Here is a 57,671-nt window from a genome sequence, read left to right as displayed (position 1 = left end):
CCGTCGACATGCATGAGCGATTCGAGTGCAAAGCGGTGCCGAGGATCGATTCCGATTCCGGCCTCAGGCTCCATAAGGGCGTATACAACCGCATCGTATCCGAATACCGAGCGGGCGAGCCTTTGCCGCTTACGATGACGACGTATTGCGACGCTCCAGCCGGTTCGGGTCTCGGTTCGTCTTCGACCATGGTCGTAGCCATGATCAAGGCGTATGCCGAGTTGCTGAACTTACCCATCGACGATTACGAGATGGCGCAGCTCGCCTACGATGTCGAGCGGAACGATCTGGCCCTCTCGGGCGGTATGCAGGATCAGTACGCCGCAACGTTCGGCGGTTTCAATTACGTCGAGTTCCACTCCGACGGTACCGTCATGGTGAACCCGTTGCGTGTGAAGAATTGGGTGCTCAACGAGCTCGAAAGCTCTATCGTACTGTACTATACCGGCGTATCGAGGGAAAGCGCGAAGATCATCGATGAGCAGATAGCGCTGTCCGAGCGAGAGGATCGCCATACGATCGAAGGCATGGCGGAACTGAAAGATGCGGCCTACGAGATGAAATCGTGCTTGCTCCGTGCCGACTTCGACGGTTTGGCTGAATGCGTGAACAGGGGATGGCAGGCGAAGAAGAAGACGTCCCATTACGTATCAAGCTCACATATCGAGCAGTTGTACGATCTCGTTATGATGCATGGCGGCAAGGCGGCCAAGATTTCGGGAGCCGGGGGCGGCGGATTCATGATGATATTCTGCGATCCCGCGAAAAGGTACGGGCTTATGGAGGCTTTGAACGGCTACGATGGGCGGGGTCGTGCCGAAAGCGTCTCGTTTTACGAGCGGGGCGCTCAGGCGTGGACCCTCTACTAAGGAGCGATATGAACGAACGGTCGGCGGCGATCTTCGCCGAACTCTACGAGCGCCATCCGCGTTTGCGTGTGTGCGAGGCGGGCATAGTCGAGTCGTTCGAGATGCTCGTCAGAACGTTTCGCTGCGGCGGTAAGCTTATGCTTTGCGGCAACGGCGGCTCGGCTGCCGATTGCTCCCATATCGTCGGCGAGCTCATGAAGGGCTTCTGTTTAGAGCGGGCCGTACCGTCCGACGAGGCGCTTGCGATTGCGAGGGCGGCTGCTCCCCTCGGGATCGACGGTCAAAGGCTTGCCGATTCGCTGCAAGGGGGTCTTCCGGCCGTAACGCTGACGGAGAGCTCCGCATTGCTTACGGCTTTCTCCAACGATCGCGTTCCGCAATACTCGTTCGCTCAGCAGGTGTATGTGCTGGGCGCAGCAGGCGATGCGCTTCTGGCTATCAGTACGTCGGGTAACTCTGAAAACGTACTTGCGGCGTGCGCCGTAGCGAAGGCCCGGGGGGTCGGCGTGGTGGCCTTGTCGGGAGGGGACGGTGGCAGGCTTTCCGCTGCAGCCGACGCCTGCGTGCTCGTTCCCGAACGCGAAGCCTTTAAGGTTCAGGAGCTCCACCTGCCTTTCTACCATGCGCTTTGTTTGGCCCTCGAAGCAGAGTTCTTCGAGGAGTAGCGCTCATGGAAGCTGTCGTCCTCGCGGGGGGATTCGGTACGAGACTCGCCGATGTTGTCTCCGACGTGCCCAAACCTATGGCTCCGGTATGCGGAAGGCCGTTTCTGCGCTTCGTGCTCGATGAGTTGTTCTCCCAGGGATGCGAATCGGTTGTATTGGCCGTAGGGTATCTCCATAACCGGATCAGCGAGTATTTCGGTTCGACGTATAAGGGTATGCGCCTTATCTATTCGGTTGAAGATGCTCCGCTTGGAACCGGGGGAGCAATCAAGCAGGCGCTCGGGATGTGCTCCGAAGATGTCGTTATCGTACTGAACGGAGATTCGCTGTTCCGCGTTGGGTATCGGGCTCTGTACGAAGCCCTTTGCGCTCGCCCGCAGGCTGTCGCCGCGCTTGCCGTTAGACGGTTGAAGCGCTTTGACCGCTATGGGTCTCTTACGGTCGAGGGCGGGATCATCAGCTCGTTCGCGGAGAAGTCGTATTGTGAAGAAGGCCTTGTCAACGGTGGGGTTTACGCCCTGAAGAGAAGCGCGCTTGCCGCGATGCCGCCCGCCTTCTCGATTGAGCACGACTATTTCGAGCGGTTCGTTTCGGACGGTGCGTTTGTCGCTTGCGAGAGCGGCGGGCTCTTTCTCGATATCGGGATACCCGAAGACTACGAGCGCGCGCAGACGGTATTTTTCGATCTGGTTCCCCGTGGCACCCGCATAGCGTTTTTCGATCGTGATGGAACGATCAACGTCGATACGGGACATTTGTACGAGCCGGAAAAGCTTGCACTCATCCCCTCGACGGTCGGCCTTATGCGCTCCTACCGACGCAAAGGGTACCGTATCGTCGTGGTCACCAATCAAGCGGGCATCGCCAAGGGCCTTTATGCCGAAGAGGACATGCATAGACTGCACCGCATACTCAACGAAAAGCTCGATGCGCTCGGTGCCGGCGTGGATGCGTTCTATTTTTGCCCGCATCATCCCGCCGTTACCGGCCCGTGCTCCTGCAGGAAGCCGGCGGGCGGCATGGTCGAGAAGGCCTTGTTCGACTTCGAGGCCGATCCCGAATGCTGCGTTCTGTACGGCGATAAGGAAACCGATCTTCAGGCCGCAGCGGCTTGCGGTGTGAGGGGTGTGCTCGTCGGCGCGTAGGCACGATGGTCTTATGGAATTCATCATGAAATATTCCCTCAGCCGTTCGTGTGCTATCATGCGGTTTCGCACCGCCATGCGCGGCAGCTCGTTTCGTTTCGCAGTATATGGGGAAAATCGATGTCATCAACCACTCAACTAGCTTCTGCGTGGAAAGAGAACCGCTCTTTCTATGCATTGTTCGCCGTGTACCTTGGCGCCCTTTTTGCGGGCGAATCCGGGATGCTTGCAAGCGTCTGCGCTCATTACGAGTCGGGATGGCTTACATGGCAAACGGGATGGGCGGCGATGGGGTGCCTTGCTGCCCTCGCCGCGTTGGTTGGGCTCTGGAGCCGTTCGGTGCGAAAAATCGAGACGATTTTTCTGCTTGTGGCTCCTCCGCTCTTAATAGGTTTTGCCCTGTTCATGATGCCGTTTGCCGTACCAGACGAGTTTACTCACATCAACAGGGTGTTCGACAATCGCTCGGGGGTGTGCCCCCTCACGGTTCCGGAGCAGCTAAGGGATGCAGAGGCGTGGATCGGGCCGTACTCGGGGCTTCAGGCGTGTTTCGACATACCGTTCGACTACTCGCTTACACGCGAGACGGAAAACTGCGCTGCCGCGTATTCGAGCATTAACTATCTGCTTCCTTCGCTCGCGACGCTTATTGGCGTTCCGCTGGGCATCAACGCATACGTTCTCATATTCGCCGCCCGTTTGATCAACGCGATGCTGTACCTGTTCGCGGGCTACTGGATGCTTTGCAAGATGCCCTTCGGTAAAAAACTTGCATTCGTTTTTCTCTTGAATCCGATGTTGCTTCAGCAGGAGGCGTCGTGTTCGGCCGATGCGCTCTGCAACATCGCGGCGCTCTGTTTCATCGTGCAGGTGCTTGCCATGCGCTTCGGCCAGTGCGATCCGCTTCCGAAGCGGGAGTGGGTCGTTCTTCTCGGATTGGCGTTGCTGGTCGCGCTGTGCAAATATGCCTACCTTCCTCTGATATGTGCAGCCGTCATTCTGTATCCGAGGATTGAAAGCCGAAAAATCAGATGGGTGCTCCCTTTCGCAGCGGCGTTGTTCATGGTGCTTGCTGCGGTGTTCGTTTACATGATCGGGTATTCGGCGATGCTCGAGCGCGTGCTTTCGTCGTTTAGCTTCGATGCTTTCTTCGGTTCGCTCGGCGCGACGATTGCGCAGGAAGGCGGGACGATTCTCTGGCAGTTTGCGGGCGGGAACCTTGGATGGCCCTATATGAACGGCGCCGATGCCACGGTGACCGTGAGGGTTCCTTTCGCCTGGGTCGTGTATCTCGCGGTGCTGCTCGTGGCGTTCCTTGCGAGCTTCGGCGAGCGGAAGGATCTCTTCAGGCCATGGGAGCGGGTTGTCCTGATCGCTCTCGGCGCAATCGAATCGCTTTTGTTGTTCTTGGCGTTGTGGGAGGCGCTTGCGGGACCTACAGCCGTTACCTGGATGCAGGGTCGCTACTTTATTCCCCCGGTTTTCCTTGTGCTGTGCGCGCTCGTATTGAGGGAGAAAACGCCGGCAGCGAGGCTTCCGAACCTCTTTTTCGGCATTGCGATGGTCCTTGTGAACGTGTTTTCGCTTGCGTATGTGATCCGCTTCTTTATGTAAGCGGATCGGCTCCGAAGTGCGCCGATGCCCGCATGCAACACGATGCACGGGCGTATTTGGGCGTTGGCGGCCGCTTTGCGTGGGAGTCGTGGAGACCTTCTCGGGTCGCAGGCTTGCATGCTATGATTAATTGGTTATTCGTTTGCATGAACTGGATGAAAGCGAAGGCTTGCAGCATATATGAATACGAGGCACCTCAATTTCAAACGGGATGGTTTCGTCCTCTCATCGCTTGTCTCGAAGGACTTTAAACTCAAGTACCGTCGCAGTGTTCTGGGCGTGCTATGGTCCATTCTCAACCCCTTGCTCATGATGATCGTGCTTTCGGCGGTGTTCTCGTTCGTGTTTCGGGGCGATATCGAGAACTTCCCGCTCTATCTCATTCTTGGGACGACGCTGTTCAACTTTATGGCTGCGGCAACGAACGGCGGCATGATGTCGATCATCGAGTCGGCATCGCTCATTAAGAAGATTCGTATCAACAAGATGGTGTTCCCTCTCGAGAAGGTTATTTTCGAACTCGTGAATTTCGTCATATCGCTCATTGCGGTTGTCATCGTCATGTTGTTTTTCCAGGTGGCGCCAACGTGGAATATTCTGTTCCTGCCGCTGCTGCTCGTCTATATGATCATGTTCTGCACGGGGCTCGCCCTCATTCTTGCTACGCTTACGGTGTTCTTCCGCGATGTCATTCACCTGTGGGGCGTCGTAATCACCGCTTGGACCTATGCCACACCTCTGTTCTATCCCATCCAGAGGCTGCCTGAATTTATGATTGCGATCATGGAGTTCAATCCCATGTACCAGTACGTGACGTATTTTCGCGAGATTGCTCTGTGGGCTCAAACGCCGAGCCTCGAGATGAACCTCGTTTGCTTTGCGATGGGGGCTATCACGCTGGTGGTCGGCGTTGCCGTGTTTAACCGGTCGCAGAAGAAATTCATCCTCTATGTCTAACCGTGTGGGGTTGTCGATATGAAGAAAAACAAGAACCTAGCCCGCCCGCTCGGCTCCAAGGAAATGGACGAGCTCGATCTTGCCGTAAAGGTCGATGCGGTTACCATGGTGTTCAACATGGCGAGCCAGCAACTCAACAGCCTTAAAGAGTTCTTCATCGCCTTTGCACGCCGCGAGCTTTTCTTCAAAGAATTCATCGCGCTCGATACCGTGAGCTTCGAGGTGCATAAAGGCGACGTGTACGGAATCGTCGGCACGAACGGATCCGGCAAATCGACCATGCTCAAGATCGTTGCCGGGGTGCTCGAGCCGACGAAGGGTGCTTGCAGCATAAACGGAAACATCGCACCGCTCATCGAGCTTGGGGCGGGTTTCGATATGGAGCTCTCCGCGCGCGAGAACATCTACCTCAACGGCGCGCTTCTCGGCTATCGCAAAAGCTATATCGACGAGCATTTCGAGGAAATCGTCGATTTTGCCGAAGTACGCGAATTCCTCGATCTTCCCATGAAAAACTATTCGTCGGGTATGATCGCCCGCGTCGCCTTTTCGGTGGCTACGGTCATCGTGCCCGATATCCTTATCGTCGACGAGGCGCTTTCGGTCGGTGATATGTTCTTCCAGGAGAAGTGCGAGAAGCGGATCGGCGAGCTTATCGAGAAGCACAACACGACGGTCCTGTTCGTGTCCCATAGCATCGAGCAGGTGGAGCGGGTGTGCGAGAAAGCCATCTGGATCGAGAAGGGCCATCTGCGTATGAACGGTACGGTCGAAGAGGTATGCGCCGCTTATCGGTCGATGAGGGAATAGCATGTCTGCGCCTGCCGTCAGCATTGTAGTACCCGTGTACAACACCGGAAGCTTTCTGCCTCGGTGCTTGGCGTCGCTTGAGCGGCAAACGTTCCAAGACAAGGAGGTCATTCTCGTTGACGACGGTTCGACCGACGGCTCTGCGGCGTTGTGCGATGCTTTTGCGCAGCGGCATCCGTGGGCGAGGGTTTTGCGTCATGTGCGAACCGAGGGCCTGTCCGCGGCGCGTAACGACGGGGTGGCTGCAACGATCGGGGAATTCATCGGCTTCGTCGATTCTGACGACTGGATCGCCCCCACTATGTTCGAGACCCTGCATCGCGTCGCAACGGAAACCGAAAGCGACGTAGCTCAGATTCAATACGTGCTCTGTTCGGGTGAGCGGCAGGTTGATAACCCGAACGAGTGCGTGCGAACCTTGACTGCGGAGGAGGCGCTCGCCGAAATGCTTTTCGATGAGCGCTATGCGGTGTGGAACCGTTTGTATCGTCGCAGTCTGTTCGACGCATGCGGCCCCGAGTGCTTTCCCGTCGGCAAGACGTGTGAGGACCGTGTCGCCAACTTCAAGCTTCTTCCGAATGCAAAACAAGTTGCCGTTTCGAATCGCATCGAATACTTCTACTTCCAAAATATCGGAAGCATCTCGAACGGCGGTCTCGACAGGCGGGGTCTCGATCTCATCGAGGCGGATCGCCTCATGGTCGAACTTGCGCGTGCGCTCGGCAGCGACCGCGTGTTGAAGCTCGCCGAAGATCGTGCGGCGAAAAGCTCGTTTTCGCTTCTCGTCAAATGGGCTCGGTTCGGAGTCGTCGATCCGGCGCTCGACGAAGACGGTACGGTGACCCGGTTGTTCGACGACTTCGAGAAAAACTATCGCCGTCTTATGGAATCCCCCCTGTCTTTCGGAAAGAAGGCGGTGGCTTGGCAGCTCAGGCATTGCCCGTCGCTCGTGCGGTACGAATTCAAGGCGTACGACACCCTTTCGCGGCTTGGCCGGAAGGGGGATAGTTAGCCATGGGAAAGCTTCTCACCATCGCCATGCCCTGCTACAACGTCGAAGCGTACCTTGAGCGAGGTCTCGGTTCTCTTGCGGATGACCGGTTTGCAGACGATCTCGAGGTTCTTATCGTCAACGACGGCTCGACCGATTCGACCAAGGAGATCGCCTTGCGCTACGTCGAGTCCCATCCGACGATCTTCAGGCTCATCGATAAAGAGAACGGCGGTCATGGGTCGGGCATCAACGCCGGTATCGCCCATGCGGCAGGAACGTATTTCCGCATTGTGGACGGAGACGACTGGGTCGACACCGACAATCTTGCCACCTTGCTCGATAGGCTTCGCTCCATCGATTCCGATATCGTTGTCGACGAGAAACGCGAGGTCGATATGGGCTCGATGAGCGGTAGCCTCGTGGAGTTGCCAGCGTATATCGAGGTGGACAAAGAATTGCAGTTTGCCGACATATGCAATCTGCATGATACGGAATCGTTCATAGCCATTCATACGCTGACGGTGAAGACCTCCCTGTTGCGAGAGCATGGCATCAGCATACTCGAGGGCATCTTCTACGTCGACTACGAATACATCGTCAAAGCAACTTGTTTTGCCGATACGGTTACGTTTATTCCCCTTGAGATCTACCAGTATCTTGTTGGCAACGCGAACCAAAGCGTTGCTGCCGAGAATTGGGTGAAGCGGTATTCGCATCACGAAACGGTCGTGAAGGAGTTGCTGCGATTCTCGGAAACCGATGGTTTCAGCGCACCTATTCACGAGTACCTGGTGAGGAAAACCCAGCTGCTCATCAATACCCACTACAAGGTGCTGCTCATATTCGACAAGGACAGGCGGCGGGGCGCTTCACGTGCGAAAGAGTTTCGCTTGTGGCTCAAGCGCGAATACCCCGCATTTGCCGCCTTAACCGCTGCGCGATATCGGCAGGCTCTCGGTATGCATTATCTCGGCGTCGACGCAGCCAGGCTTGATGCGATCATGGGGCGCTAGCATGGATACGTCGCGCAAGGCTCCCCGCATATCGGTTATCGTTCCCGTGTACAACGTAGGCGCTTTTCTCGATCAGTGCCTGAGCAGCGTTCGTGCGCAAACGATGAACGATATGGAAATCATCTGCCTGAACGATGGTTCGACCGACGATTCCCTCGCTATCATGAAGCATCATGCGGCCCGTGACGGGCGATTGCGCGTTGTCGACAAGGAAAACGAAGGCTACGGTGCGACGTGCAATCGCGGAATTGACCTTGCGCGGGGGGAGTACGTTGCCATCGTCGAGCCGGATGACTATCTCTTGCCAACCATGTACGAGGACCTGCTCGCATTCGTCGATTCGTTTTCCGGGAAGATCGACGTGGCGAAGGAAGCGTGGTTCGATGTGATCGATTGGGACGATCCGTCAGTTGAACGTATCGTTTCGGGGTATCTGTATAAACGGCTTCCTACCTCGCGCACGGTTCATACCGTCGATGAGCTCCCCGAATTGCTCGAAGGGCACCCCGCGATATGGTCCGCGTTGTATCGGCGCGAGTTCCTATCGCAACGGGGTATCCGCTTTCACGCTTATCCTGGTGCCGGCTGGGCCGATAATCCGTTTCTCGTCGATACCCTCTGCCAGGCTGAACGTATCGTATACCTCGATGCAATGCATTATTGCTATCGCAACGAGCTTTCAGGGGGCAAGGGGAGGCCCGTTGACGAGGAGCGGCTTGCCATGCCTTTGGCCAGGTGGCAGGACATGACTCAAGGCATTGCCGCTTGCGGGGTGGACGACCCACTCGTGTGGCAGGCTCATTACCAACGGGGTTTCAACTACATCGACGATATCATTGCGCAAGGGGGTTGGGAGAGCCCTCGCATCAAGGCGGGCATACGCGATGTCCTTCTCACGATGAGGGAGGATCTCGTGCTCGGCCACCCCAAGCTCTCTCCTGCGAAAAAGCGCTTTTACCTCGAGCAGATCGGGAGGACCGATACTCCAAAGCTGTCATCATGGCCTTATATGCGCCATCTTGCTCGGGAGTTCGCTGTTCGGTTGAGAGCACAGGGGCTGGCTGGCGCATGCAGGGCCCTTGGGGGCTTCTCGAGGCAGAAGGCCTCGGGGCGTGATGCTGAAAAGGTGAAATAGGCGTTTCTTTGCCCGTTTTCGTTGGCTAGGTTCCCCTTGTATTGTTAAGATCATACGTCAACGGGAAATACGATTCCCGCTCAGACGTAGCGATGTTGATTTGAGGAGTTGGTGTGGCGGATAGAGTTTCGGTAGTCCTTACGGTGTACAACATGGAGTCGTGCCTGCGGGAAACCATGGACTCCGTGCTTGAGCAGACGTATCGCGACCTCGAGGTTATCTGCATTGACGACGGATCGACGGACAAGTCGCTTGAGATTCTCGAAGCATATGCCTCCGACGATGATCGGGTTTCTGTCTACACCCAGGAAAACGCTGGTCCAGCGCAATCTCGCAATAGGGGCCTCGATCTGGCTACCGGCGAATACGTTATGCTGCTCGATTCCGATGACCTGTACGACCGCGAGATGATCGAGAAGCTTCACGGCCGGGCTATCGATACGGCAGCCGATGTTGTCGTGTGCCGCTCGGCGGAGTACGATCATCGTACGAAAACCGTTTCGAAAGCTCCGTGGACAGCCAAGGTCGAACAGATTCCCGCAAAGGACCCGTTTTCGTGTTCGGACATGTACGACTACGTTCTCATGGCGTTTATCGGGTGGCCTTGGGATAAGCTGTATCGGCGTTCGTTCATAGAAGCGCATAGTCTCAGATTTCCCGCTATGAGCAATAGCGAGGATCTGTATTTTGTGTTTCTCTCGCTCGTGCTAGCTGAGCGAATGAGCTTTTTCGATGAAGTGCTCATCAGGCATCGCGTCAACCGCACGGGGTCGGTGTCAAACACCCGCACCGCCAATCCGACTGAGTTTTATCGGGGGATATGCCTGCTAAAAGAAAAGCTGAAGGAAGACCCCGTTCGCTACGAGCGAATGTCGTGGGGTTTTCTCAATTGGGCTTTCGACTACACTCTTTGGAATATCGAAACGCTTCCCGAGGGGCCGGTTCGCCGCGAACTCATCGAGAAGCTGGCAGGCGGCGGATTTCCCGAGATCGAGCTTTCGTATCATGGAACAGCGTATTTTACTCTCATGCCCGACTGCATCGAACGATACGAAAGCCTTCTCGCGGAGCTCGGGGGAAATGCGCCTTGCAACCCGCGCGAGAATGAGAAGCATCCCCGCCTCAGCTACGTGACGGCGTTTTTCGCTGAAGCTCAGAAGAGGGGGTTCAAATCCGCTATAGGCGATGTGGTCTACTGGGCCATCGATAAGATCAAGGGCGAGGAGCGGGACGAGAAGCGACTTGCGAAGGACCGCGGCGCACTTCTTTTGTTTGCGGATGCCCGAGAGGCGGAACGGACCGATACGACAAGGAGGAAGACGGGTTATGAGCGAGGGTAAAGGGGCCGTACGGCCAGCTGTTTCGATTGTGATTCCTTGCTACAACGTCGAGGCATACCTCCCTGAGGTGCTCGATAGCGTCTTGGGGCAAACCTTGGAGAACATAGAAGCGATTTGCGTCAACGACGGATCGACGGATGGCACGCTCGATGTTATCAAGTCCTACGCCGCGCGCGATTCGCGCATCGTGATCATAGACAAACCCAATGGCGGCTACGGCCATAGCATGAACAAGGGAATGGACATGGCGACGGGCGAGTACATCGGCATCGTTGAATCCGACGACTACATTCTTCCAACCATGTACGAAAAGCTCTATGCGGCCGCAGAAGAAAACAACGTCGATTTCGTTCGCTCCGACTTCACGAAGTTCAAGACGGGCGCAAACGGCGAACGCGTATTCTGGGAGGAGAAGCTGACTCCGCACAGCGAGTACTACAATACGGTCATGAACCCTGCCGATAATCTCGACGTGTTCAATATGCAGATGCTTAACTGGACCGGCATCTACCGCACCGATTTTATCCGCGAGCACAACATAAGGCACCATGAAAGCCCCGGCGCCTCGTACCAGGATAATGGGTTTTGGTTCCAGACGTTTTGCTGGGCGAAGCGGATATACGCGGTGCCCGAGGCATTTTACTGCTACCGCCAGGACAATGCGGCGTCGTCGATCAACCAGAACAACAAAGTGTTCTGCATGCCCGACGAGTATGCGTGGATCAGAGACTTTCTGGCTGCTCATCCCGCGCTTGAGCAACGCTTCATCGGGGTGTTCCATTACAAGAAGATGCACAACCTGAACTTCGCCTTCTCGCTTTTGGCCCCCGAGTTCCAAATGCCGTTTCTCGAACGCTATGCGGCCGAATATCGGGAGGCATCCGCCAAAGGCGAGCTTGACGAATCGCTGTTCTGGCCCGAGGAGTGGACGGCTGTCAATAAGATTATGGCCGACCCGCAAGCGTATTGTGCCGAATACAACTTCCAAATCGAAAAGCAGGCGGCTTATAATAAGGCGCAGAGCGGCGGCTCTCTTGCATTGTTCCGCTTTCACGCGAAGTACGATGGGCTTGCGGAAACTCTGAAGATCGTTGCGAGGAGACTTGGGGAAGATAGGTAGCAGCATGGTTGATGACGGTCAATCGCCGGGAGCGGAGTTTCCGCTCGTATCGGTAATCGTTCCCGCATACAACGTGGGTTCGTACATCGATCGATGCCTGGCAAGCATCGAAGCCCAAACGTACGCTAATCTTGAAATCATCGTCGTAGACGATGGTTCGAGCGACGATACGCTTGATCGGATACGCCTACATGCGGCAGGAGACGCCCGCATAACGGTTCTCACTCAAGAGAATCGCTATGCGGGCGTAGCTCGAAACCATGGGTTCGCTCACGCCCGCGGCGAATATGCGGCGTTTCTCGACGCAGATGATTTTTTCGAGCCGAGCATGATTGAAAGCTTGGTTGCGCGGGCCATCGAAACGAGTGCCGATGTTGCAATATGCCGCTCGAATTATTTCGACGATATAACCGAAGAAGTCAAACCAATCGACTTCAGCTTGCTTTTCGTCGATCCCGCCAAGGTGTATTCGGGACGTTCGCTTCGGGATGTCATGTTCCGTTTTTGCGTCGGTTGGCCGTGGGACAAGCTGTTTCGATCCGCTTTTGTTCGGGAGCACGATCTGGCATTCCAGGATCTGCGGACCACGAACGACGCGTATTTCGTATTCATGGCGCTCATGCTTGCGGATGCTATTGCGTTTGTCGACGAGCCGCTTGTCATGCATCGAACGAACAATGCCGCATCGCTTGAACGCACGAGGAGCAAATCGTGGGCCAATGCGATCAAAGCTGCTATAGCCATCGGCGAGGGACTCGAAGACCGCGATATGTACGACATTTTCGAGCGGAGCTATGTCAATTGGTGTCTCAACTTCTCCCTGTGGAACCTTGAGACGCTTGAAGACGACGCACGCAACGGGCTTGTGAGAGAGATGGGAGAGCGGCTTGCGCCAAAGTTGCCCCTGGACGCCTCAAGGGGGTTCTATTTCGATGAGAGGGAGCGAACGGCGGCCGAAATCTTGCAGACCGATCGCCTTGGAGCGCAGTGCAGGGGTTTGCTGCTCGCATCCGAAGTCGCTCACTTGAAGAGCGATGTTGCCTGGTTGCGCGAGCATACTGCTGCGTTGAACGGCGAGCTAGCGTGGCGCGACGAGGCGATCGATCGGCTTCAGCGCGAAAAGCAAGAGGTGCTGGACTCGCATACGTATGCGGTCGGGCGGAGGGTCATGGCCGTTCCCTGTGCGATAAAAGACGTATTGTCGAAGAAGGAATCAGGATGAACATCACCGTATGCGGAACCGGGTACGTAGGCCTTGTCGCTGCAGTTGTTTTCGCTTCGAAGGGCCATCGCGTAATCGGTCTCGATATCGACGAGTGCAAGATTTCGTTGCTGAGAGGCGGTGCATCGCCGCTGTTCGAGCCGGGCCTCGAGGAACTTATGGCGAAATCGTCGTGCAATCTCGAGTTCACTGCCGATTATCGCAAAGCGTACGAGAGCGCCGATGTTATCTTCGTTGCAGTGCCGACGCCCGAGAAAGCCGACGGTTCTGCCGAGCTGTCGTATGTCATGCAGGCGTGCGACCAGATAGCCGAAAGTAGAGAGCGGGGATGCATCGTTGTCGTCAAGTCAACCGTTCCGCCGGGGACGAATGATCGCATCCAGGCCTATTTCGACGATATAGCGGGCTCTGCCCCGGGTCGACGGTTCAACGTGGTATCGAACCCCGAATTCCTCTCGCAGGGAACTGCGCTACGCGACATGCTGTATCCCGCCCGCATCGTTGTCGGTGTTCAGGACGACGACGCCGCTGATCTCATGCGTGCTCTGTATCAGCCGTTCGATGCCCCGGTGATGGTCATGGATCTCCGCAGCGCCGAGTTGGTCAAGTACGCGAGCAACGATTTTCTGGCACTCAAAATATCCTATATCAACGAGATAGCCAACCTGTGCGATGTGGTCGGCGCCGATATCGAGCGCGTTGCTGCGGGTATGGGGGCAGATCCCCGTATCGGCGATAAGTTTTTACGGGCGGGTATCGGTTACGGCGGCTCGTGCTTTCCCAAAGATACGAAGGCCCTCCATTGGCTGAGCACGTGCCACGGGCACGAAATCAAGACGATCAAGGCGGCCATCGAGGTGAATACCGCCCAAAAGACGATGCTCGTAGCGAAAGCCAAGGAGCGTTACGGATCTCTTGCGGGCAAGCGGATTGCGGTGCTCGGTCTCACGTTCAAGCCCGATACCGACGATCTTCGAGACGCTCCGTCTCTTGACGTAGTGCGCATGCTTCTTGACGAAGGTGCGCAAACGGTGCTGTACGATCCGTGCGGCATGCCTGCGTTCGAGGGGCGCTATCCGGCATCTTTGGGCGTTCTCGAATACGCTGGAGATCCGTACGAGGCATTGCGGGATTCCGATATGGCGTTCATCCTTACCGAGTGGGAAGAGTTCGCTTCGATCACTGCCGATCAGTATCAAAGCCTCATGGGTACTCCCGAGATATACGACGGACGCAACATGTATTCCCTCGATGCGTTTCGGGGCACCAGCGTGCGCTATGTTTCGATAGGAAGGCCTGTCGTCGAATAGGCTATTCCGTCGCTTCGCCGGCCGCTTCCCGCTGAGCCCTCTCGCATGCGGAGATTGCCCTTCTCGCTGTTTTTTCCCAGGAATAATCGGTTCGTACGAGTTTTCCCAGCAGTCGGCCTTTGTCGGCGGTTTGCCCGGGGTGATCGGCTGCTCGGCGAATGGCATCCGCGATTGTCTGAGGCTCTGCGTTCGGGATTATGGTGCCGTAAGCTTCGTCGGGCATCAGTTCTCTTCCGCCTCCGACTTCGGTGGCGACGGCGGTCGTGCAGCATGCCGCCGCCTCGAGCAGCGAAGTTGCGAATCCCTCGGAGCGCGAGGGGAGGCAGAGAATGTCGGATTGCGCGAGCAGAGCCGCGATGTCGGGGGGATCGAGGCGACCGAGAAGGTGCATCCTGCTTGATGCCTGCTGCGACGCCGCTTCGCTCAGGGGGCCGTCTCCGGCGACGATGAACGATATGTCGGTTCTGTCTTCGAGCAGGCGGGAGGCCTGGGCGAGTTCCTTTACCCCCTTTTCCGGCACAAGTCGTCCGACGAATGCGACGACGAAATCGCTGGCGGATAAGCCGAGCTCGTCCTTGTACGACCGCTTGCTTGCCTGCGCGCAGTACGCGTCGGCATCGATCGAGTTCGACAGTTCTCCCTGCGACGCTATGCCGAAGTGCTTGAGCCAAGCGCTCGATTTTGCCGATACCGCCCAGTACGATGCGCGGTAGCGCTTGCCGATGCTTGTCAGCGCGTGTTCGACGAATGCAACGCCTTTGTCGATCAGGGGGTTTCCCATGGTGAGATGCGCGGACCCGTGCTCGATGAGAATCGGGGTGATGCCGCGTTCTCGGGAAAAGCGGAGACCGCGATTCGACAGCAGGTAGAATCGCGTGTTCACTATGATGTAGTCGATCTGCTGTTGTCCGAGCCACGACCACAGCTCCTTGAACGAACGATCTGCGCGCGGCACGGGGTAGCGTCCACCCAAAAGCGGCCGACACGGCAACCTGACGATTTCGATGGTTCCGTCGTTTTCCCTTGGGGCGGCATCGTGGGTGTTCGATGTGACGATGATGACGCGGTACCCGAGATCGGCAATCGCGCGTGCCAGGTTGCCCGTATAGGTTTCGACTCCGCCGACGGCTGGCGAGTACAGCGCCGAGAAGATGCAGATACAGGGCTTTGTCTCGGTTGGCACGGGTTCCTCCTGTGCAGTTGATCGGGTTCAGGGCGCGTTCGTTCGCCACGAGCGCCGACAAGCATTATACTTGTTCTTCTTTGCGGATGGTGCGATGCTATTCGTGCAGATGCTGTTCTGCGCGGTGAGGCATCGGGTACGTAGACTATAATGGAGCCATGAAACTACTTGCGATCATACCTGCCTACAACGAGCAGGACTGTATTGTCGAAACGATACGAGAGCTCGATCGGGTTGCACCCGATGTCGATATCCTCGTCATCAACGACGGGTCAACGGACGGGACGGGCGATCTGTGCCGCCGAGAGGGCTATAACTTTCTCGATCTTCCCGTGAACGTCGGTTTGTCGAGCGGCTTCCAGGCGGGCATGAAGTATGCCGACCGCCAAGGATACGATTGCGCCATCCAGTTCGATGCCGACGGACAGCATCGTCCCGAATACATCAAGCCCCTGCTCGAAGCGATGGAGCAGTCGGGTGCCGATATCGTCATCGGCTCGCGGTTCGTAACGAAGAAAAAAGACGTTTCTGCTCGCATGGCCGGTTCGGCCCTCATATCGTTTCTCATCAGACTCACAACGGGCAAGAGGCTTTCTGATCCAACGTCGGGTATGCGCATGTACAACCGAAGGGCGATGGCCGAGTTCGTGAAGCGCTACGATTTCGGTCCCGAGCCCGATACGCTCGCCAACCTCATTCGCAAGGGGTTTAAGGTCGTGGAGGTCCAGGTGGAGATGAGGGAGCGCGAGACGGGCGAAAGCTATCTGAGCTTCTCGAAATCGATTATGTACATGGCACGCGCGTTCGTGTCGATTCTGATCGTACAGTGGCTCAGGTGATGCGCCTATGAGCATTAACTATCGTATCGTCCTTGTTCTCGGCGCGATTGTCGTCTTTGCGTTCGTGCTTCGCAAGCTGAAGAAAACCGAGATGAGCGTTGCTAATTCCGTATTCTGGCTCCTTTTCGCCGTGGCGTTGGTTATCGCGGCGGTGTTCCCCTCGGTTGTGTTCTTCTTCTCGGGTCTCATCGGCATCGAGTCGCCTTCGAATTTTATCTTCCTCTGCGTCATCGCTCTTCTGCTTATCAAATGCTTTACTCTCACCGTCGAGGTTTCCAGCTTGAGGGAGAGACTTGACGTTCTTGCTCAGGAGATAGCCTTGCGCGACAAGGATCGGCATGAGCGCTATAAGACGAAGCGGGAAAGCGTCGATAATGACGTACGATGACGAAGTGCTGAGAGCTCTGCAGCTTGAAGAGCTTGCGATACTCAAACGAATCGACGAGCTGTGCGCCGCTCGCGATATTGTCTATTTTCTTGATTCCGGTACCGCCTTGGGCGCGGTACGTCACGGCGGTTTCATACCGTGGGACGATGATATCGACATCGGCATGCTCCGAGACGATTACGAGCGATTCCTCCAAGCGGCGAAAGAGGATCTTGGCGATGAATACGAGATCGGCATTCCGGGCGTTACCCCGGGCTACGCTCCTCTTTTTGCCAAGGTCTGGAAACGGGGAACGAAGTTTTACACGCAAGAGACGATCGAGGCCTCATTCGATCAGGGCATATTCGTCGACGTGTTTCCGTATGACCCTGTTTTTCCCGATGGAAAAGCCAGAAAGAAGCAGTTTTCACGCTGCACGTTTTGGCAGCGTGTGTCGTATCTTTATCACGCGAAGAGCGTGCAGGTGCCTCATGGGGGTCTGCTCGGGTCTTTCGAGCGAGCCGCCTGTGCTGTTGCTCACCGGATATGCCGGATGCTGTTCGAGCCGGAGAGGATCGCCCGATCCTTCGACGAGTCAGCGCGAGCTGCCGAGGGAGGGGGGGTGGCTGGCTGCTATGCCGCCATGTCGTATCCTCCCGATCCGCCGTTCGCGATCGAGACGCTTTTGCCTCCCGCTATCTGCGAGTTCGAGGGAATTGCGCTGCCCATACCCCATGATTCTAAAACGTATCTTGAGACGTGGTACGGTCCGACGTATAGGGAAATACCCCCCGTGGAGCTGAGAACGAACCACGCGCCCCTTGTTCTCGATTTTGGCAGCGGCGCCATCGATGCGCATGCTTCGGTTTGACGGAAGGACGAGGATGGAGCGAATCACCACCGATGACATGAAGCGCATCGAGCTCGAAATCATGGATGAAATCGATCGCATTTGCAGAGAGAAGGGCCTTTCGTACTTTCTCGCATACGGCAGCTGCCTTGGCGCTGTGCGTCACGGCGGTTTCATACCATGGGACGACGATATGGACATCTTGATGCCCCGAGCGGACTACGAGCGTTTGATCGCGGAGTTCGATGCAGCGAAAGCATCCGATCGCTTCGGCCTTGCGACATACCGTGACAAAAGCGGAATCTACCCGTTCGTAAAGGTGGTCGACAAGACGACGAAGGTATACGAGAATTTCGTGCAAAAAACCTATGCGACAGGGGTATGGGTCGATATTTTCCCGCTTGACGAAGCCCCCAACGCTCGCGATAGGGCGTATGTGCGGGGAACGCGGCTCGCGCTCGTGCGAAGCCTGATGGTGGCGGACCCGTCGGTGGGTTCGAGTCCGTTCGTGAAGTTGGTGAAGCGCATCGCCCATCCGTTCTTCTCGCGTATGGATCCCTATGCTGCCGCTCGGAAGATCGACGAGAACGCGCGCAACGCATGTGCGCGCGAGACCGATTTCTACGGTGACATCATTGGGGAGTACGTTGCCGGCACGCTGCTTCCCAAAGCATGGTTCGAGCCGCTTGAAGTGCCGTTCGAGGATCGCCGCTACTTCATTCCGAAAAGCTATGAGGAATACCTGACGAAAACGTATGGCGATTGGCGCACACCTCCCGCGGAGGAAGACAGGGACGTGCATGTATTCGAGGCGTATGCCCTGTGACGACGCTATTGGATCCGCTTCGGGCCCGTTCGGACAGCTTTGCAAAAGGGTGCAACGATGAGCGTTAAGCAATTGTCGATCAAAGCGAACATGATCTGGAATTCGGTCGGATCGCTGACTTACCTTGGCTGCCAGTGGCTCATGACCGTCCTGATTGTGAGGATGGGCGGTTTTGCCGACAGCGGCTTGCTCGGCATTGCTATGACGGTCGTCGGGACGTTCGGTACGTTCGCCAACTACAAGATGGGTACGTATCAGATTTCCGACATCAAGCGGGAAAACGAGCTAGGGGAGTACTTTGGCTTTCGCTGCATAACGCTTGGGATTGCGTTCGTTGCCTGCATGGCGTACTCGTGTCTTACGAACCCGCAGGCGCTCCTTACCATTGCCCTCTTTTTCATCTACAAGTCGGTTGGACTTCTGATCGACATATTGCACGGGCTCGACCAGCAGAACCGTCGGATGGACTACATTGGCAAATCGTTCATTGCACAGGGGGTGGCTCTTCTTGCGGGTTTTGTTGGGGCTTATTTGGCTACGAGCAGCCTCGATATCGCCATCATCGCGATGACGGTGCTTTCCCTTGGCGTTCTGTTCTTGTTCGATATCCCGAAGGCTAGCCAATTCGAGAAGCTCAGGATCGGTATCGGTCGAAAGAAGGCCCTGTTCTTCTTTAAAACGTTGTTCCCGGCGGTCCTCGCCTCGGTGGCGGCGAGCGCCATTTTCATGGTGCCGAAGCAATACCTCTTCTGGGCGGTTGGAGACGAGGCGCTCGGCATATACCAAGCGGTTGCCGCGCCTGCGCTCGTCATACAGATGGGCGCTGTCTATCTGTACGGCCCCCTTCTGGATATATTCCCGAAACTATTCTTCGGTGGCGACAGGGCGGGATTCAGACTCTTGCTCCTCAAAACCGTCGCAGGCGTTGCGTGCGTGGGGATCGTTTGCTCGGTTGCACTTGAATTTTTCGGTTCATGGGTTCTTCAGCTGCTATACGGCGAGAGTATCGCTCCTTACGTTTACCTGTTGCAGCCTATCATCCTCTCGACGATCATGACGGCCTATCTTTGGTTTTTCGGCGATTTGCTCATAGCTCTGCGTGATTTCAAAGCGAACTTCCTCGGCAACGTGGCGGCGTTCGCAGTCGTGATTCCGCTGAGCTTTCTGTGCGTGAACTTGTGGGGCATGAACGGCGTGAGCTTTGCCGGCGCCGCCGCGTGCCTTGTCGGTGTTGCGGTGCTCCTGGTGGCGCTTGTGAGGAGGTCTCGTGCGGGGATCGGGGATGGTGGATCCGCCGTGGAAAAGGGCATCGCCGCCGAGCAAACGGATGATGGGGCTGAGTCGGATCCAAGGGAGGCGACACGGCGATGATCAGGGTCCTGCATGTGATCGGCGCGATGGACCGAGGCGGCGCCGAAACGATGATCATGAACCTGTACCGGGCGATCGACCGCTCCCTTATACAGTTCGACTTCGTCGTGCATGAAGAGAGGGCGTGCGATTACGACGCGGAAATAGAAGCGCTGGGCGGACGGATCTTTCGTGTTCCGAGGTTCAAGGGGACGAACGCGCGCGCGTATCGAAAGGCGTTCCGCGCGTTCTTTGCAGAGCACGGCGAGCATCCGATCGTCCATGGCCATATCGGGAGTAGCGCGGCGCTCTATTTGTCGGAGGCAAGACGGGCGGATCGCTTCGCGATAGCCCATAGCCATGCCCAGAAATACCCCGTGAGCCTTTCCGAGATAGCGTTTCGCGCCCTCTCGTATCCAACTCGGTACGTTGCCGATTACTTTATGGCCTGCTCGCAGGAGGCCGGCCGTGATCGGTTCGGTCGCTTTGTTACGGAAGGCCCGAACTTCAGCATCCTTAAAAACGGAATAGACCTTGATCTATACCGTTGCGACGACGCCATGCATAAGGCATGCAAGAAGGCGTACGGCTACGATGAAGAGATACCGCTCGTAGGCCACGTGGGGAGGCTCGATCCGGTAAAGAACCATCGGTTTTTGTTGCAGGTGTTCTCGGGGGTGAGAAAAGAACTTCCGCGCGCGCGACTCGCATGCGTTGGCCGGGGTTCCCTTGCCGAGGAGATCGAGCGGGAGGCATGCGAGCTCGGCATAGCGGATGCAGTCGATTTTTTCGGTGTGAGGGAGGACGTGCCGGGTCTGCTCAAGGCGTTCGATGCATTCGTGTTCCCGTCGTTCAAGGAGGGGTTGGCCATAGCCGTTATCGAAGCGCAGGCGACCGGCCTTCCCGTTGTGGCATCGACGGGTGTGCCGCAGGCTGCAATGCTCGTCGATTCGGCAAAGCGCATGCCGCTCGATGCCGGTGCGGATGCGTGGGCGTTAGAGGTCGTTGCCCTTCTTCGCGAAGCGAACGCGCGACACGATCATGTTGCGGAGGTTGGCGAGCGGGGGTTCGGCATCGGGGAATCGGCTCGGTGGCTCGAGCGGTTCTACCGATCGGTTGTCGAGAGCGGGGGAGGCTGCGGCGCCATACGGTAGCTCCGTGTTCGCGAGGCCGCAGCCTGTCGGCTTCCTTCGAAGGGATGTGCAGGTTTTAGCTCCCTATCATGTTCAGATTTGACTTTTCCTTTACATAATTGAACGTTCACGCTACACTTACTGGCATGCTTATTCAAACATGTACAGAACAGGGTTTTGAAATGCGTCGTTATTCCGGGCGATCCATAACCCGTCGAGGGGCGATAGCCGTCGGTTGCCTGTTCGCCGCTTCTATGCTGTTGCCAGGTTGCGGCTCGGCTAACGAGAACACGGTCGTCATTTACTCATGCGGGGAGGGCGAAGCCAACGAGCTCCTGCTCGCCGCCATGCACGAGGATCTTTCGGAGTACGATATCCGATTGCATTACGTCTCGACGGGATCTGGTGCCGCCCGCATCAAGAACGAGGGCGTTCAGAGCGAGGCGGACATCATTCTCATGCTTGAGGGAGGGTATCTTCGCCAGATCGAGGATGTTCTTGCTCCCCTTGATTACGATTTCAGCGTATTCGAGGACGACCTCCTTGACGGAACGGGCAAATATCTTCCGTTCAGGCGAGAGAGCGCCTGTATCGCCGTGAACGCAGAGGCTCTTGAGTCGCGCGGGCTTTCGGTGCCGCAATCGTATGACGATCTGCTCGATCCCCAGTACAAAGGGCTCATCTGCATGCCGAACCCCAAATCATCGGGTACTGGCTACAATTTTGTGAAAAGCCTCGTGAACGAACGGGGAGAGGATGAGGCGTTCGCCTATTTCGATGCTCTTGCGGAAAACGTTTACCAGTTCACCTCTTCGGGTTCGGGTCCTGTCAACGCGCTCGTCCAGGGCGAGGCGCTTATTGGCATGGGGCTTACGTATCAGGCTGTTTCCGAGATCAACCAAGGCGTTCCGATCGAGATAGTCGAATTCGAAGAGGGGTCTCCTTGGACGATGAACGGAGTTGCCGTGATCGAGGGCAAGGAAGGCAAGCCGGCCGTTCGAGCTGTTATGGATTGGATGTACGAGAAGGGGATATTGCTCGATAAGCAGGAGTTTGTTCCCGATCGGGTATTTGTTGAGCAGGATACCTCCATCGAGAACTATCCAACCGATGCCGAGTACGCCGATATGACGGGCATTTTCGATATCGACGAGAAGAAGCGGCTCCTAGAGAGGTGGAAGTACTGAACCATGAGCGAAACGACCAAGCTGTCCATTAGGGGACTTACCAAGCGATTCGATGGGTCCGATACGCTTCACGGTCTTGATTTCGATGTGTATGACGGAGAATTCCTTTCGATTCTCGGCCCGTCGGGGTGCGGTAAAACGACTACGCTGAGGATTCTCATCGGTCTACTTGCCCCTGACGAGGGTACGGTATCGCTTGACGGGATGGACATCACGCGCGCAAGGCCGGATGAGCGGCATATGGGCATTGTATTCCAGGACTATGCACTCTTCGAGAACATGACGGTTTTAGGCAATGTCGAGTATGCGCTCAGGTTCAATGCCGAACTCAAGTCTCGGCGTCGTGAAGTCGCTACCGCGGTACTCGATCAGTTGGGGCTTTCGGAGCACCTCGACAAAAAGATCCACCAGCTATCCGGAGGCCAGCAGCAACGGGTGAGCATTGCGCGTACGCTGGCGCTCAATCCGGACATTATTCTGTTCGACGAGCCCATGAGCGCTCTCGATGTGGAAACAAGGTTATCGCTGCGCGGCGAGCTCAAGCGCATTCAGCGTGAGTTTGGCACGACGATGATATATATCACCCATGATCAGGAAGAGGCGTTCGCTTTGTCCGATCGCGTTATGGTGATGGGCGAAGGAAGGATCCACCAGCTGGCGACTCCCGAGGAGATCATAGCGAATCCGGCTGACAAGTACGTGTCCGATTTCGTGGTCGAGAACCTTCGCATCAAGATGGATTCTCTCGCGCGATTCATGGAGGCGTAGGATATCGTGGGAGGAGGAAAGGCAAGGCTCACGGTAACGCGCATTGTGCTTGCGCTTTTCTTTTTGTTTGCGGCTATCCTGCCGTTGCTGGGGCTGTTTGCGAACCTCGCGAACCCCGGAGCCCAGGCGGTTTTCGGTACCGAACAGTTTATTACCGCATGCATCAACTCGGTTGCGGTGGCGTTGACGTCGACGGTTATCGCGGTCGGGCTGGCGATCGCCATGGCCTGGGTGCTCTGCCGCACCAATATTCGCGGGAAGGCGGCGATCGGCGTGCTCATGACGCTGCCGATGCTCATTCCGTCGCTCGCCCATGGAATGGGTTTGGTGTTTCTTTTCGGCTCGAACGGCATCATCACGAACCTGTTTTTCCTTGACGGGTCCATCTACGGGTTCTGGGGCATCGTTATGGGTTCGGTGCTCTATTCGTTTCCCTCGGCTTTCCTTATTGTTTACGATGTGCTCAAATACGAGGACGCGCTGCCTTACGAGGCGGCGGATATTCTCGGTATTCCCAAGACGCACCAGTTTCTGAGCATCACGTTGCCGTATCTTCGCAAGCCCCTCATATCGGCCGTGTTCGCCACGTTCACGCTCGTGGTAACCGATTACGGCGTTCCTCTTATGGTGGGAGGCAAATGCACGACGCTTCCGGTACTCATGTATCAGGAGGTCATTGGTCTGATGAATTTTGATACCGGTGTTGCTATCGGTTTCGTACTGCTCATTCCCGCCGTGGTAGCGTTTCTCGTCGATATGCTCAATGCCGACAAGGGAAAGCTCTCTTTTGTATCAAGGGGGTTTGCCATTGCGAAAAACCGGGTACGCGATGCGCTCGGCTACTTGATGAGCTTGGGCATGTCCTTGTTCATTCTGCTGCCGCTCTGCTCGTTTGCAATCGTGTCGTTCGTGACCAAGTATCCGATCGACCTATCGTTTACCTTTGCAAACGTCGGGCGATCCTTCAATATGAACGCTGGCGACTATTGGGTGAACTCGTTGCTGATCGCCCTTGCGGTATCGGTGATCGGTACGCTGCTTGCTTATTTCGCCGGCTATATTACGGCGCGGATAAAGGGTCGCTCGGCGAAGATCCTGCATCTCGTTGCCATAACAACGCTCGCCATCCCCGGCATCGTTCTCGGCTTGTCTTATGTGCTGTTCTTCAAGGGGACCTTCATCTATGGCACGTTTGCGATACTCATTCTTGCAAATCTGGTGCACTTCTTTGCGTCGCCGTACCTCATGGCCTACAATTCGCTCGGCAAGGTAAATGAAAATCTCGAAGCCGTCGGCTCGACCATGGGGATCAGTCGGGCGAGCATTCTGAAGGATGTTCTCATTCCTCAGACGTCCGAGACCATCGTTGAAATGTTTTCGTACTTTTTCGTTAACTGCATGGTGACCATTTCGGCGGTGGCGTTTTTGGCCACGACGCTCGATATGCCGCTTGCGCTGCTCATCACCGACCTTGATGCGCAACGGCTTACCGAATGCACGGCGTTTGTTTCTCTGATGATTCTCGGCACGAACGTTGTGCTTAAACTGATAATGGCGGGTATTAAAAGGGCAATAAGGAGCAGGCAGGAATGCGCGGTTCGCTAGAGTATAAAGAGTTCAAGATACTATCAACCCTCGAGGCGAGCGATTCGCCCATGACTCAAAGGGAGATTGCGGCAGCGGTTGGCTTTTCGGTTGGAACGGTAAACAAGGTTGTGTCGGAGCTTGTCGAGCGCAACCTTATCGATGAAGCTGCGCTTACTTCGCGTGGGCTCGAGGAGTTGGAGCCGTATCGGGTAAAACGGGCTGTGCTTGTTGCGGCCGGGTTTGGCACGAGGCTCGTTCCCATTACGCTCAATACCCCCAAGCCCCTTATTCGCGTGCATGGCCGACGCATTATCGATTCGCTTCTCGATGCGGTGTACGCGGCCGGTATCGAGGAGGTATACGTTGTTCGCGGCTATCTTGCCGAGCAGTTCGATCAGCTTCTCTATCAGTACCCGAACATTCGATTCATAGAGAATCCCCAGTACAACGAAGCAAACAACATATCGTCTGCTTTGGCGGCTAAAGACCTTCTCGAGAACGCCTATGTGCTCGAATCCGATCTTTTGCTTTCGAATCCCAAGCTCGTTTCCAAGTACCAGTACGATTCCAACTATCTCGGCGTTCCCGTAGAGGTTACCGATGATTGGTGCTTCGAAACGAAGCGCGGCGTCATCACCAACCTGACGGTTGGGGGAGTTGATTGCCATCATATGTTCGGGATTTCGTACTGGACTGCAGAGGACGGGAAAAAGCTCTCTCGAGATATCGTTGCAACCTATGAAATGCCGGGCGGTAAAGAGCGTTATTGGGACGAGGTTGCGTTGAGGTACTTCTCGGAGCACTATACCGTGCGCATCAGGGAATGCTCGTTTGACGATATCGCCGAGATAGATACATTCCGAGAACTCCAGGAAATCGATGCCGCCTATGTATCATAGGTTCAATTATTAATACAGTTTATATGAATTGAACAAATATTTATCAATTATTGGTAAATATTGTTCAAAATTATCGTAAAATATCTTATTGTGAACGCTTAATACGATAGGGATATTTCATGCAGTTACTGAAGAACGAATTTTCGATTCTTTCGACGTGCGCTTTGCGCGAGGTCGGGTCGCAGCGCGATATCGCCGAAGCGATCGGCGCGTCGCTTGGAACGGCCAACGCGGCGTGCAAGAATCTTCTGGATGCGGGGCTTCTCGATAAATCTTACGAGGTTACGCCTGCGGGATTTGCCGCATTGGAGCCGTATCGCGTCGATAACGCGATCATCATGGCGGCGGGTTTCTCGTCGCGGTTTGCCCCTATTTCCTACGATAAGCCCAAAGGGGTTTTAAAGGTTCGGGGGGAGGTGCTCATCGAGCGGCAGATACGTCAGCTCCAAGAGGCCGGCATAGACGACATAACGGTGGTTGTCGGGTACATGAAAGAAGCGTTTTTCTATCTAGAGGATACGTTCGGCGTTACCATCAAAGTGAACGACGACTACGTGACGAGAAACAACAACTCTACGTTGATGCTGGTGAAGGAGCAGCTTGGCAATACGTACATCTGCTCTTCCGATGACTACTTCACCGAGAACGTCTTTTCTCCGTACGAGTATCAGGCGTACTATTCGGCCCAGTATTTTGAAGGCGAGACCGACGAATACTGCTTGACGGTCGGACCGGGGAACCGGATCGTCAAGGTTACGGTGGGTGGCGTCGATTCCTACGGCATGCTTGGGCATGTGTATTTCGATCGGGATTTTTCAAACCGCTTCAAGAGGTTCTTGGAAGATGATTATGGAAAACCCGAAACCGCAGGAAAGCTTTGGGAGGACATTTACATCGACCATATCAAAGATCTCGATATGGTTATGCGCCCCTTCGAGCCCGGTGTTATTTTCGAGTTCGACTCCCTTGATGATCTGAGGGACTTCGATCATGATTTTATCGACAACGTCGATTCGGAGATTCTTGACAACATATGCAGCGTTCTCGAGTGCGAGCGTATCGATATAGTCGATATTGCTCCGCTTAAAGAGGGCCTCACCAACCTCTCGTTTCGATTTGGGTGCCTTGGCGGGCTGTACGTCTACCGACATCCCGGCGCAGGAACCGCTGAGATCATCAACCGGGAAAGCGAAGCGTATTCGCAGGAGGTCGCCAAAAGGCTCGGCATCGACGATACGTTCATATACGAAGATCCTCGCAAGGGGTGGAAGCTGTCTCGGTATCTGCCTGATTGCGTAGATTTCGACTACCACAATCCTTCGCATGTTGAGAGAGGATTAGCTCTTGCACGCAGGCTTCATGGAAGCGGAGAGAAGTCCGAGTGGTACTTTGATGTGTACGAGAAGGCGCAGGAAATCGTTGTTCTGCTCGGAGAGCGGGCATATCCGTCGTTCCCCGATTTCGATGAGCTGTCCGATCGAGCACATGCTCTCGATCGGTTCGTGAAGTCGGATCGAGTTGAGCCTTGCTTGTGCCACAACGATTTCTACAATCCGAACTTCCTCGTCCGCGACGACTTCATGTACCTTATCGATTGGGAATACTCGGCTATGTCCGATTACGCGAGTGATCTCGGTACGTTTATCTGCTGTTCCGATTACACGCTCGATGAAGCGAGAGGCGTGATTTCCGAGTATTTCAAAGGGAAGCCGACGGAAGCGGAGATGCGCCATTGTCTCGCATATACGGCGATAAGTGCGTACTACTGGTTTGTCTGGGCTCTTTACAAAGAGTCGTCGGGCGATCCCGTGGGGGAATGGCTCTACCTGTGGTATCGCGCCGCGAAGACGTATGGCAGGTATGCCATCGGGCTTTACGAGGCGGCTTTGTAGGCAGCTCTGGACGGGCATCGCGGGATCGTCTTCTAGCATACATGCATCAACGGCTTTAGTTTGTTCTGCCGCCGCCGCGGCATGCGAGAGAGGGAAGCAATATGGAACTGTTCGGGACCATCGTGGTCTACATCATCATGGCATGTGCCTTTGCAGGTGCCGTTGCGTCGGTAATCAAGCCCGAAAGCGAGCTTGGGCAGCAGTTTGTGGCGGGCATCGATTCCATCGGGCCTATCTTTTTGCCCGTCGCAGGCATCATGGCTGCTGCACCGTATTTGACTGCATTCGTGAGTTCGGTATTCGGTCCGGTGTACGGGGCGCTCGGCGCCGATCCTGCGATGGCGGCCACAACGTTCATCGCCGTCGATATGGGGGGCTATCAGCTCGCCGACGCCCTTGCGCAAACGCGTGAGAGCTGGATGATGGCTATGATCACGGGGTATATGGCCGGTGCGACCATCGTGTTCACCATTCCCGTTGCTTTGAAGATGCTGCAGAAAAAAGATCGCAAGTACCTGGCCCTCGGCGTTATGAGCGGGCTTTTGGCCATTCCGATCGGCGTGCTGGTGGGAAGCGTCATCATCGCCGTTGCGAACCCCGTTATTCGCGAGGTTGTTTCGACCAACTCCGAAGCGACGTATCAGCTTGCTTTGAGTTTCGCACAAATAGGATTGAACCTTGTTCCCCTCATCATCATCTGCGTCGCCCTTGCCCTGGGGCTGCGGTTTGCGCCGGATGCCATGATCAAAGGCTTCATCGTATTTGGGCGCGTACTCGAAAGCGTGCTCAAACTCGTGTTCGTGCTGGCTGTCATCGAATACTTTACCGGCGTGTTTACGACTGTTTTCGGCTCGTTCGGATTCGATCCGATCATCGCTGACGAAGAGGATATATTCAGGGCTCTCGAGGTATCGGGTGCAATCGGCATGATGCTGTGCGGGGCGTTTCCGATGGTGTACCTTATCAGGAGGTATCTTGCCAAGCCTCTTGCGAAAATAGGTGGGGTTTTCGGATTGAGCTCGGATGCGACAACCGGGCTGCTCGCTGCATCGGCAAACGTGCTTGCGCTGCTCGCCATGGTCAAGGACCTCAAGGCGCGCGATAAGGTGATCACGCTTGCCTTCGCGGTCTGCTGTGCGTTTCTGTTCGGCGACCATCTTTCCTTCACTGCCAACTTCCAGCCTTCGATGATCGTGCCGGTGCTCATCGGCAAGCTCTCGGCGGGGATATGCGCGATCGCGTTTGCCATGCTGCTCGCGGTCAAGAAAGCAGAGCAGCTCGAAGCCGAGGACAAGCTCCTCGATGCGGAAGAGGCCGAAAACCGCGCTCTCGAGGCTGCTCCCGAAACGGCATAGGCCGGGGTTCAGGCGTTCTCGTCTTCGTCGACGAAGACGCCTTCGCGGGCGAAGACGACCGCGAACGTCTTGAAGAATATCTTCGCATCGAGCGCGAACGAGATGTTGCGCACGTAGTAGACGTCGAGCGCAAGCCGGTCATGCCAAGGCAGCGAGTTGCGGCCGCTCACGGCGGCGTATCCGGTGATGCCCGGCCTTACGAGGAGCTTCTCGCGCTCGTCGCCTTCGTAGAGCTCGGTTTCCCTCTCGAGATCGGGGCGGGGGCCGATCAGGCTCATATCGCCTTTGATCACGTTGAGGATTTGGGGCAGTTCGTCGATGCTCGTTTTGCGCATGAACGTACCCATACGGGTCATGCGCGGATCGTCGGCGCCGTTGTAGGTCGAGCCGTCGGGCATCGTGAGGTCGGGTGCATTCACCTTCATGGAGCGCAGCTTGTACATCTTGAATTCGCGGCCGCCTTTGCCAATGCGCGGAGCGTTGTAGAAGACGGGCCCCTTGTCCTCGAAGTGGATGAACGGGGCTACGATGAGCAGTATGATGGCAACGAAGGGTAAAGCGACGATTCCGATCAGGATATCGAGCAGCCTCTTGCCGAAGCGGGCGTACATCAATCGGACTCCTGCAAAACTCTGCTATCCGCCTCGATGAGGGCGCGTTTGAACGAGGCGACCACGTAGTCGACGTCGTCGTCGGAAAGCTTCGTATGAAGCGGCAGCGTGATCTCGCAGCAGTACTGCCTGTAGGCGTTCGGGTAGTCGGCGATGTCGAACCCGAGCGTGCGGTAGGCGGTGAACAGGGGGAGCGGTTTGTAGTGCACGTTCGTCGCGACGCCGTCTTCGGCCATGACCTCGATGACCGCGTTGCGGAACGCCTCGCTTTTTCCCGGCATCCGCACGAGCATGAGATGGCCGCTTGAATTAGCCCAGCCGCCGTAATGCCCGAGCAGGATCGCATCGGTGTCGGCGAGGCCCTTTTCGTAGCGGGCGATGATCTCGCGCCTGCGGGCGAGCAGGGCGGGGTAGCGCTCGAGCTGTACGAGGCCGATTGCGGCTTGGATGTCGGTCATGTTGCATTTCCAGCCCGGGAAGGCGATGTCGTACTCCCAGGCGGAAGCCTGCGTTTTCGCCAGCGCATCCTTCGTCTGTCCGTGAAGCGATTGCAGCATGATTCCCCGGTAGAACTCATCTGAATCGAAACCGGCATCGCGCCAGGCGAGAGCGCCTCCCTCGGCTGTGGTGAAGTTTTTGACGGCATGAAACGAGAACGTCGTGAAATCGGCGACCGAGCCGCTCTTTCTGCCGTGGTAGTCGGCTCCGAGCGAGTGGGCCGCGTCGGCGACGATGATGACGCGGTCGAAGAGGCGCTGGAGGTCGTTTTCCGGCTTCCAGAGCACCCGTTTTGTTGCAAGCACCCCCTCGATGCGATCGTAGTCGCACATCCTTCCGGCGATATCGACAGGAACGATCGCCTTCGTGCGTTCGGTGATGAGGTCGCCGAGTTCGGCGTAGTTCATTTCGAACGAGCCGGGTGCGGTGTCGACGAGCACGGGGGTGGCTCCCACGTGGCAGATGGGGGAGCATGAGGCGGTGTAGGTGTACGCCGAAGTGATAACCTCGTCTCCCTCGCCGATCCCCAGCGCCCGCAGGGCGCATTCGAGCGCAGCGGTCGCCGAAGAGAGGCAAGCGACGCCTGCGGCTCCCGTGAACTCGGTGAGCTTTCGCTCGAGCTCCTTCGTCTTCGGTCCGGTGGTTATCCAGCCCGAGCGCATCGCGTCGGCGACGGCGTCGATTTCGGCCTGGCCGATATCGGGCGGGGAGAATGCTATGTTTCGCTTGTCGTCCATGGGCATTCATTATAGGGCAAGCGGGCCTTTGCGGTGCGCTTGCGCAAAGAAATCAAATCAGCTTGCGGATCATGTCGACGATGCGCAGGTAAGAGCGGGATTGATCGAATTCGCTTTCGGCAACCGCGCGCGCTTTCGCGCCCATGATCTTACGAAGGCTCGGATTGACCGCAAGCCTTTCGATTGCTTCGGCAAGCGCTTCGGCGTTTTCGGCCTCGACGTTCACGCCGAAACCGCTTTCGCTGACGAGATTTCTGAACTCAGGGCTCGTGCCGGTGTTGATCAGGGGATGTCCGCTTGCAAGGTAATCGCCGATCTTGGTCACGATGCTCTGGACGGCTGATTTTACGAGCGAGTTCACGGTGATGTCGGACGCATCGAGGTAGGCCGCCATATGGGGGTAGTCCATGTATCCGAGGAAGTCGACAGGCGCTGCGAGCTCGGAGGCGAGCTCCTCGAGTTTTTTGCGATCGGGGCCGTCGCCGAGAATCTTCACGCGGGCGGCAACGCCCGTCTTTTCGAGCAGAGATGCCGCTTCGATGAGCGTGGAAAGGTCATAGCTCGCTCCGAGCGTGCCCGCGTAAACGATCCATACTTCGCCTTCGGGTTTCTCGATTTCGCTTCGATGCTCGGCGACGCCTGCGTCGAAGTCGGCAAGTACGTTTCCCACATATACGGTGGTTTTCGGGTACGGCTCTGAGCGGTCTTGGGCGGGACGCATCGCATACTCGTCGGAGGTGCCGACAGCTCCCGAAAGCAGGGTGTACACGCGTTTTGCATCGCGGGCGAACGGATAGAAGGCGATATCGCTCACGAGGGGCACGTTGACAACCATGCGCATGGCTTCGGGCCATAGATCGTTGATGTCCGCCACAAAGGGAATTCCCTGTTCGTGGGCGTACTCCGCGCATACGCGCGCCACGTCGTTGGGCGGGATCTCCGCGTAGACGAGCGCGTATTCGGATCCGTGCTCGTCGAAATGAGACCGGAGGTTCTTCGCTGCGACCGCATGGCTTTTGATGCGCGAGAGGTCGAGGTTCTTCTTGTACCCCGGCTCGTCGATGAAAACGATCGAATAAGGGAGGTCGCGATAGCAGCTGCGAGACGTGTCTCGGGGGGCTTTGTCCCAATGCTGGAAGCTCGAGGTGATGAGGTCGACTTCGAACCCCTCGCGGACGAGCAGTTCCGAAAGAAAACGGAATCGGGTGTAGCCCCGCGTCTCGTCGCCGAGCTTCACCCCCATGGTCACGACCGCTATTTTTTTCCTTGTGCTGTTCATCCGAACCATTATACACAGATGCGCCCCATCTTCGCCTCCGATCCTAAAACGCGTTATCGGGTGCGACGGCGGTAAGGGCCGGGATCGGGTGTCGGGACTCTCGCAAGTATGAGCGGTCAACAAATCGTTGCGGGTCTGCATACCTGCTTGTTTATGTTCCCGAGGCTGGCTGCCTGTCAGAATTGTTCTTGAAACGGCCGAGTTGCGCCGTTGCTCGATTGGGTGTGGCCGAACGGGTCGGCCAGGCATTCATCAGGTTAGGGGGATTTATGGCATCATCCGTTTCTCGTTATGGCGTGCAGAGTCGCCAGCTCGACTCGACGGAGCGTTGGCTGTGCTTCGCTGCGTTGTTCTTCCTCGGCTTTACTGCGACGTTCAACCAGTTCAAAGCCGCACCTGCTATCCAGTTCATCGGTGCCGATTTGGGAATGTCCGTTGAGATGCTCAGCCAGATCATGGGCGTGTTCTCCATTGCCGGTATGCTGCTGGCCTTTCCCGGCATGTTCGTCATGCAGCGCCTGGGTGTAAAATTCTCCATCGTCGTTACGTCGGTGTTGCAGCTGGTCGGTTCTCTCATCTGCGTATTCGCGCCCGATACGGCGTTGTTCTTGGTGGGACGCACGCTCGAGGGCGTAGCCTACGGCTTGATTTGCGTCATCGGCCCCAACATCATGCCCCGTCTGTTTCCCTTGAAGGATCAGGGTCTGTGCATGGGCGTCTGGTCGCAGTGGACGCCCGTTGGCGTGGTTATCGCGTTCTTTACGGCTCCGATGATCTTCGATGCTGCCGGCGGGGCCGCGCTTGCGTTCTCGTGGAGACCCATCTGGTACGTTTCCATCGCCATGGAAATCGTATCCATCGTGTGGCTGCTGGCTTGCTGTAAGATGCCCGCCATTCCTGAAAACGAGTTGGTCGACGGTGATCCCACCCGCCGCAAAAAGCCGGGCCGCAACTACATGCTGGCCGGTTTCGTGGTGTGCGCGTTCTTTTTCGTATGGGTGTTCGACTACGTTGCGAACATCAACACTTTGTATCCGACGTTCCTGCAGAACGTCAAAGGCCTGAGCGTATTCGATTCGGCCATGCTTCCCAATTGGACGGCTATCATTTCCATACCGCTCGGCATCGCGTTCGGCGTGGTTGCCGACAGGCTTAACTTTCGCAAGTGGATGATCGCCGGCGGTTATCTTCTGGTGGCCCTGTGCATGGCGTTCTTCTACTTTACCCCCGGTACCGACATGACGGGCCCCTGGATTGCAAGCATCCTCATGGGTTTGTGCGGCGCGCTTGTGCCCACGGGAACCCGTGCCATTGCCCCGGTGCTTGTCCCCGAACCGAAAAAAACCGATCTCGTGCTGGCCACCATGGCGTTTGCCACGGGCGTGGCGCAGGTTGTGGGCGGCTACATCGTTTCGCCCATCGTTGCGAACGCGGGGTGGCAGGCGAACGCGCAGTTCGTTTTGGCGCCGCTCGCCGTGCTTGCCGCTGCAGCCGTCATCGTGTTCGTCAAGTCCGACAGAAAGATTTCCGAGGTGCGAGCCGAAGAACGCGCTCGTCTCGAGCAATAGCCTTACATCGAAAGCGAACGAGAGAAGAGAGAAAGGGATCAGACGTTGATAATTTCCGAGAAAACCGTCGTGCACAACCTCGGGTTGGAGTCGTTCGGGGGAGGTGCGAACATCGTCGCCGCCGATGTGCTGGATGGCAGGCTTGCGCGCATTCGCCCCGTTCACTTTGAAAACGACTATACGAAAGAAGAGCTTAATTACTGGACCATCACCGGTCGCGGCGGCAAGACGCTCGAGCCGGGAATGAAGTCGTATATGCCACCGTTTCCGCTGGTGTACAAGCGGCGCACGTATTCCAAGAACCGCATTCCGTATCCGATGAAGCGCGTCGACTGGAATCCGGGGGGCGATCGGCATCCGGAGATGCGCGGTACCAGCAAGTACGAGCGTATCAGCTGGGACGAGGCATGCGAGATCATCGCAAAAGAAATAAAGCGCGTGCACGACGAATACGGCCCGAATTCCATCCTTTGCCAAGCGGACGGCCACGGCGAGAGCAAGGCGATCAATACTCCGCACGGCTGCATGACGCGTCTTTTGGGGGAATGCGGCGGCTTCACCATCCAGAACCGCAACCCCGACAGCTGGGAGGGCTGGTACTGGGGGGCGAAACATGCGTGGGGCATGGATCCCGTCGGGCAGAACACCCATTCTACGAATACTGCTCAGGATATCGCGCAGCATTGCGATGCGCTTCTGTACTGGGGGTGCGATCTCGAGACCACCACGTGGGGCTGGGGCGGCCAGATGGCTTCTCGCATGGCGTTTTGGTTCGAGGACTGCGGCATCAAAAACATCGCCATCGCTCCCGATTGCAACTACACGGCTGTCGTGCACGCCGACAAATGGTTCCCCGTGTTTCCGAATACCGATGCCGCGCTGCAGCTGGCTATCGCGTATGTGTGGATGACCGAGAACACGTACGATCGCGAATACATCGAAACGCACTCCGACGGCTTCGACTGGTTCGAGTACTACGTGCTCGGCAATGAAGACGGCGTACCTAAGTCGCCTGAATGGGCCGAGCCCATCTGCGGAATTCCCGCGTACCGCATCAAGGCGCTCGCTCGTTACTGGGCGAGCCATGCGGTCTCCATCGCGCACTGCAACGGCGGCTCGTTTATCCGTGCGGCGTTCGCCCACGAGCCCGCTCGCTTGGAAGTGTATCTGCTGGCCATGCAGGGCGTGGGCAAACCGGGCCGCATTTCCATCAAGTACATCGAATGGGTTCTGTTCGGCATGTCGTCGTGCAGCCCGCTGCCCCTTTCGAAGGTTATCCCCAACACGGCAGCCTGCTACAACGGCCCCCTCATCGGCCAGGGCGGCGACAGTTTCGTTCCGAAGGTGCATATTCACAAGGCTCTGCGCGGCGAGAAGCTGGAGTGGTACGGGCACGGGACGGCTGCCGATCCGCGCGCAGACCAGTTCAAGCACTTCCGGTTCCCGCTCGAGGGCGATGCGGGCGTGAAGATGTTGTGGTCGGACAACCCGGCATTCACGACCAGCCTCAACGGCGGCTACGAGTTCCAGGATGCCCTGAAGAGCGAGAATCTGGAGTTCTATCTGGTGCAGGCCCCGTGGTTTGAAGACGACGCCCGTTTTGCCGATATCGTACTGCCTATCTGCACGAAGTTCGAGGTCAGCGATTTCGGTACCGACAACGACTCCGGGCAATGGAGCGCCGTCACGTTTGAGGAGGCCGCAATCGATGCGGTTGGGGAGGCGAAGTCGGATTGGATCGCCGTGCAGGAGATCGGCCGAGCGCTCGAAAAATTCGGCGGGGTGTACGAGGGCGTCGTGCAGCGCATGACGAAGGGCAAAACCATCGAACAGCAGGTGAAGGAGGGCTACGAAGCTTGCGGCATTCCCGAGGAAGATCGCGACTTCGAGGCGTTCAAAAAGCGAGGCTACCAATTGATTCCCACCGAAGAGGGGTGGGAAGACCAGCCGGTCGGCCTGGCCCCGTTTGCGGAGGATCCGGCAGCTAATCCGCTCGAGACGCCGACGGGCTTGATCGAATTCTACTCGCAGCCGTTGGCGACGATGTTTCCTGACGACGAGCTGCGCGGTCCGGTTGCGCATTGGCGCGAATCGGGCGACGGCCATGATGACCGCCGCAGCTCCGATCGTGCGAAAAAATACCCGTTCCTCATCGTGTCGAACCATCCGCGTTGGCGCGTGCATGCGGAGTTCGACGATGTCGAATGGTTGCGCGAGATTCAAACGTGCAAGGTCATCGGCCCTGACGGCTATGCATACGAGCCGCTGTGGATGCATCCGACTGACGCGGCGAGCGTGGGCGTGGCCGACGGCGATGTGGTGAAGGTGTACAACGAGCGCGGCAGCGTGCTGGGCGGCGTTCGCGTGACCGAGCGCATTCGTCCCGAAGTCGTATACATGGATCACGGCGCAAACTCCGACGTTATCGTGTCGGGTGTGGGCGGACTCGATCGCGGAGGCGCCATCAACCTCATCTGCCCGACGGCGACGACATCGAAAAACGCTGACGGTGAAGTGACAAGCGGCTATTTGGTGGGCGTGGAGAAGGTCGACGTGTTCGAGCTCGCCGCGAAGTATCCCGAAGAATTCAACAGGAACCGGTACTACGACGCTTCCTACGGCCAGGACGTACGTGATTACATCGAGGGGGCATAACGGGTATGAAGGCACTGATAGTTGATCTGAACAGGTGCAACGGCTGCTACAACTGCCAGCTTGCTTGCAAAGACGAACATTGCGAAAACGATTGGGCTCCTATCGCCCTCGCGCAGCCCCAGACCGGGCAGTTTTGGTGCCGCGTGGACGAGGAGGAGCGCGGTCGCATGCCGGTCGTGCGCGTGGCGTATACGCCCACGTTCTGCGGGCATTGCGACGCGTGTCCCCTGATCGGGTTGGCACCCGAAGCGGTTTATCGTCGCGAAGACGGATTGGTGGTCATCGACCCCGAAAAGGCGCGTGGACGCCGCGACCTTGCCGAGGCTTGCCCTCTGGGCATGGTGTACTTCAACGGCGACGCCCAAGTTGCCCAGAAGTGCACGGGTTGCGCGCATTTGCTGGATAGTGGCTGGTCGCAGCCGCGCTGTGTCGATGCTTGCGCGACCGATGCACTGCGTTGGGGCGATATCGAGGACTTCGCCGACGAGATTGCCGCGGGTGCTGCGGACGAGCGTCTGGAAGGCCTGGGCTCGCATGTGTACTACGTCAACCGTCCGAAGCGCTGGATTGCCGGCACGGTGGCGAATCGCGGTGAGAACGAGGTGATCATCGGCGTACCCGTAACCATCTTCGATGCGGATGGCGAGGTTGTTGCGCAGGTGGAGACCGACGAGTTCGGTGATTTTCGCTATTGCGAGTGCGAGAAAGCGTCATATCGCGTACGCATAGAGGCGCCGGGCTACGATGCGGTCGAGTTCGATGCCGACTGCGCCGATCGAGACGTTGTGCTCGATGACGTATTCGTGGACATGCTGCGCTAGCGTCTCCCAACAGCTTTCATTGGCAAACGATCGAAGGGGAAGAAATGAAGGAGAAATCGGCGGTTATCCGCTTCGGGATTATCGCACTGGGAGTCATCGTGCTCGTGGCGCTTGGTGTGACCCCAACACCAGAGGGATTGAGCTGGGCTGGGAAGATGTCGCTGGGCATTTTCGTGGTGGCGATCGTGTTCTGGGTTACCGAGGTCATGCCCATCGCGATAACGGGGTGGGCTATGGTCGGTCTGGTTCCCCTGCTGGGCATTCTACCCGCAGCGGATGCTTGGACGGCCTCGATAAACAATGCGATCATCTTCTACCTGTGCTGTTTCGCATTCGCATGCTTCGTTGCTCGGTCTTCGTTCGCCGTGCGTTTGACGGGTGTTATCCTCAGGTGGGCCGGCACGAACTCTTCGCGCGTTCTGCTGGGTTTTATGGTTGGCACGGCGCTCATCTCTACGCTTATGGACAACTTGCCGCTGACGGCTGTCATGTTGCCCATCGCGTATGCGGTACTCGATGCCAACAACACCCCCACGGGCGGTAAATCCGCTTTTGCCAAGTGCATAGCGATCGGCATTCCGTGGGCTGCCGCTCTGGGCGGTGCCATGACTCCTTCCGGCTGCATCATCAACGTGTTGGCCATGTCGCTGATCGAGCAGAATTTCGGCGTGCACATCAGTTTCGTTCAATGGATGGCCTTCGGCGTGCCGCTCGCCCTTATCACCATTCCGGCCGGCTGGTTCGCGCTCATCAAGATCTTCAAGCCCGAAGCCTTGAGTCAGGAGGCGGTCGATACCGGCATCAAGCGCGCTTCCTCGTTGGGAAAGCTGCCTCGCCACGAGATTGCCGGCTTGGTCGTTATGCTGGTCACCATGGTTATCTGGATCGCAAGCTCTTGGGTCACCGCTATCGACATCACGGTCGTCAGCCTGCTCGCCCTTGGCCTCATGTTCTTCCCCGGCGTCGAAGCCATCAAGTTCAATCACTTTTTGGAAGATTCGCCTTGGGGCATGATGCTGCTCATGATGGCTGTCAACGTTTTGGTGGCCGCGCTGATGGGCACGGGCGCCACCGCTTGGCTTGTGAGCGTCGTGATGGCGCCGATGACCGCATGGCCGCTCATCGTTACGCTCATCGCGCTGTCTGTGCTTGGCTGCCTTCTGCATAACGTTATTCCCGCAGGTCCCGCATGCGCCGGCCTTATCGCCGTACCGTTTGCGACCATCGTGGCAAGCATGGGAGGCTCCATTGCCGCAACGTGTGCCATGGTCGGTTTCTGGTCTGCCATTGCGCTCATGCTCCCGCTCGACGGCGTGCCGCTGCTGTCCTACTCGAGCGACCGCAAGTACTTCAGTTTCGGCGACATGGTGAAAGTCGGCTGGGCTCCCAGTTTGGTGATGGTCGTCATCACGGTGACCATCACTCCGATGACCGCCGGCTTGCTCGGCCTTCCGTAAAGCCTTCGGGCTTTCAGGGTGGCCCGCGTAGGCGGGATATCGGTCCGAGGTGTTGTTTCATGCCCGATTGCGGTTATAATCGCAATCGGGCATCGGGGCATCTGCGCGCGAGCTGCTTGCCTGCCTTCGACGAAGGCTTCTCGGTGCAAACCCTTCGCGCGCGGATAGCGGCTCTCAGGGGGTTGTCATGCAGACGAACTATCTGAAGTACTTTGTCGACGTTGCTCGGCACGGGTCCATTTCGGCTGCGGCCAATATCAATTTCATATCTTCGCAGGGGATGAGCCGGTCGCTCGGGGTTCTGGAAACCGAGTTGGGTTGCAAGCTGTTTCGGCGCACGTCGAACAAAATGGTGCTGAACCGCTACGGCGAGGCGCTGTTGCCGTATGCCAGCGAAATGCTGCGTGCGCAAGCGGACATGCTCGCATGCGTCGCCGAACTCAGTGCGGACGAGCAACGCGGCGAAGACGATGGGGTGGTCGCCTACCTGAACAACGTGTGCTTCGATTCCGCGTTCTTCGGCCCGTTGGTAGACAGCTTCGACGAGGTCTCCGCGCGTGCCCGGTACTTTCAGTGCGACAACGACGAGGTGGTGGAAAAGCTCTTGTCGTCGGATGAGGGCGATCCCGTCATCGGGTTGCTGTGCCTGTTCAGCATCGACGAGGAGCGAAACGCGCACTTCGTCCGCTCTTTGCAGCAGCAGGGGTTCAAATACCAGCCGTACCTGCATTCCTACGATGAGGTGCTGGTTTCGAAGGGGTCCGATCTCGCCAAGCGGCCGGCATTGTCGAGAGCCGATATCCTGTCGAAGCGGTTGATCGTGCCGAAGGGAGACATTCGGCGCGTTGTGGAATCGAAATTCGGAAGCGACGCGATATCGATGGTTACGAGCGACAACTCCTTTCGCTTCAAGGTGGTCGCTGCCGACGAGGCCATCTCGGTGGTACCTGCGTTTTACAAGCTGCTCGACCCGCTCAACATCATGCGCGACAACGATTTAGCCACCGTTCCCATGAAGGATCCGTACTATCTGGAAATCGGGTTTGCCGCCCGTCCCGAGGTGCTCGACAGCCTGTTCATCAAAGATTTCTTCTCCAAGCTCAACTCGTATTACCTCGCTTTCTCCAACTCCCAGTACATGACGCTGATCACGAGCGATTTGACCGTGTACCGCCCGGACGGGACGTTCGACGAGCGCTCGGATGCCGAATCGCTCAACGCCATCGAAGACCGGTTCGGGATATCTCCGCGCGAGCGCGATGTGTTCGAGTGCTTGGCCGAAGGCGATACGGCCATGGCGATAGCCGACAAGCTCTACATATCGACTGCCACAGCCAAAAGCCATATCTACAGCATTTACAAGAAGCTCGGCATTCATTCGCAAAACCAGTTGCTTGGAATCGTAGAGGCGGGGAAGCGATTCTGAGCGGATTCGAGATATCGGGCCGCAGGCTCGTGGCTCGAGGTTCGTCGGGCGGGCATGGTGCCGGGATAAGCCGAATGCCTTTCCCCGCTGCGGGTCGCTTCGCCGTCTCGATTGCTTCCGATATCGGTTCCAGATCAGGTCGGATCGCTCCGAATTGCGGTTTAACGCTTGACATCCCGAGAGCTTCGTCTAATATTGACCCGTTATGAATTTCGAATTCGTACATAGCATGATGATGTGCATGCCCAAGCCTGGGTTCGTCGGCGTGCGCGCGGACACTCAGGCCTAGCTTCACGCGGCCATATCTCAACCATGTACGGCCGCATATCATGTTAGTTATTCTGTACGAGGTAATCTGAACAATGATCCAGATAGAGCATCTGTCTAAAACATACGATGGCGCATCGAAGCACCATGCGTTGATCGACGTCGATCTGACGATCGAGGATGGCGATATTTTCGGCATCATCGGTGAATCCGGTGCGGGCAAATCGACGCTTGTTCGCTGCATCAACCTGCTCGAGAGACCCACGTCGGGCCGTATCGTCATCGACGGCGAAGACGTGACGGGCTATTCAGGCAAGCAGCTGCTCGAGCTGCGCAGCTCGATCGGCATGATATTCCAGAACTTCAGCCTGTTCCAGCAGCGCACGGTTCTGAAGAACGTGACGTTTCCGCTCGAGCTCGTCCACGAGAAGCGGGAGCATCGCGAGAAGCGCGCGTACGAGCTTTTGGAGCTGGTCGGCTTGACCGAGAAGGCGAAGAGCTATCCGAGTCAGCTCTCGGGCGGCCAGCAACAGCGCGTTGCCATAGCCCGCGCCCTTGCGAACAACCCGCGCGTCATGCTCTGCGACGAGGCAACGAGCGCGCTTGACACGCGTACGACCATATCGATCCTCAAGCTCCTGAAGGACATCAACGAGGAGCTCGGGGTGACGATGGTGGTGATTACGCATTCGCTTGCCGTAGCCGAAAAGATATGCAACAAGATTGCGGTCATCGACAAGGGCCGCATCGTGGAAACGGGCGAAACCGCCGCCGTGTTCTCGAACCCGCAAAGCGCGGTAACCCGCGAGCTCTTGGGAAGCGACTACCTGCCCGGCGATTTCGACGGGTCTGCCGGGACGTCGGCGTCCGGAACCGACGCGCGCGGGAGATCCGCCTCGACGATTCTCGCCGACGCGATCGATGCGGCTTCGAATCCGTTCGTCAACGCGGGGAGGCCCGAGGTTCACGCCTCGACGTCCGAGGGCAAACCTGCCGGAAGGCGGGTGAAGTAGCATGGAGTGGCTTCAGGGGTTCTTCGCCGATTACGGGGTCATGCTTGCTCAGGAGACGTGGAACACCATCCTGATGATGCTCGTTCCGACGGCGGTCGCCTATCTGGTGGGCATCCCGATCGGCGTACTGCTGCTCGTTTCTGCCCCCGGGGGTCTGCGCCCGCATCGTGTCCTCAACGCGGTGCTCGGATGGATCGTCAACATCGGGCGCTCCATTCCGTTCGTCATCTTCATCGTCGTGCTCATTCCTGCAACCCGTATCGTTATGGGCACGTCGCTCGGCGTTGCCGGCGCGATCTTTCCGCTCGCCGTCGCGGCGATTCCGTTCGTGGCGCGCATGGTGGAGCAGAGCTTGGCGGAAGTCGATAGCGGGCTCATCGAAGCGGCTCAAAGCTTCGGCGCGAATATTTGGCAGATCGTCATGAAGGTGTACCTCAAGGAAAGCGTGCCTTCGCTGCTTCGCGGGGCGGCGATCTCCCTCATTACGCTTCTGGGCTATTCGGCTATTGCGGGCATGATCGGCGCCGGCGGCTTGGGCGACGTGGCGGTCAGGTACGGCTACCAGCGCTATGAAGTCGAAGTCATGATCGCCGCAGTCCTCATCTGCATCGTGCTCGTTCAGATCATCCAAAGCATCATGAACGTGGTCGTTCGTCGTGTCGACAAGCGGAGCAGATAGCGCGTTCACCGTTATCGTCCGTCGTCAGACTGGGTTTTACTTCGTACATGTACTAGAATCCGAGATTCGTACACAGCATTCGTGTACCGTTTTTTTGAAAAGGGAAGGGTTATACCATGAAACTGAAAAATGTTGTAAAGATCGGCCTTGCTGCCGCATTGGCATGCGCAACGCTTGGGGTGCTTGCCGGCTGCGGATCGAACGGTTCGGGGGATTCCGCCTCGAACGGCTCTGCAGACGACAAGGTTATCAAGGTCGGGGCTTCTCCGGCACCCCATGCCGAAATCCTCGAGCAGATCAAGGCCCAGCTAGCCGATGAAGGCTATACGCTCGAGATCCAGGAATTCTCCGATTACGTTACGCCGAACACCGCGCTGTCCGATGGCGAGCTCGATGCGAACTACTTCCAGCACATCACCTACCTCGAAGACTTCAATGCCGAGCGCGGCACCGATCTTGCCTCTGCGGGCGGCATTCACTTCGAGCCTCTGTGCGTCTATCCCGGCAAGAGCGCGAGCTTCGATGCGCTTGCCGACGGTGCGAAGATCGCCGTGCCCAACGATGCGACCAACGAGGCGCGCGCTCTTCTTCTGCTTCAGGATGAGGGCCTCATCAAGCTCAAGGACGGCGCCGGCCTGACGGCGACGAAGAACGATATCGCCGAAAACCCGAAGAACATCGAGATCATCGAAGCTGAAGCCGCAGCGCTTCCGCGCACGCTCGACGACGTCGATCTGGCCGTCATCAACGGCAACTACGCTATCGGCGCCGGCCTCGATCCTTCGACCGCCATTGCGAGCGAGGAAACGGATTCCGAAGCTGCCGAGAAGTACGTCAACGTGGTCGCCGTGCGCTCGGGCGAGGAGAGCTCCGAGAAGATCCAAGCGCTCGTGAAGGCGCTTCAGAGCGATACGGTCAAGCAGTACATCGACGCCACCTACAACGGGGCGGTTGTCGCAACGTTCTAGCGCCGAGCACGGAGTTGCGATGCCGGATGGGCGCTTGTGGGCGTCTCCCGGCGAGGCTGATGTCGAATGCCATACCTGAAATCAAGGGCCGATCTCGCGGGGATCGGCCCTTTCTTCTCGTGTGCTTTCCGGTTGGCATTCCGGATACCGCTCCTTGAAACACGCTCGAAACGATCCTCGCTATAATGGAATCACCATAGAAAGCAGCATCGTACTTTGGCGACGCGCCGTACCGCGACCGAAAGAAGGCAACCATGGCGACAAACCCCGATCAGGATTTCGTGCTCAAAACCATCAAGAGCCGCGACGTCCATTTCGTCCGCTTCTGGTTCACCGATGTGCTCGGCACGATGAAATCGTTCGCCGTTATTCCAAGCGAGCTCGAGAACGCGTTTGCCGAGGGGATGGGTTTCGACGGCAGTTGCGTCGAGGGCTTCTGCCGTACGCAGGAGTCCGACATGCTCGCCTTTCCCGAAGCCTCGACGTTCCAGGTGCTTCCGTGGCGCCCCGACTCGAATGCCGTTGCACGTATGTTCTGCACGATCAAGACGCCTTCGGGCGAGGCGTTCGAGGGCGATACGCGCAGCGTGCTCAAGCGGGTCGTCGATCAGGCCGCCCAGATGGGCTACGCGTTCAACGTAGGCCCCGAGCTCGAATACTACTATTTCAAGGATTCGGAAGGCACCGAAGTGCTCGACCGCGGCGGATACTTCGATTTGACCTGCCTTGATTCGGCGAGCGATCTGCGCCGCGATACCGTGCTCACGCTCGAGAAGATGGGCATTCCCGTCGAGTACTCCCATCATGAGAACGGCCCCTCCCAGCACGAGATCGATCTGCGTTACTCCGATGCCCTTTCCATGGCCGACGCCGTCATGACCTACAAGCTCGTCGTGAAGGAGATCGCGATGAAGCACGGCGTCCACGCTTCGTTCATGCCCAAGCCGATGGCCGGCGAAGCGGGAAGCGGCATGCATGTGCACCAAAGCCTGTTCGACATGGACGGCAACAACGCCTTCTTCGATCCCGACGACGCGCAGGGCTACAATCTGTCGAAGGTGGCCAAGCACTATATCGCGGGCCTTTTGAAATACGCCCCCGAGTTCTGCGCCATTACGAACCAGTACGTGAACTCGTACAAACGCTTGGTCGATGGCGGGGAAGCGCCCCTCTACATCTCGTGGGCGCAGCGAAACCGCTCTACGCTCGTGCGCATTCCCGGTTACAAACCCGGTAAGGAAAGCGCGTGCCGCATCGAGTTGAGGAGCCCCGATCCCGCTGCTAACCCCTACCTTGCCTTCGCCGCGATGCTTGCGGCGGGACTCAAGGGCATTGAAGACGAGCTCGAGCTGCAGCCTCCGACCGAGGATCGCGATCTGTTCCGGCTCTCGCGCCAGGAGCTGCGCAAGCTCGGTTTCGCGACGTTACCCGACAGCCTCGGCGAAGCCGTCGAGCTGTTCGCGTCGTCCGACTTCATGCGCGAAGTGCTTGGCGAACACATCCACGGATACCTGGTCGAGGCGAAGCGCGAAGAGTGGAACAGCTATCAGCGCAACGTGACCCAATGGGAGCGCGATCGCTATCTGGCTGCCCTATAGGAGGCGCGCATGCAGAGAAAACAGGTCATATTTATCGCGGACAGCCTCGATAACGCCCACAAATTCCAAGCGGTGCTTTCGGCTCTCGATGTCGATGTGGCGGCTGGGTCGTCGGTGCAGTTCAAGCGGTTGCTCGAACAGCATCCCGGATGCGATCTCGTTGTGTTCGAGGCGCGCGGCGATGCGCTGCAAAACGTATCGCGTGCCGAGTCGACGTTGCTTGAGGACGGCTGCGGATCGCTTTTGGCGATCGTCAACGAGGATCAGCTCTCGGAGTTTCGGCTTCCCGTTCAGGTGAAGAGCGATTTCGTCGTGCACGGAGCGAGCCCCGACGAGTGCTCGGCGCGCATCCGTCAGCTTCTATGGCCGGGCAACGAGAGCTCGACGTCGGATTACATCGCCGTCGATGCGATGACCATCAATCTGGCAACCTATCAGGTAAAGGTCAACGGGGAGCCGCTCGATTTGACGTATCTCGAATACGCGCTGCTTGCATTCCTCGTCACGCATCCGGGGCGCACCTATTCGCGCGACGCGCTCCTGCGGCGCGTGTGGGGTTTCGATTACTACGGCGGCTCGCGAACGGTCGACGTGCACGTGCGGCGCGTGAGGGCGAAGCTCGGCCCCGATCTGGCGCAAAGACTCGAGACGGTACGCGGGGTGGGCTATCTTTGGTCCATGTAGGATCGGTCGGGGCCGCGTATCGCGATCTGTCGCAGCCTTGGCGGCTCCATCGGCTTGCCGCCGAACGACGCCGCCGTAAGCGACGCGGTCGTGTGATCCACGGCTCTTTTCGGCAATGCGGTATCGCCACGATTCGAATCTGTTCTATACTTTCTCGGGACACAAGATAACGGAGGACGCACAGATGTCGAAAAAGATCGCCGTCATCGACGGAAACTCGCTGATGCACCGAGCCTATCATGCGGTGCCCCCGACCATGAACGCCCCCGACGGCAGGCCCACCAATGCCGTGTTCGGCTTCATCTCCATGCTGCTGAAGTTCGTCGAAACCGAGCAGCCCGATGCGATCGTCTGCGCGTTCGACGAGGGCCGCCCGGCGTTTCGCATGGAGGCAATCGAAGCGTACAAGGCGCAGCGTCCGCCGATGGACGACGACCTCAAGGTGCAGTTCCCTATGATCGAAGGCTTGCTCGATGCGATGGGCATCCCCGTCGTGCGCGTCAAAGGCTGGGAGGGCGACGACATCCTCGGAACCATCGCGTCGCGCGACGAGGCTCTCGGCTTCGAGACGCTGCTCGTGACGGGCGATAAGGACGCCTATCAACTGGCAAGCGAGCTCACCCGTATCGTAACCACCAAGAAGGGCATTTCCGACGTTGCCGTGTACGGGCCCGCAGAGGTTGTGGATCGCTACGGCATCGAGCCTTCTCAGGTACCGGATTACCTCGGTCTCAAGGGCGACCCGTCCGACAACATTCCGGGCGTGCCCGGCATCGGCGAGAAAACCGCTTCGAAGATCCTGCAACAGTACGGATCGCTCGAGGAGGTGTACGCGAATCTCGATAAGTTTCGCGGCAAGCAGCTCGAGAACCTCCGCGACAACGAGGATGCGGCGTTCGCGAGCCGCAAGGTTGCGACCATCGTGCGCGACCTCGATTTCCCGCTCGACCTCGAAGCGGTATCGTTTCCCTCGTTCGACGAGGCGAAGGTGTCGGAGGCGTTCGGCGCGCTGCGCTTCAACGCTCACCTGAAAAAGGTGCTCGCCCTTGCAGGCGGCGGGCGCAGCCAGGTTGATTTGAGCTGGGAGCCGATTACGCGCGGGGGCGAAGCGCTTGTCCTCGTCGATGAGGCTCTGAGGGCGGGCGAGCGGGTCGGCGTCGCTTTCGAGGAGAGCGATCAGGCGTCGTTGTTCGACGCAGGGTTGACGTTGGCTGTCGGGACGTCGGGGGGAACGGCGTTGTTCGAGCAGGACGATGCGCTCGCGGTGTTTGCCCGCATCGTACGCGAGGGATCGTTCGCGGCGCTCGACGTGAAGAAAACCGTGCAGTACGTCTATCCCGCCGACACCTCCGCCAAAGGGCTCGTCGACGATCGGGACCTGCTTGCGATGGATGCGTTCGACCTGGGGCTCGCTGCCTACGTTATGAACTCGTCGGTTAGCGAGTATACCTATAACGCCCTGCTTGACGGGTACTGCGGCGGTGTTATGCCCGAAGCGGAGAACGACGAGCAGGCTGCCGCTATGAGCGCGGCCGCCGCACGGGCCTTGATCGGGCCTTTGAAAAAGGCGCTCGAAGAGGACGGGGGCTGGGAGGCGTGCGGCGAGATCGACTTCCCGCTCGTTGCGGTGCTCGCTATCGTCGAGCGCACTGGTGCCGCGATCGACGTGGAGCGCCTCAACCGTCTCGGAAGCGGCACGCAGGAGGATCTCGACGAGCTTTCCGCGCAGATATACCGCATTGCGGGCGAAGAGTTCAACATCGACTCCCCGAAACAGCTCGCCCACATCCTGTTCGACGTTCTCGGCCTTACGCCGATGAAGAAGACGCAGCGGGGCTATTCCACGAACGCAACGGTGCTCAAAGAGCTTGCCAAGGTCCACGAGCTTCCCGATCTCATCATCAGGTATCGCGAACTTGCCAAAATCAAGTCGACCTACATCGATGCTCTGCCGCGGATGCGCGGCGGCGACGGGCGGCTCCATACGTCGTTCAACCAGACGGTTACGACCACGGGGCGCCTCTCGTCGTCCGATCCGAACCTGCAGAACATTCCGGTGCGTACCGAATTCGGCAGGCACATCCGCGAGTGCTTCGTGCCGCTCGATCCGGCGCACAAGTTCCTCTCGGCCGACTACTCGCAGATCGAGCTGAGGCTCTTGGCTCACCTTTCGGGTGACGAGGGGCTCATCGAAGCGTTTTGCTCGGGTGAGGATTTTCACGCCCGCACCGCGTCTCGCGTATTCGACATCCCCGTCGACGAGATCACTCCAGAGCTTCGCAGCAGGGCTAAGGCCGTCAACTTCGGTATCGTGTACGGGCAGCAGGCGTTCGGGCTCGCCCAGAGCCTTGATATCCCGTATGCCGAGGCCAAGGAGATGATCGAGCGCTATTTCGCGGCGTATCCGGGCGTGCGGACCTACCTCGATCAAACGATCAAGGATGCAACGGAAACGGGCTTCGCCGTGACGATGTTCGGCCGTAAGCGCCATATCCCCGAGCTCACTTCGGGAAATCAAGTGCAGCGCGGATTCGGCGAGCGCACGGCCATGAACCATCCCATGCAAGGTTCGGCTGCCGATATCATCAAGCTGGCGATGAGCCGCGTCGAGCGGCGCTTGGCGGAAGGCGGCTTCAAAGCGAAGCTCCTCTTGCAGGTGCATGACGAACTGGACTTCTCGGTACCCGAAGACGAGATCGAGGCCCTGTCGGCCATGGTGCGGGATATCATGGAACATGCAGCCGAGCTCAGGGTTCCCCTCGACGTCGACGTTTCTTTCGGCGATAACTGGGCCGAAGCCCACTGAGCTCCTTCGGTGGGCGGCATCCGGCGACACGGGTTTCGCCCGCTGCCTTGACGGCTGTTCGCCCGTTGCGGCGGCTTTGCCCGGACGGTGCTCTCCGCCCGGTGTCGCCGATTGCTTTGAACTGCGAAAACATGTCAGTATTGTGCTGCTTGCCATCTTGCGGTGCGCAAGTGTTTTCCCCTGGTATGATAGGCACCGCCCAAAACGGCAGTATTTTCACGGCTTATGCGGGATGCGGAAGCCAAGATCTCGCTCGGCATCCGAGTTTTGTGGGTCTTCGGAATAAATGCCGCTCGTTTTATTGACTTGGGCATTGGCGGCTGATAAGATATCGCCTTGCGTTTTGACACATTTCAAGGAGAAATAACTAATGTACGCTATTGTGAAAACCGGTGGAAAGCAATACAAAGTTGCTCCCGGAGACATTCTGGAAGTTGAAAAACTCGAAGTCGAGCCGGGCAAAAAGGTCGAGCTTGAGGCCATCTGCGTCGTCGACGGCGACAAGGTCGAGGCCGATCCGGCCAAGGCTGCCAAGACCAAGGTCGAAGCTGTCGTGCTCGAACAGTTCAAGGGTGAAAAGCAGCTCGTCTTCAAGTTCAAGAAGCGCAAGAACTACAAGAAGATGCGCGGCCATCGCCAGAACCTGACCCGCATTCAGATTGCGGCCGTCGGCTCCGCTAAGGCGGATGTCAAGGCCGACAAGCCTGCAGCCAAGAAGGAGGCTCCCGCCAAGAAAGCCGAGGAGAAGCCCGCTGCAGAGAAGAAGACGGCAGCGAAGACCGCGGCGGCGGAAAGCAAGCCCGCAGCTAAGGCGACTGCCGAAAAGAAGCCTGCGGCCAAGAAGACCGCAGCTAAGAAAGACGACGCGGCCGAGAAGCCCGCAGCCGAGAAAAAACCGGCAGCGAAGAAGACCGCAGCCAAGTCCGAAGACGCTGAATAAGTAAGGAGGAGGATTCGACATGGCACACAAGAAAGGTCTTGGATCTACCCGTAACGGCCGCGATTCGCACGCACAGCGTTTGGGCGTCAAGAAGTTCGGCGGCGAGAACGTGACCGCCGGCAACATCATCGTTCGTCAGCGCGGCACCCATTTCCATCCCGGTGAGAACGTGGGCCGCGGCAAGGACGACACCCTGTTCGCCCTCTGCGACGGCACCGTCGAGTTCACCAAGGGCAATCGCCGCAAGGTGCACGTCCGTCCGGGCGCATAGCTCAAGGCGCAACGGCAGCGTACATTGACCGTGTACTTTGTGCCCCCTGCTTCGCAGGGGGCATTTTCATATACAATGGAAGAAACATCTGCAGGCATTCGCACGCATCCGAGGAGTACAGCACATCCATGTTTATCGATAAGGTACGTATATTCGTAAAGGGCGGCAACGGAGGCGCCGGCTGCATGTCGTTTCGCCGCGAGGCCCATGTTCCCAAGGGCGGTCCCGACGGCGGCGACGGCGGCCACGGCGGCAATGTGATCGTCGAAGCCGACGCCGGCGTCTCCTCGCTCATCGACTACCGCTTCAAACACCACTTCAAGGCGACGCGCGGCACGCATGGCAAAGGGTCGAAGATGCACGGCGCGAACGGCGATGACCTGGTGCTCAAGGTGCCGGTGGGCACTGTCGTCCGCGAATACTTCGAAGATGCGCGGGAGACGGGCGAATTGATCGCCGATCTTACCCACGATGGCGAGCGGGTCGTTGTGGCGAGCGGCGGCATCGGCGGTCGCGGCAACATCCACTTCGTAACGCCGACCCGTCGTGCCCCTGCGTTCGCCGAACTCGGAGAGCCGGCCCAGGAGGGTTGGATCGAGCTCGAGATGAAGCTCATGGCCGATGCTGCGCTCGTAGGCATGCCGTCTGCGGGCAAGTCGTCGCTCATCTCCAAGCTGAGCGCGGCGCGCCCGAAGGTTGCGGATTACCCGTTCACAACGCTGGTGCCCAATCTCGGTGTGGCGCGCAGCGGAGATTACAGTTTCGTCGTTGCCGACATTCCCGGCCTCATCGAAGGCGCGCACGAAGGCAAGGGGCTCGGCCATGAATTCCTCCGCCATATCGAGCGTACGGCGCTCATCGTACACGTGGTCGATCTGACGGGCGACTACGAGGGGCGCGATCCGCTCGAAGACTACCGCGTCATCAACGAGGAGCTCGCTTTATACGCCGACGAGCTTGCGAAGCGCCCGCGTATCGTTGTTGCGAACAAGATCGACGTTGCAGGTACCGAAGAGGCGGCCGACCGGCTTGCGGACCTGGTGAGGGCTGATTCGATCGAGGCTGCGGGCGGCGATGAGTTTGCCCCGAGCCCCGTCGATCCGAAGCTGTACCGCATCAGTGCGCTTACCGGCGAGGGCGTTGAGCAGCTCAAGGCGGCTATCGCGGCGAAGGTCCATGCTTTGCGCGAAGCGGCTCGCGAGGAGCTTGCCGGCGAGATCCAGTACGATCATATCTGGGAGCATAGGCGGGAGGAGCGCGATAAGCGCTTCGAGGCGGTCAAGCTCTCCGATAACATCTTCCGCGTGCAGGGCCCCATGATCGAGCGCATGGTCGTGCAGACCGACTGGGAAAACGACGAGGCGATCGCGTTTCTCCAGCATCGTCTCAAGCGGGCGGGCGTTGAAAAGGCGCTCGAGCGCGCAGGCGCCGTCGACGGAGACGAGATCCGGATCGTCGGGCGTTCCTTCGAGTTCGAATCGGCGCAGACCGCGGAAGATATATACAGGGACCTCGATATTTAGGATGCGGTTTGCGTGGGTAGGAAAGTCGTCATAAAAATCGGATCGTCGACGCTGACCACAAGCGAAAGCTCGATCGACTACGAGTTCATGAACGCGCTCGTCGACCAAGTTGCCCGCGTGCGCGCACGCGGCTGGCAGCCCATCGTGGTGACCTCTGCCGCGATCGCCTGCGGACTCGAGGCGCTCGGGATCAAGCGGCGGCCGAGCGACATGCCGAGCTTGCAGGCGGCGGCTTCGGTGGGGCAGAGCGTTCTTTCAACCGCGTACGCGGAGGCGTTTCGGGCCTACGGCATCACGACGTCTATCGTGCTTTTAACCAGGCGCGATACGGCCGATCGAAGCGCGTACCTCCATGCTCGCGATACGCTGTCGCGCCTGCTCGAACTCGATGTCGTACCGATCGTGAACGAGAACGATACGGTGTCGGTCGAGCAGATACGTTTCGGCGATAACGACACGCTCGCGGCGCTCGTAGCCTGCCTGGTCAATGCCGACCTCATGGTGATCCTCTCCGATATCGACGGACTCTACGATGCGAACCCGCATTTCAACAGTGATGCGAAGCTCATCGAGTGCGTCGAGAAGATCGACGAGTCGATCATGGGCGTTGCCGGCGAGGCGGGAACCACCGTCGGGTCCGGCGGGATGATAACCAAGATCAAAGCGGCGCGCGTGCTCATGGTTGCGGGTATCCAGATGGTCATCTGCAACGGGCGGGAGCCCGAAGCGCTGCCTCGCATCGTCGGCGGCGAATCGGTGGGGACGAGATTCGTGGCGGCGAAAAAGCCGCATGAGATCACACCTAAGAAGCTCTGGATTGCGCTCGGCGATTCCGCGCGCGGCGCGCTTATCGTCGATGCGGGTGCGAAAACGGCGCTCATCGAAAGAGGCAGCTCTCTTCTTCCCGTCGGCATCGCTGCGGTCGAGGGGGGCTTCGAAGCGGGCGACATCGTGGATATCAAAGATGTGGCGGGCCATCTGTTCGCCCGCGGCAAGGTGTCGGCCTCAAGCGACGAACTCGAGCTTGCGCAGGGCCTGTCCCAGCAGGCGCTCAAAGCGAACCGGTTGCTTGCCGGTCTTTCCCATAAACCGGTGGTTCATCGAGATGAATTGGTGGTGTTCGAATGACGGATCAGATGCGTATGGCGGAATCGGTGCGCGACATCGCCCTTGCGGCGAAGGCTGCCGCGCAGAAGCTCGCGACGACATCGGGAGTCGAGCGCAACGCCGCGCTCGATGCCATGGCTCGCGCGCTGCGCGAGCATACAGGCGAGATCGTGGCCGAGAACGAAGCCGATATGGATGCGGCGCGCAGGGCGAATACGAGCGAGAGCCTGCTCGATCGCCTCATGCTCGACGCTTCGCGCATCGAGGCGATGGCGGCGGCGCTCGAGGATCTCATGCGCCTGCCGGATCCGTTGGGTGCGGTGCAGATGCAGAGAGAACTGGAAAGCGGCATCGATTTGAAGCGCGTGAGCGTACCGCTCGGGGTGGTCGGCATGGTATACGAAGCGCGTCCGAACGTGACGGCTGACGCTGCGGGCATCTGCATCAAAACGGGCAACGCCTGCGTGCTTCGCGGCGGATCCCTTGCAGCCCGCTCCAATGCGATCATTGCGCACGTACTCCATGATGCGACGATCGGTGCGGGCATGCCTGCAAACTGCATCCGCGCGATAGAGACGACCGACCGTGCGGCAACCGATGAGCTCATGGCACTTCACGGTATCGTCGACGTGCTCATTCCCCGCGGGGGAGCAGGCCTTATTCGGCACTGCGTCGAGCATTCCAAGGTGCCCGTCATCGAAACGGGAACGGGCAACTGCCACGTATACGTGCACGAATCGGCCGATTCGGCTATGGCCCGCGCTATCGTGCTGAATGCGAAATGCCGCCGCTACGGGGTGTGCAACGCCGCTGAGACGCTGCTCGTGGATCGCTCGATCGCGCACGATTTCCTGCCTGGACTGTTCACTGCTTTGGCAAACGAAAACGTGCTGCTGCACTGCGACAGGGAGTCGTACGACTGCGCGGTGCAGCTTCGGGATGCGGACGGCCGAGCAGACGCGGGGATACGTTTCGTCGAGGCGACCGACGACGATTGGGCGACCGAGTATTTAGCCCCTGAGATCGCGGTTAAGTGCGTCGAGGGCGTCGATGAGGCGATCGAGCACATCAACCGGTACGGAACCATGCATTCTGAGGCCATCGTCGCAACCGACGAGAACGCTGCGAATCGCTTTACGGCCGGCGTCGATGCGGCGGCGGTGTACGTGAACGCTTCGACGGCTTTCACTGACGGGGGAGAGTTCGGCATGGGTGCCGAAATCGGCATTTCCACGCAGAAGCTCCATGCGCGCGGCCCGTTCGCACTCGAGGCCCTTACCTCGTACAAATACGTACTCAACGGCTCGGGGCAGGTGCGTGCGTAGCATGGCGGTCGTATCAGAGCGCTTCGATGGGCTCGGACTCGACGATCCCGAGAAGACGTTTCGCCTCGGTGTCATGGGCGGCACGTTCGACCCCATCCATATCGGACATCTTGCTTGCGCGGAGCAGGTGCGCGAGGCGTACGGCCTCGACGCCGTCATCTTCGTTCCCGCGGGAAACCCGGTGTTCAAGCGCAATCAGAAGGTGACCGCGGCGGCCGACCGTTTGGAGATGTGCCGCCTTGCGGTGCGCAGCAACCCCGCGTTCGATGCGAGCGCGATCGAGATCGAACGGGGCGGCGACACCTACACGGTCGACACTCTCAGGCAGCTTCGATCCCACTATCCCGACAACGTCGAGCTGTACTTCATTACGGGTGCCGATGCGGTGTTCAGTATCGTGAAGTGGCGGGAAAGCTCAAAGATCGCCAAGCTTGCTAAGCTGATCGGCGTGACGAGGCCGGGGTACGCGCTCTCGGATGAGAAGAAGCGCTTCCTCGCCGAGCAGTCCGATTTCTCGGTGTCCTACACCGAAATCACGGCGCTCGCGATATCCTCGAGCGATCTGCGCGCTCGCGTGCGCGAGGGCAGGTCCATTCGCTACCTCACCATGCAGTCCGTGTTCGATTACGTCGCCGAGCACGGGCTCTACCGGAGCTGAACGGGGAAGCCCGACGATGGCCGGGCTTCCCTTGCGTCGTATCGTGCCGGTTTATTCCAATCCGGCGAGCTCGCGTCCCACGAGGTAACCCCATGTGACGCACCGCCCGTGGCTGACAGCGCTTAAGTGATGCGGATACGTTCCGTTGAACATGCTCCCGCTGACGTTTCCGAGCGCGTAGAGGTTCGGGATGACCGAACCGTCCACGCCGAGGACTTGCGCGCGAGCATTCGTTCTCAGTCCGTTGACGCTGACGAGGCAGCACCCGCTTTCGTCAACCGCATAGTAGGGCCCCTCTTCGATGGGCAGAAGCGCGGTTGGGTTCTTGCCGAAATCGACATCTTCTCCGAGTTCGCATAGTTCGTTGTACCGGGCTACGGTCTTCTCGAGGTTTTCGTAATCAATACCGCACTTGCTTGCAAGGTCTTCGAGGGAATCGCCTTCGATGAGCACGTCCTTGATCGAGTCGTACATGTCCTCGGGCGTCCAGGGGGCGCCGCCTTTTGCTTTGTCGAGCGCCGAGAGGATGTCTCCGGACATAATGACGAATCCATGCGCTCCGGGCTGGTACATGATTGCGTTTGACATGTACTCGAAAGAAAGGTTTTCGTTTACAAAGCGCTCTCCGTTCTCGTTCACTCTCAGAAACGCAAGCATGGCTCCGTTTGCTCGGTTGCCGGTTTTCGCTCCAGCGGGATCGTTCATGAGGATATGCGGGTAGTCGTCTTCTGCGGCACCCGCCTCGAGGCCCATAAGATGGCCGTCGCCAGTGTTGGTCAGCGTCGGATTGATCCAGGCATAAACAGCTAAATCGCGGGGGCGGATGGTCTTGCTCATGATGTCCCAGTTGTACTCGTAGCCGCCCGTGGCGAGCACGACGCCTTTCGATGCGGTGAACTGAACGTAGCCGTCGGATGTCTTGGCAACGACTCCTGCGACGGCGCCGGAATCATCGCTTGCGAGTTTGCACGCTGGGGTTTGGTAACGGAACTCGGCACCAGCTTCCTCGGCTGACGACACCATTGCTTCGACGAATGAGGCGATGCCCTTTTCGACGCGTACGCCGGTCCCCCATGTGGTTACTCCGGCGAATACCGAATTGTCGCTGGTACAATAAAAATCGCCGCATGCGTCGCCTACTGTGTCCATGCCCCAGTCGAGCGCTTCGCCCGATCGTTCGACCCATGTTTCCCAAACGGTGCGATCGCAGCGAAAATGCGCCGTCTCGAGCGCATCGTTGAGGAAATCATTGCCGTCAAGTTCAATCCCGGCTGCTTTGTGCGCCCGGTCGCCTATCGCCCCGATTTCAGTTCCACGGGCGGCAAACGTGTTGCCTTTTTCGAGGACAACCACCTTGAGCCCGTTTTGAGCCGCTGAGGCGGCGACCGTCGATCCGGAGATGCCGGCCCCGCAAACAACTACGTCGCATTCGATGGTTTCCGTAATCTCGCTAGGGTCGATTTCTTGCGAAACGAACGACACCTCGGATCCTTGCGGTCGGGAAAACTCCAAGCCGCAAGGATTGGGGAGCAACGTCTCGTTCGAACCGGAGCTGCTTGTTTGGGTGCTGTCATTAACTGGCGTTTCGGATGCTCCTCCTTGCGAATTCGCTTGCGACGAGCATCCCGACAATCCTCCCGCAAGTGACATTGCCGCGATGGCGGTTGCGCCGACAAACCCACGGCGCGATATGCTCTTTGCGCTGCGGTGCTTTGGCTTGTCTGATTCGTTTCGTTTCATGGTGCCACCCTCCTTGTAGTATGAGCTGAGGGGGCAATGCGATCGGTGCTATACTTTCGTTTGTCGCCGAAAAAGTCGTTTCGCATTGCCCCCGCCCTGCTTACCGGGCGTAGCGAGTATAGAAAGCGAGTGCGTACAATGGCATCCTACGAAACGGCCAAACATGAGGGCATTCCTGTCCACCAAAAGGTAGGAATGGAAATTCATAAGCTTCTCATCAGCGGAAACGCTTTGCTTTATATTTTTGGCCTCGCTTCGTTCTACGCATGGAACCTGATCGATATCTACGCTCAGCCCATAGCCGTTTCAACGATTGGCGCTGGCTGGAGCCTATGGGGATCGACGGTGGTCTCGTCGGTTTGCAATACTGCGGGGTACGTAGCCATAGCCCTGCTGCTGTTCCGCGCGAGACGTTTCAAGGTGATTGCGCTCGCGGCTGCCTTTATTGCGGGAATCAGCGGAATTGCGGTGTATGCGCTGTCGATGGGGCTTCCCGAGTACGGTGAGGCGTTTTTCTTCGGATATCGGGGGATCAGCAGGATCTGCGCCGCATGCGTGATCGTGGTATGGGGATCGAAGTTCAGCTCGCTCGGTTCGGTACGCATAACCGTATTCACGCTCGCTTCGTTTCTCATAGCCTGCGTAGCGTACCTTGCCGTTGATGCGACGGAGGGATTTCTGAGGGTAGCGCTTATCTCCCTATTGCTCCCCGCATCGATGGTTCTGCTTTTCAGGGTTCAACGATCTTCCGCTCCGAAGGCTACCGATCTAGAGCATCCTCGTTCCTTCATCTCCACGACATGGCGAGTTCTTCTCGTGTTCTACATGTTCGGTGTTGTTACCTGGATAGTGATCTTGAACTCGCAAGCTCGACTTGGGTACGGTGAACCGATGGGCTCGATTGTTGCGATGGCGAGCTTTGCCGTCGTTTTCGTGCTTCTCGTCGTCTCGCTGGTTCTCGGATCGACATTCTCCCTTTCCTATATCTACAAACTGGTTCTGCCGATGGTGATGGCCGGGGTTGCCCTGATTATCGTGTTCAGCTTCGAGCGGAGCATAGGACCAGCCTTCGTATCTACGGGGTTTACCTGCTTCGATTTGTTTTGCTTTGTCATGATTGCCGATGCCGCCAACAAAACGAAAGCAAACCCTATCAGGGTATTTGGTTGGTGCCGCGCGATCGAGAGCAGCCTTCCCCTACTCTCGATCGGCATAATCTTCATTGCCCAGAACGTATTCGGAGTCGAAGAGAACACCCTCATCTATCTCTTTGCAATCGCCTGCATCGTCGTCATGAGCGCTTCTGTAATACTGGAGAAAAACGGCATATTCGAGCGTGCGCACCTGAATCCCTCGATTGAGTATCCTCGGGCGGAAGTTATCGTTTTCGCGCGCCAATGCGAGAAGGCGATAGACGTGTATGCTCTTTCGGCTCGGGAAGCGGAGGTGTTGAGCCTTTTGGTTCGGGGGAGAAGCGTACCTCATATCGCCGAGCGGCTCTATATTGCGCGGAGTACCGTAAAGACCCATATCACGCGTATTTACCAGAAGATAGGAGTCGAGAGCCGACAGGAAATGATCGATGCTATCGAATCGCTTGACGTTTCAGTCGTTGATGCAGGCGAGGATATCGAATCTCGCGTTGACTGAAACGCGGTTGCGAACGGGGAACATTCTTGCGAACATGTCGTGAGCCTGCTTGCGGGAATCGCACGATTGCCCGATACTGGGCAGATGCGCGATCGGCGAGGAAGGAGGATCCCGTGGCCGAAGAATCTCTGACCGATGAGTTTTACGAACAGGCGAAAAAGAGCCTGAGGCAGCGCCTTGCCCCCCAGCGGTACGAGCATTCGCTCAGCGTTTCGGACATGGCCGTCCGTCTTGCACGGGCCTATGGCGTCGACGAGAGAAAAGCCCGCCTCGCGGGCCTTCTCCACGATTGGGACAAAGATTATTCCGACGACGACGCGCGCATGCGTGCTCGCGAACTCGGCGTGCAGACGAATCCCGTCGTACTCGAGAGCATGCCGCGTCTTCTGCACGGGCCGACCGCCGCGCTCGATCTCGCACGGGCGTATCCCGAAATCGGCGACGATGTGCTGCAGGCGATCGCCCGTCATACGTCGGCCGAGGTCGGCATGACGGATCTCGACATGGTGGTGTACACCGCCGATGCCATCGAGCCGCTTCGCCCCTTCGACGGCATGGCGGCCGTGCGGGAGCGGATCGGCCAGGTAAGCCTCGAAGAGCTGTTCCTCGCGACGTTTCAGCATGTGATCGCGTTTCTCGTTGAGAAGAAGCGCAGGATGCACCCCGATACCGTAAACGTATGGAATTACTACGTCGAGCGTTCGCGCGACGTGAGGAAAAAACCGCGAAAAGCGGAACAGAAGAAAGGAAGCAAGTGACGCAAACGCCGACCGCAAAAGAGTGCGCGCTCATCGCAGCGCGCGCAGCCGATGAAAAGAAGGCGACCGATATCATGGTCCAGGAGGTCAAAGACCTCATTTCCGTGACCGACTACTTCGTGATCGCAACTGCGGCGAACAGCCGCCAAGTAGAATCGATTATCGATGAGATAGAAGAGCAGGAACGAAAGATCGCTGGCGT

At 57.8% G+C, this 57,671-nt stretch carries 50 protein-coding genes (2 of these 50 cut by a window edge); 45 read left to right on the top strand and 5 right to left on the bottom strand.

Annotation, left to right across the window (positions count from 1 at the left end; genetic code table 11):
* The 13 genes from C1722_RS06205 to C1722_RS06145 form a co-directional block, all read left to right on the top strand.
* Positions 1 to 869: the 3' portion of a GHMP family kinase ATP-binding protein gene (locus C1722_RS06205; RefSeq protein WP_219724281.1), read on the top strand. Its footprint begins 169 nt before the window's first position; the window shows 869 of its 1,038 coding nt (coding positions 170-1,038); its start codon lies off the left edge, out of view; its stop codon occupies positions 867 to 869.
* Positions 870 to 877: 8 nt separating this feature from the next.
* Complete coding sequence (locus C1722_RS06200) at positions 878 to 1,534, top strand: D-sedoheptulose-7-phosphate isomerase (protein ID WP_102378473.1); 657 nt, start codon at positions 878 to 880, stop codon at positions 1,532 to 1,534.
* A gap of 5 nt (positions 1,535 to 1,539) precedes the next feature.
* The gene (locus C1722_RS06195; RefSeq protein WP_102378472.1) at positions 1,540 to 2,679 is read left to right on the top strand and encodes an HAD-IIIA family hydrolase; all 1,140 of its coding nucleotides are present in this window, start codon (positions 1,540 to 1,542) and stop codon (positions 2,677 to 2,679) included.
* A gap of 120 nt (positions 2,680 to 2,799) precedes the next feature.
* Complete coding sequence (locus C1722_RS06190) at positions 2,800 to 4,293, top strand: DUF2142 domain-containing protein (RefSeq protein WP_146040614.1); 1,494 nt, start codon at positions 2,800 to 2,802, stop codon at positions 4,291 to 4,293.
* A gap of 180 nt (positions 4,294 to 4,473) precedes the next feature.
* Complete coding sequence (locus C1722_RS06185; RefSeq protein ID WP_102378470.1) at positions 4,474 to 5,250, top strand: ABC transporter permease; 777 nt, start codon at positions 4,474 to 4,476, stop codon at positions 5,248 to 5,250.
* Between the two features lie 18 nt (positions 5,251 to 5,268).
* Positions 5,269 to 6,060: an ABC transporter ATP-binding protein gene (locus C1722_RS06180; protein ID WP_102378469.1), complete on the top strand. Its 792-nt coding sequence runs from the start codon at positions 5,269 to 5,271 to the stop codon at positions 6,058 to 6,060.
* A 1-nt stretch (position 6,061) separates the two neighbouring features.
* The gene (locus tag C1722_RS06175; RefSeq protein WP_102378468.1) at positions 6,062 to 7,072 is read left to right on the top strand and encodes a glycosyltransferase; all 1,011 of its coding nucleotides are present in this window, start codon (positions 6,062 to 6,064) and stop codon (positions 7,070 to 7,072) included.
* A 2-nt stretch (positions 7,073 to 7,074) separates the two neighbouring features.
* Positions 7,075 to 8,067: a glycosyltransferase family 2 protein gene (locus C1722_RS06170; protein WP_102378467.1), complete on the top strand. Its 993-nt coding sequence runs from the start codon at positions 7,075 to 7,077 to the stop codon at positions 8,065 to 8,067.
* A 1-nt stretch (position 8,068) separates the two neighbouring features.
* The gene (locus tag C1722_RS06165) at positions 8,069 to 9,202 is read left to right on the top strand and encodes a glycosyltransferase (protein WP_180995059.1); all 1,134 of its coding nucleotides are present in this window, start codon (positions 8,069 to 8,071) and stop codon (positions 9,200 to 9,202) included.
* A 113-nt stretch (positions 9,203 to 9,315) separates the two neighbouring features.
* Positions 9,316 to 10,542 carry a glycosyltransferase family 2 protein gene (locus C1722_RS06160; RefSeq protein WP_102378465.1) on the top strand — a complete coding sequence of 409 codons (1,227 nt, stop codon included), beginning with the start codon at positions 9,316 to 9,318 and terminating at the stop codon, positions 10,540 to 10,542.
* Complete coding sequence (locus C1722_RS06155; protein ID WP_180995058.1) at positions 10,529 to 11,662, top strand: glycosyltransferase family 2 protein; 1,134 nt, start codon at positions 10,529 to 10,531, stop codon at positions 11,660 to 11,662. Before C1722_RS06160 ends, C1722_RS06155 begins: the two co-directional genes overlap by 14 nt.
* A gap of 4 nt (positions 11,663 to 11,666) precedes the next feature.
* Entirely contained in the window at positions 11,667 to 12,884 is a 1,218-nt protein-coding gene (locus C1722_RS06150) for a glycosyltransferase family 2 protein (protein WP_102378463.1), read from the top strand.
* Complete coding sequence (locus tag C1722_RS06145) at positions 12,881 to 14,194, top strand: UDP-glucose dehydrogenase family protein (RefSeq protein WP_102378462.1); 1,314 nt, start codon at positions 12,881 to 12,883, stop codon at positions 14,192 to 14,194. The genes C1722_RS06150 and C1722_RS06145 overlap by 4 nt, the downstream gene beginning before the upstream one ends.
* 1 nt (position 14,195) lies before the next feature.
* Here the strand turns inward: C1722_RS06145 and C1722_RS06140 are convergent, their stop codons facing one another.
* Positions 14,196 to 15,377, bottom strand: a complete 1,182-nt coding sequence (locus C1722_RS06140) for a glycosyltransferase family 4 protein (RefSeq protein ID WP_102378461.1) — start codon at positions 15,375 to 15,377, stop codon at positions 14,196 to 14,198.
* 158 nt (positions 15,378 to 15,535) lie between these two features.
* Here C1722_RS06140 and C1722_RS06135 point away from each other — a divergent pair, with 158 nt between their 5' ends.
* The 12 genes from C1722_RS06135 to eutH all read left to right on the top strand — a co-directional run bounded on the left by C1722_RS06135 (position 15,536) and on the right by eutH (position 28,430).
* Positions 15,536 to 16,216, top strand: a complete 681-nt coding sequence (locus tag C1722_RS06135) for a glycosyltransferase (RefSeq protein WP_102378460.1) — start codon at positions 15,536 to 15,538, stop codon at positions 16,214 to 16,216.
* A gap of 7 nt (positions 16,217 to 16,223) precedes the next feature.
* The gene (locus C1722_RS06130) at positions 16,224 to 16,604 is read left to right on the top strand and encodes a DUF2304 domain-containing protein (protein WP_102378459.1); all 381 of its coding nucleotides are present in this window, start codon (positions 16,224 to 16,226) and stop codon (positions 16,602 to 16,604) included.
* Positions 16,591 to 17,454: a LicD family protein gene (locus C1722_RS06125; protein WP_102378458.1), complete on the top strand. Its 864-nt coding sequence runs from the start codon at positions 16,591 to 16,593 to the stop codon at positions 17,452 to 17,454. The genes C1722_RS06130 and C1722_RS06125 overlap by 14 nt, the downstream gene beginning before the upstream one ends.
* Positions 17,455 to 17,467: 13 nt before the next feature.
* Positions 17,468 to 18,259, top strand: a complete 792-nt coding sequence (locus tag C1722_RS06120) for a LicD family protein (RefSeq protein ID WP_102378457.1) — start codon at positions 17,468 to 17,470, stop codon at positions 18,257 to 18,259.
* Positions 18,260 to 18,316: 57 nt separating this feature from the next.
* The gene (locus tag C1722_RS06115; protein WP_244902465.1) at positions 18,317 to 19,630 is read left to right on the top strand and encodes a lipopolysaccharide biosynthesis protein; all 1,314 of its coding nucleotides are present in this window, start codon (positions 18,317 to 18,319) and stop codon (positions 19,628 to 19,630) included.
* Positions 19,627 to 20,763 carry a glycosyltransferase gene (locus C1722_RS06110; RefSeq protein WP_102378456.1) on the top strand — a complete coding sequence of 379 codons (1,137 nt, stop codon included), beginning with the start codon at positions 19,627 to 19,629 and terminating at the stop codon, positions 20,761 to 20,763. The genes C1722_RS06115 and C1722_RS06110 overlap by 4 nt, the downstream gene beginning before the upstream one ends.
* Before the next feature lie 233 nt (positions 20,764 to 20,996).
* Positions 20,997 to 21,929, top strand: coding sequence for an extracellular solute-binding protein (locus tag C1722_RS06105; RefSeq protein WP_244902464.1), 933 nt, complete (start codon positions 20,997 to 20,999; stop codon positions 21,927 to 21,929).
* Between the two features lie 3 nt (positions 21,930 to 21,932).
* Entirely contained in the window at positions 21,933 to 22,697 is a 765-nt protein-coding gene (locus C1722_RS06100) for an ABC transporter ATP-binding protein (protein ID WP_102378454.1), read from the top strand.
* A 6-nt stretch (positions 22,698 to 22,703) separates the two neighbouring features.
* Positions 22,704 to 24,302, top strand: a complete 1,599-nt coding sequence (locus C1722_RS06095) for an ABC transporter permease subunit (protein WP_244902463.1) — start codon at positions 22,704 to 22,706, stop codon at positions 24,300 to 24,302.
* Complete coding sequence (locus C1722_RS06090) at positions 24,287 to 25,183, top strand: sugar phosphate nucleotidyltransferase (protein WP_102378452.1); 897 nt, start codon at positions 24,287 to 24,289, stop codon at positions 25,181 to 25,183. Before C1722_RS06095 ends, C1722_RS06090 begins: the two co-directional genes overlap by 16 nt.
* A gap of 119 nt (positions 25,184 to 25,302) precedes the next feature.
* On the top strand, positions 25,303 to 27,075 hold the full coding sequence (locus C1722_RS06085; protein WP_102378451.1) for an NTP transferase domain-containing protein: 1,773 nt from the start codon (positions 25,303 to 25,305) through the stop codon (positions 27,073 to 27,075).
* A 101-nt stretch (positions 27,076 to 27,176) separates the two neighbouring features.
* Positions 27,177 to 28,430, top strand: a complete 1,254-nt coding sequence (gene eutH / locus C1722_RS06080) for an ethanolamine utilization protein EutH (RefSeq protein ID WP_102378450.1) — start codon at positions 27,177 to 27,179, stop codon at positions 28,428 to 28,430.
* Positions 28,431 to 28,438: 8 nt separating this feature from the next.
* Here eutH and C1722_RS06075 read toward each other — a convergent pair whose 3' ends face one another.
* The 3 genes from C1722_RS06075 to C1722_RS06065 are packed head-to-tail and all read right to left on the bottom strand — an operon-like array spanning position 28,439 to position 31,555.
* Complete coding sequence (locus C1722_RS06075; RefSeq protein ID WP_102378449.1) at positions 28,439 to 29,041, bottom strand: sugar transferase; 603 nt, start codon at positions 29,039 to 29,041, stop codon at positions 28,439 to 28,441.
* Positions 29,041 to 30,276, bottom strand: a complete 1,236-nt coding sequence (locus C1722_RS06070; RefSeq protein ID WP_102378448.1) for a DegT/DnrJ/EryC1/StrS family aminotransferase — start codon at positions 30,274 to 30,276, stop codon at positions 29,041 to 29,043. Before C1722_RS06070 ends, C1722_RS06075 begins: the two co-directional genes overlap by 1 nt.
* Before the next feature lie 52 nt (positions 30,277 to 30,328).
* Positions 30,329 to 31,555 carry a glycosyltransferase gene (locus C1722_RS06065; protein ID WP_244412263.1) on the bottom strand — a complete coding sequence of 409 codons (1,227 nt, stop codon included), beginning with the start codon at positions 31,553 to 31,555 and terminating at the stop codon, positions 30,329 to 30,331.
* Positions 31,556 to 31,824: 269 nt separating this feature from the next.
* On the opposite strand from C1722_RS06065, the gene C1722_RS06060 reads away from it, so the two are divergent.
* From C1722_RS06060 to nadD, 17 genes are all read left to right on the top strand, one after another.
* On the top strand, positions 31,825 to 33,123 hold the full coding sequence (locus C1722_RS06060) for an MFS transporter (protein ID WP_102378446.1): 1,299 nt from the start codon (positions 31,825 to 31,827) through the stop codon (positions 33,121 to 33,123).
* 45 nt (positions 33,124 to 33,168) lie between these two features.
* Positions 33,169 to 35,778, top strand: a complete 2,610-nt coding sequence (locus C1722_RS06055; RefSeq protein WP_102378445.1) for a molybdopterin-dependent oxidoreductase — start codon at positions 33,169 to 33,171, stop codon at positions 35,776 to 35,778.
* A gap of 5 nt (positions 35,779 to 35,783) precedes the next feature.
* Complete coding sequence (locus C1722_RS06050; RefSeq protein ID WP_102378444.1) at positions 35,784 to 36,599, top strand: 4Fe-4S dicluster domain-containing protein; 816 nt, start codon at positions 35,784 to 35,786, stop codon at positions 36,597 to 36,599.
* A gap of 44 nt (positions 36,600 to 36,643) precedes the next feature.
* Complete coding sequence (locus C1722_RS06045; protein ID WP_102378443.1) at positions 36,644 to 38,056, top strand: SLC13 family permease; 1,413 nt, start codon at positions 36,644 to 36,646, stop codon at positions 38,054 to 38,056.
* 187 nt (positions 38,057 to 38,243) lie between these two features.
* Entirely contained in the window at positions 38,244 to 39,482 is a 1,239-nt protein-coding gene (locus tag C1722_RS06040; RefSeq protein ID WP_102378442.1) for a LysR family transcriptional regulator, read from the top strand.
* Positions 39,483 to 39,844: 362 nt separating this feature from the next.
* Positions 39,845 to 40,762: a methionine ABC transporter ATP-binding protein gene (locus C1722_RS06035; RefSeq protein WP_102378441.1), complete on the top strand. Its 918-nt coding sequence runs from the start codon at positions 39,845 to 39,847 to the stop codon at positions 40,760 to 40,762.
* A gap of 1 nt (position 40,763) precedes the next feature.
* Entirely contained in the window at positions 40,764 to 41,441 is a 678-nt protein-coding gene (locus C1722_RS06030; RefSeq protein ID WP_102378440.1) for a methionine ABC transporter permease, read from the top strand.
* A 116-nt stretch (positions 41,442 to 41,557) separates the two neighbouring features.
* Positions 41,558 to 42,409: a MetQ/NlpA family ABC transporter substrate-binding protein gene (locus C1722_RS06025; protein WP_102378439.1), complete on the top strand. Its 852-nt coding sequence runs from the start codon at positions 41,558 to 41,560 to the stop codon at positions 42,407 to 42,409.
* Positions 42,410 to 42,663: 254 nt separating this feature from the next.
* Positions 42,664 to 44,007: a glutamine synthetase family protein gene (locus tag C1722_RS06020; protein ID WP_102378438.1), complete on the top strand. Its 1,344-nt coding sequence runs from the start codon at positions 42,664 to 42,666 to the stop codon at positions 44,005 to 44,007.
* Between the two features lie 9 nt (positions 44,008 to 44,016).
* Positions 44,017 to 44,691 (top strand): winged helix family transcriptional regulator, encoded by a 675-nt coding sequence (locus C1722_RS06015; RefSeq protein ID WP_102378437.1) that lies wholly within the window; start codon positions 44,017 to 44,019, stop codon positions 44,689 to 44,691.
* A gap of 184 nt (positions 44,692 to 44,875) precedes the next feature.
* Positions 44,876 to 47,497, top strand: a complete 2,622-nt coding sequence (gene polA, locus C1722_RS06010) for a DNA polymerase I (protein WP_102378436.1) — start codon at positions 44,876 to 44,878, stop codon at positions 47,495 to 47,497.
* A 370-nt stretch (positions 47,498 to 47,867) separates the two neighbouring features.
* On the top strand, positions 47,868 to 48,437 hold the full coding sequence (gene rplU / locus C1722_RS06005) for a 50S ribosomal protein L21 (RefSeq protein ID WP_102378435.1): 570 nt from the start codon (positions 47,868 to 47,870) through the stop codon (positions 48,435 to 48,437).
* 19 nt (positions 48,438 to 48,456) lie between these two features.
* Positions 48,457 to 48,708 (top strand): 50S ribosomal protein L27, encoded by a 252-nt coding sequence (rpmA, locus tag C1722_RS06000; protein WP_102378434.1) that lies wholly within the window; start codon positions 48,457 to 48,459, stop codon positions 48,706 to 48,708.
* A gap of 128 nt (positions 48,709 to 48,836) precedes the next feature.
* Entirely contained in the window at positions 48,837 to 50,231 is a 1,395-nt protein-coding gene (obgE, locus tag C1722_RS05995; RefSeq protein ID WP_102378433.1) for a GTPase ObgE, read from the top strand.
* A 12-nt stretch (positions 50,232 to 50,243) separates the two neighbouring features.
* Positions 50,244 to 51,359, top strand: a complete 1,116-nt coding sequence (gene proB, locus C1722_RS05990; RefSeq protein WP_102378432.1) for a glutamate 5-kinase — start codon at positions 50,244 to 50,246, stop codon at positions 51,357 to 51,359.
* A complete protein-coding gene (locus tag C1722_RS05985; protein WP_102378431.1) occupies positions 51,356 to 52,663 on the top strand; it encodes a glutamate-5-semialdehyde dehydrogenase in 1,308 nt (435 codons plus the stop codon). Before proB ends, C1722_RS05985 begins: the two co-directional genes overlap by 4 nt.
* Before the next feature lies 1 nt (position 52,664).
* Entirely contained in the window at positions 52,665 to 53,321 is a 657-nt protein-coding gene (gene nadD, locus C1722_RS05980) for a nicotinate-nucleotide adenylyltransferase (RefSeq protein WP_102378430.1), read from the top strand.
* Between the two features lie 51 nt (positions 53,322 to 53,372).
* On the opposite strand, the gene C1722_RS05975 is transcribed toward nadD, so the two are convergent.
* Positions 53,373 to 55,061 carry an FAD-dependent oxidoreductase gene (locus tag C1722_RS05975; protein WP_102378429.1) on the bottom strand — a complete coding sequence of 563 codons (1,689 nt, stop codon included), beginning with the start codon at positions 55,059 to 55,061 and terminating at the stop codon, positions 53,373 to 53,375.
* A 195-nt stretch (positions 55,062 to 55,256) separates the two neighbouring features.
* Here C1722_RS05975 and C1722_RS17575 point away from each other — a divergent pair, with 195 nt between their 5' ends.
* From C1722_RS17575 to rsfS, 3 genes are all read left to right on the top strand, one after another.
* Complete coding sequence (locus C1722_RS17575; RefSeq protein ID WP_279611963.1) at positions 55,257 to 56,711, top strand: helix-turn-helix transcriptional regulator; 1,455 nt, start codon at positions 55,257 to 55,259, stop codon at positions 56,709 to 56,711.
* 113 nt (positions 56,712 to 56,824) lie between these two features.
* The gene (gene yqeK, locus C1722_RS05965; protein WP_102378427.1) at positions 56,825 to 57,469 is read left to right on the top strand and encodes a bis(5'-nucleosyl)-tetraphosphatase (symmetrical) YqeK; all 645 of its coding nucleotides are present in this window, start codon (positions 56,825 to 56,827) and stop codon (positions 57,467 to 57,469) included.
* Positions 57,466 to 57,671 carry the 5' portion of a ribosome silencing factor gene (gene rsfS, locus C1722_RS05960; RefSeq protein ID WP_244412281.1) on the top strand. It continues 232 nt past the right edge of the window, so the window shows 206 of its 438 coding nt (coding positions 1-206); it begins with the start codon at positions 57,466 to 57,468; its stop codon lies beyond the right edge, outside the window. The genes yqeK and rsfS overlap by 4 nt, the downstream gene beginning before the upstream one ends.

This window comes from Raoultibacter timonensis, assembly GCF_900240215.1.
In the GTDB taxonomy this organism is placed as follows: domain Bacteria; phylum Actinomycetota; class Coriobacteriia; order Coriobacteriales; family Eggerthellaceae; genus Raoultibacter; species Raoultibacter timonensis.
This window is presented reverse-complemented; position numbering and strand designations above follow the sequence as displayed.

Excerpts from the sequence above, each read along its gene's own strand:
- C1722_RS06155 (WP_180995058.1), top strand. The coding sequence starts at position 10,529 with ATGAGCGAGGGTAAAGGGGCCGTACGGCCAGCTGTTTCGATTGTGATT.
- C1722_RS06015 (WP_102378437.1), top strand. The coding sequence starts at position 44,017 with ATGCAGAGAAAACAGGTCATATTTATCGCGGACAGCCTCGATAACGCC.
- rpmA (WP_102378434.1), top strand. The coding sequence starts at position 48,457 with ATGGCACACAAGAAAGGTCTTGGATCTACCCGTAACGGCCGCGATTCG.
- rplU (WP_102378435.1), top strand. The coding sequence starts at position 47,868 with ATGTACGCTATTGTGAAAACCGGTGGAAAGCAATACAAAGTTGCTCCC.
- polA (WP_102378436.1), top strand. The coding sequence starts at position 44,876 with ATGTCGAAAAAGATCGCCGTCATCGACGGAAACTCGCTGATGCACCGA.
- eutH (WP_102378450.1), top strand. The coding sequence starts at position 27,177 with ATGGAACTGTTCGGGACCATCGTGGTCTACATCATCATGGCATGTGCC.
- C1722_RS06105 (WP_244902464.1), top strand. The coding sequence starts at position 20,997 with ATGCTGTTGCCAGGTTGCGGCTCGGCTAACGAGAACACGGTCGTCATT.
- C1722_RS06185 (WP_102378470.1), top strand. The coding sequence starts at position 4,474 with ATGAATACGAGGCACCTCAATTTCAAACGGGATGGTTTCGTCCTCTCA.
- C1722_RS06110 (WP_102378456.1), top strand. The coding sequence starts at position 19,627 with ATGATCAGGGTCCTGCATGTGATCGGCGCGATGGACCGAGGCGGCGCC.
- C1722_RS06170 (WP_102378467.1), top strand. The coding sequence starts at position 7,075 with ATGGGAAAGCTTCTCACCATCGCCATGCCCTGCTACAACGTCGAAGCG.
- C1722_RS06085 (WP_102378451.1), top strand. The coding sequence starts at position 25,303 with ATGCAGTTACTGAAGAACGAATTTTCGATTCTTTCGACGTGCGCTTTG.
- C1722_RS06125 (WP_102378458.1), top strand. The coding sequence starts at position 16,591 with ATGACGTACGATGACGAAGTGCTGAGAGCTCTGCAGCTTGAAGAGCTT.
- C1722_RS06100 (WP_102378454.1), top strand. The coding sequence starts at position 21,933 with ATGAGCGAAACGACCAAGCTGTCCATTAGGGGACTTACCAAGCGATTC.
- C1722_RS06070 (WP_102378448.1), bottom strand. The coding sequence starts at position 30,276 with ATGGACGACAAGCGAAACATAGCATTCTCCCCGCCCGATATCGGCCAG.
- C1722_RS06115 (WP_244902465.1), top strand. The coding sequence starts at position 18,317 with ATGAGCGTTAAGCAATTGTCGATCAAAGCGAACATGATCTGGAATTCG.
- C1722_RS06090 (WP_102378452.1), top strand. The coding sequence starts at position 24,287 with ATGCGCGGTTCGCTAGAGTATAAAGAGTTCAAGATACTATCAACCCTC.
- C1722_RS06040 (WP_102378442.1), top strand. The coding sequence starts at position 38,244 with ATGCAGACGAACTATCTGAAGTACTTTGTCGACGTTGCTCGGCACGGG.
- obgE (WP_102378433.1), top strand. The coding sequence starts at position 48,837 with ATGTTTATCGATAAGGTACGTATATTCGTAAAGGGCGGCAACGGAGGC.
- C1722_RS06035 (WP_102378441.1), top strand. The coding sequence starts at position 39,845 with ATGATCCAGATAGAGCATCTGTCTAAAACATACGATGGCGCATCGAAG.
- C1722_RS06130 (WP_102378459.1), top strand. The coding sequence starts at position 16,224 with ATGAGCATTAACTATCGTATCGTCCTTGTTCTCGGCGCGATTGTCGTC.
- C1722_RS06030 (WP_102378440.1), top strand. The coding sequence starts at position 40,764 with ATGGAGTGGCTTCAGGGGTTCTTCGCCGATTACGGGGTCATGCTTGCT.
- C1722_RS06190 (WP_146040614.1), top strand. The coding sequence starts at position 2,800 with ATGTCATCAACCACTCAACTAGCTTCTGCGTGGAAAGAGAACCGCTCT.
- C1722_RS17575 (WP_279611963.1), top strand. The coding sequence starts at position 55,257 with ATGGAAATTCATAAGCTTCTCATCAGCGGAAACGCTTTGCTTTATATT.
- C1722_RS05985 (WP_102378431.1), top strand. The coding sequence starts at position 51,356 with ATGACGGATCAGATGCGTATGGCGGAATCGGTGCGCGACATCGCCCTT.
- C1722_RS06150 (WP_102378463.1), top strand. The coding sequence starts at position 11,667 with ATGGTTGATGACGGTCAATCGCCGGGAGCGGAGTTTCCGCTCGTATCG.
- C1722_RS06075 (WP_102378449.1), bottom strand. The coding sequence starts at position 29,041 with ATGTACGCCCGCTTCGGCAAGAGGCTGCTCGATATCCTGATCGGAATC.
- C1722_RS06020 (WP_102378438.1), top strand. The coding sequence starts at position 42,664 with ATGGCGACAAACCCCGATCAGGATTTCGTGCTCAAAACCATCAAGAGC.
- C1722_RS06120 (WP_102378457.1), top strand. The coding sequence starts at position 17,468 with ATGGAGCGAATCACCACCGATGACATGAAGCGCATCGAGCTCGAAATC.
- C1722_RS06060 (WP_102378446.1), top strand. The coding sequence starts at position 31,825 with ATGGCATCATCCGTTTCTCGTTATGGCGTGCAGAGTCGCCAGCTCGAC.
- C1722_RS05975 (WP_102378429.1), bottom strand. The coding sequence starts at position 55,061 with ATGAAACGAAACGAATCAGACAAGCCAAAGCACCGCAGCGCAAAGAGC.
- nadD (WP_102378430.1), top strand. The coding sequence starts at position 52,665 with ATGGCGGTCGTATCAGAGCGCTTCGATGGGCTCGGACTCGACGATCCC.
- C1722_RS06025 (WP_102378439.1), top strand. The coding sequence starts at position 41,558 with ATGAAACTGAAAAATGTTGTAAAGATCGGCCTTGCTGCCGCATTGGCA.
- C1722_RS06175 (WP_102378468.1), top strand. The coding sequence starts at position 6,062 with ATGTCTGCGCCTGCCGTCAGCATTGTAGTACCCGTGTACAACACCGGA.
- C1722_RS06145 (WP_102378462.1), top strand. The coding sequence starts at position 12,881 with ATGAACATCACCGTATGCGGAACCGGGTACGTAGGCCTTGTCGCTGCA.
- C1722_RS06135 (WP_102378460.1), top strand. The coding sequence starts at position 15,536 with ATGAAACTACTTGCGATCATACCTGCCTACAACGAGCAGGACTGTATT.
- C1722_RS06065 (WP_244412263.1), bottom strand. The coding sequence starts at position 31,555 with ATGAACAGCACAAGGAAAAAAATAGCGGTCGTGACCATGGGGGTGAAG.
- C1722_RS06200 (WP_102378473.1), top strand. The coding sequence starts at position 878 with ATGAACGAACGGTCGGCGGCGATCTTCGCCGAACTCTACGAGCGCCAT.
- C1722_RS06180 (WP_102378469.1), top strand. The coding sequence starts at position 5,269 with ATGAAGAAAAACAAGAACCTAGCCCGCCCGCTCGGCTCCAAGGAAATG.
- C1722_RS06165 (WP_180995059.1), top strand. The coding sequence starts at position 8,069 with ATGGATACGTCGCGCAAGGCTCCCCGCATATCGGTTATCGTTCCCGTG.
- C1722_RS06045 (WP_102378443.1), top strand. The coding sequence starts at position 36,644 with ATGAAGGAGAAATCGGCGGTTATCCGCTTCGGGATTATCGCACTGGGA.
- C1722_RS06195 (WP_102378472.1), top strand. The coding sequence starts at position 1,540 with ATGGAAGCTGTCGTCCTCGCGGGGGGATTCGGTACGAGACTCGCCGAT.
- C1722_RS06050 (WP_102378444.1), top strand. The coding sequence starts at position 35,784 with ATGAAGGCACTGATAGTTGATCTGAACAGGTGCAACGGCTGCTACAAC.